General features: G+C 47.3%; 54 protein-coding genes (2 of these 54 cut by a window edge). 32 read left to right on the top strand and 22 right to left on the bottom strand.

The window, feature by feature from the left end:
• The 3 genes from AC121Z_RS13900 to AC121Z_RS13890 form a co-directional block, all read left to right on the top strand.
• Positions 1–512 carry the 3' portion of a PstS family phosphate ABC transporter substrate-binding protein gene (locus AC121Z_RS13900; RefSeq protein ID WP_498124650.1) on the top strand. The gene continues 490 nt to the left of window position 1, outside the view, so only the last 512 of its 1,002 coding nucleotides appear in the window; its start codon lies off the left edge, out of view; the stop codon is at positions 510–512.
• 136 nt (positions 513–648) lie between these two features.
• Positions 649–3,414, top strand: coding sequence for a beta-helix domain-containing protein (locus AC121Z_RS13895; RefSeq protein ID WP_498124648.1), 2,766 nt, complete (start codon positions 649–651; stop codon positions 3,412–3,414).
• An 86-nt stretch (positions 3,415–3,500) separates the two neighbouring features.
• A complete protein-coding gene (locus AC121Z_RS13890) occupies positions 3,501–6,164 on the top strand; it encodes a TonB-dependent receptor domain-containing protein (protein WP_498124647.1) in 2,664 nt (887 codons plus the stop codon).
• Between the two features lie 102 nt (positions 6,165–6,266).
• On the opposite strand, the gene AC121Z_RS13885 is transcribed toward AC121Z_RS13890, so the two are convergent.
• The 3 genes from AC121Z_RS13885 to AC121Z_RS13875 form a co-directional block, all read right to left on the bottom strand.
• Positions 6,267–6,893: a TetR/AcrR family transcriptional regulator gene (locus AC121Z_RS13885; protein WP_498124645.1), complete on the bottom strand. Its 627-nt coding sequence runs from the start codon at positions 6,891–6,893 to the stop codon at positions 6,267–6,269.
• A 101-nt stretch (positions 6,894–6,994) separates the two neighbouring features.
• Positions 6,995–8,365 (bottom strand): AMP-binding protein, encoded by a 1,371-nt coding sequence (locus tag AC121Z_RS13880; protein ID WP_498124644.1) that lies wholly within the window; start codon positions 8,363–8,365, stop codon positions 6,995–6,997.
• Positions 8,366–8,376: 11 nt separating this feature from the next.
• Positions 8,377–8,640, bottom strand: a complete 264-nt coding sequence (locus AC121Z_RS13875; protein WP_498124642.1) for a phosphopantetheine-binding protein — start codon at positions 8,638–8,640, stop codon at positions 8,377–8,379.
• A 203-nt stretch (positions 8,641–8,843) separates the two neighbouring features.
• Between AC121Z_RS13875 and AC121Z_RS13870 the strand changes: the two genes are divergently transcribed.
• From AC121Z_RS13870 to AC121Z_RS13835, 8 genes are all read left to right on the top strand, one after another.
• The gene (locus AC121Z_RS13870) at positions 8,844–9,782 is read left to right on the top strand and encodes a chorismate transformation FkbO/Hyg5 family protein (RefSeq protein WP_498124640.1); all 939 of its coding nucleotides are present in this window, start codon (positions 8,844–8,846) and stop codon (positions 9,780–9,782) included.
• Between the two features lie 24 nt (positions 9,783–9,806).
• Positions 9,807–10,598 (top strand): lysophospholipid acyltransferase family protein, encoded by a 792-nt coding sequence (locus AC121Z_RS13865; protein ID WP_498124638.1) that lies wholly within the window; start codon positions 9,807–9,809, stop codon positions 10,596–10,598.
• A gap of 75 nt (positions 10,599–10,673) precedes the next feature.
• A complete protein-coding gene (locus tag AC121Z_RS13860) occupies positions 10,674–10,880 on the top strand; it encodes an acyl carrier protein (protein WP_498124636.1) in 207 nt (68 codons plus the stop codon).
• A 6-nt stretch (positions 10,881–10,886) separates the two neighbouring features.
• Complete coding sequence (locus tag AC121Z_RS13855; RefSeq protein WP_498124634.1) at positions 10,887–11,312, top strand: acyl-CoA thioesterase; 426 nt, start codon at positions 10,887–10,889, stop codon at positions 11,310–11,312.
• Complete coding sequence (locus AC121Z_RS13850) at positions 11,305–12,048, top strand: LolA-like protein (RefSeq protein WP_498124632.1); 744 nt, start codon at positions 11,305–11,307, stop codon at positions 12,046–12,048. The genes AC121Z_RS13855 and AC121Z_RS13850 overlap by 8 nt, the downstream gene beginning before the upstream one ends.
• A gap of 3 nt (positions 12,049–12,051) precedes the next feature.
• Complete coding sequence (locus tag AC121Z_RS13845; RefSeq protein WP_498124630.1) at positions 12,052–14,385, top strand: MMPL family transporter; 2,334 nt, start codon at positions 12,052–12,054, stop codon at positions 14,383–14,385.
• A complete protein-coding gene (gene fabG / locus AC121Z_RS13840) occupies positions 14,378–15,109 on the top strand; it encodes a 3-oxoacyl-ACP reductase FabG (RefSeq protein WP_498124628.1) in 732 nt (243 codons plus the stop codon). The genes AC121Z_RS13845 and fabG overlap by 8 nt, the downstream gene beginning before the upstream one ends.
• 104 nt (positions 15,110–15,213) lie before the next feature.
• Positions 15,214–16,026 (top strand): hypothetical protein, encoded by an 813-nt coding sequence (locus tag AC121Z_RS13835; RefSeq protein ID WP_498124626.1) that lies wholly within the window; start codon positions 15,214–15,216, stop codon positions 16,024–16,026.
• Positions 16,027–16,081: 55 nt separating this feature from the next.
• Here the strand turns inward: AC121Z_RS13835 and AC121Z_RS13830 are convergent, their stop codons facing one another.
• Genes AC121Z_RS13830 through AC121Z_RS13790 form a run of 9 tightly spaced genes read right to left on the bottom strand, consistent with a single transcriptional unit; the run spans position 16,082 to position 24,109 of the window.
• A complete protein-coding gene (locus tag AC121Z_RS13830) occupies positions 16,082–17,317 on the bottom strand; it encodes a beta-ketoacyl-ACP synthase (RefSeq protein WP_498124625.1) in 1,236 nt (411 codons plus the stop codon).
• The gene (locus AC121Z_RS13825) at positions 17,307–17,801 is read right to left on the bottom strand and encodes a hotdog family protein (RefSeq protein WP_498124623.1); all 495 of its coding nucleotides are present in this window, start codon (positions 17,799–17,801) and stop codon (positions 17,307–17,309) included. The genes AC121Z_RS13830 and AC121Z_RS13825 overlap by 11 nt, the downstream gene beginning before the upstream one ends.
• Positions 17,801–18,817 (bottom strand): lysophospholipid acyltransferase family protein, encoded by a 1,017-nt coding sequence (locus AC121Z_RS13820; protein WP_498124622.1) that lies wholly within the window; start codon positions 18,815–18,817, stop codon positions 17,801–17,803. Before AC121Z_RS13820 ends, AC121Z_RS13825 begins: the two co-directional genes overlap by 1 nt.
• Positions 18,818–18,819: 2 nt before the next feature.
• A complete protein-coding gene (locus AC121Z_RS13815; protein WP_498124620.1) occupies positions 18,820–19,506 on the bottom strand; it encodes a glycosyltransferase family 2 protein in 687 nt (228 codons plus the stop codon).
• A 53-nt stretch (positions 19,507–19,559) separates the two neighbouring features.
• Complete coding sequence (locus tag AC121Z_RS13810; protein WP_498124618.1) at positions 19,560–19,925, bottom strand: ApeI family dehydratase; 366 nt, start codon at positions 19,923–19,925, stop codon at positions 19,560–19,562.
• Between the two features lie 16 nt (positions 19,926–19,941).
• The gene (locus tag AC121Z_RS13805; RefSeq protein ID WP_498124617.1) at positions 19,942–20,532 is read right to left on the bottom strand and encodes a COG4648 family protein; all 591 of its coding nucleotides are present in this window, start codon (positions 20,530–20,532) and stop codon (positions 19,942–19,944) included.
• Positions 20,532–22,103 carry an NAD(P)/FAD-dependent oxidoreductase gene (locus AC121Z_RS13800; protein ID WP_498124615.1) on the bottom strand — a complete coding sequence of 524 codons (1,572 nt, stop codon included), beginning with the start codon at positions 22,101–22,103 and terminating at the stop codon, positions 20,532–20,534. Before AC121Z_RS13800 ends, AC121Z_RS13805 begins: the two co-directional genes overlap by 1 nt.
• 10 nt (positions 22,104–22,113) lie before the next feature.
• Entirely contained in the window at positions 22,114–22,929 is an 816-nt protein-coding gene (locus AC121Z_RS13795; RefSeq protein WP_498124613.1) for a beta-ketoacyl synthase chain length factor, read from the bottom strand.
• 1 nt (position 22,930) lies between these two features.
• Positions 22,931–24,109, bottom strand: coding sequence for a beta-ketoacyl-ACP synthase (locus tag AC121Z_RS13790; RefSeq protein ID WP_498124611.1), 1,179 nt, complete (start codon positions 24,107–24,109; stop codon positions 22,931–22,933).
• Between the two features lie 238 nt (positions 24,110–24,347).
• Between AC121Z_RS13790 and AC121Z_RS13785 the strand changes: the two genes are divergently transcribed.
• The 10 genes from AC121Z_RS13785 to AC121Z_RS13740 all read left to right on the top strand — a co-directional run bounded on the left by AC121Z_RS13785 (position 24,348) and on the right by AC121Z_RS13740 (position 35,938).
• Positions 24,348–25,115 carry a 4'-phosphopantetheinyl transferase family protein gene (locus tag AC121Z_RS13785; RefSeq protein WP_498124609.1) on the top strand — a complete coding sequence of 256 codons (768 nt, stop codon included), beginning with the start codon at positions 24,348–24,350 and terminating at the stop codon, positions 25,113–25,115.
• Between the two features lie 217 nt (positions 25,116–25,332).
• A complete protein-coding gene (locus AC121Z_RS13780; protein ID WP_498124607.1) occupies positions 25,333–26,100 on the top strand; it encodes a DUF3450 domain-containing protein in 768 nt (255 codons plus the stop codon).
• 28 nt (positions 26,101–26,128) lie between these two features.
• A complete protein-coding gene (locus tag AC121Z_RS13775) occupies positions 26,129–27,472 on the top strand; it encodes a MotA/TolQ/ExbB proton channel family protein (RefSeq protein ID WP_498128261.1) in 1,344 nt (447 codons plus the stop codon).
• Between the two features lie 3 nt (positions 27,473–27,475).
• Positions 27,476–27,994, top strand: a complete 519-nt coding sequence (locus tag AC121Z_RS13770; protein ID WP_100656135.1) for a MotA/TolQ/ExbB proton channel family protein — start codon at positions 27,476–27,478, stop codon at positions 27,992–27,994.
• Positions 27,995–28,036: 42 nt separating this feature from the next.
• Positions 28,037–28,444 carry an ExbD/TolR family protein gene (locus AC121Z_RS13765; protein ID WP_100656134.1) on the top strand — a complete coding sequence of 136 codons (408 nt, stop codon included), beginning with the start codon at positions 28,037–28,039 and terminating at the stop codon, positions 28,442–28,444.
• 3 nt (positions 28,445–28,447) lie between these two features.
• A complete protein-coding gene (locus AC121Z_RS13760; protein ID WP_498124605.1) occupies positions 28,448–29,056 on the top strand; it encodes an energy transducer TonB in 609 nt (202 codons plus the stop codon).
• A 5-nt stretch (positions 29,057–29,061) separates the two neighbouring features.
• Positions 29,062–30,384 carry a tetratricopeptide repeat protein gene (locus AC121Z_RS13755; protein ID WP_498124603.1) on the top strand — a complete coding sequence of 441 codons (1,323 nt, stop codon included), beginning with the start codon at positions 29,062–29,064 and terminating at the stop codon, positions 30,382–30,384.
• Positions 30,385–30,692: 308 nt separating this feature from the next.
• Complete coding sequence (locus tag AC121Z_RS13750; protein WP_498124601.1) at positions 30,693–32,807, top strand: S9 family peptidase; 2,115 nt, start codon at positions 30,693–30,695, stop codon at positions 32,805–32,807.
• Positions 32,808–32,813: 6 nt separating this feature from the next.
• Positions 32,814–34,052: a serine hydrolase domain-containing protein gene (locus tag AC121Z_RS13745; protein WP_498124599.1), complete on the top strand. Its 1,239-nt coding sequence runs from the start codon at positions 32,814–32,816 to the stop codon at positions 34,050–34,052.
• Positions 34,049–35,938 carry a DUF885 domain-containing protein gene (locus AC121Z_RS13740; protein ID WP_498124597.1) on the top strand — a complete coding sequence of 630 codons (1,890 nt, stop codon included), beginning with the start codon at positions 34,049–34,051 and terminating at the stop codon, positions 35,936–35,938. Before AC121Z_RS13745 ends, AC121Z_RS13740 begins: the two co-directional genes overlap by 4 nt.
• A gap of 7 nt (positions 35,939–35,945) precedes the next feature.
• Here AC121Z_RS13740 and AC121Z_RS13735 read toward each other — a convergent pair whose 3' ends face one another.
• The 4 genes from AC121Z_RS13735 to AC121Z_RS13720 form a co-directional block, all read right to left on the bottom strand.
• Positions 35,946–36,479 (bottom strand): hypothetical protein, encoded by a 534-nt coding sequence (locus AC121Z_RS13735; RefSeq protein ID WP_498124595.1) that lies wholly within the window; start codon positions 36,477–36,479, stop codon positions 35,946–35,948.
• 94 nt (positions 36,480–36,573) lie between these two features.
• Positions 36,574–37,563, bottom strand: coding sequence for an alpha-L-glutamate ligase-like protein (locus tag AC121Z_RS13730; protein ID WP_498124593.1), 990 nt, complete (start codon positions 37,561–37,563; stop codon positions 36,574–36,576).
• A 3-nt stretch (positions 37,564–37,566) separates the two neighbouring features.
• A complete protein-coding gene (locus AC121Z_RS13725; RefSeq protein WP_498124591.1) occupies positions 37,567–39,072 on the bottom strand; it encodes an inactive transglutaminase family protein in 1,506 nt (501 codons plus the stop codon).
• A 22-nt stretch (positions 39,073–39,094) separates the two neighbouring features.
• A complete protein-coding gene (locus tag AC121Z_RS13720; RefSeq protein ID WP_498124589.1) occupies positions 39,095–39,865 on the bottom strand; it encodes an ATP-dependent zinc protease family protein in 771 nt (256 codons plus the stop codon).
• A gap of 221 nt (positions 39,866–40,086) precedes the next feature.
• Between AC121Z_RS13720 and AC121Z_RS13715 the strand changes: the two genes are divergently transcribed.
• The 3 genes from AC121Z_RS13715 (at position 40,087) to cydB (ending at position 43,113) form a co-directional block, all read left to right on the top strand.
• Positions 40,087–40,635 carry a GbsR/MarR family transcriptional regulator gene (locus tag AC121Z_RS13715; protein WP_498124587.1) on the top strand — a complete coding sequence of 183 codons (549 nt, stop codon included), beginning with the start codon at positions 40,087–40,089 and terminating at the stop codon, positions 40,633–40,635.
• 94 nt (positions 40,636–40,729) lie between these two features.
• Positions 40,730–42,103 carry a cytochrome ubiquinol oxidase subunit I gene (locus AC121Z_RS13710; RefSeq protein WP_498124585.1) on the top strand — a complete coding sequence of 458 codons (1,374 nt, stop codon included), beginning with the start codon at positions 40,730–40,732 and terminating at the stop codon, positions 42,101–42,103.
• A complete protein-coding gene (gene cydB / locus AC121Z_RS13705; RefSeq protein ID WP_498124583.1) occupies positions 42,103–43,113 on the top strand; it encodes a cytochrome d ubiquinol oxidase subunit II in 1,011 nt (336 codons plus the stop codon). Before AC121Z_RS13710 ends, cydB begins: the two co-directional genes overlap by 1 nt.
• A gap of 69 nt (positions 43,114–43,182) precedes the next feature.
• On the opposite strand, the gene AC121Z_RS13700 is transcribed toward cydB, so the two are convergent.
• Positions 43,183–44,754, bottom strand: a complete 1,572-nt coding sequence (locus AC121Z_RS13700) for an AMP-binding protein (protein ID WP_498124581.1) — start codon at positions 44,752–44,754, stop codon at positions 43,183–43,185.
• A 192-nt stretch (positions 44,755–44,946) separates the two neighbouring features.
• On the bottom strand, positions 44,947–45,387 hold the full coding sequence (locus AC121Z_RS13695) for a hypothetical protein (RefSeq protein WP_498124579.1): 441 nt from the start codon (positions 45,385–45,387) through the stop codon (positions 44,947–44,949).
• Between the two features lie 190 nt (positions 45,388–45,577).
• Here AC121Z_RS13695 and AC121Z_RS13690 point away from each other — a divergent pair, with 190 nt between their 5' ends.
• From AC121Z_RS13690 to AC121Z_RS13665, 6 genes are all read left to right on the top strand, one after another.
• Positions 45,578–46,720 (top strand): PQQ-dependent sugar dehydrogenase, encoded by a 1,143-nt coding sequence (locus AC121Z_RS13690; protein WP_498124577.1) that lies wholly within the window; start codon positions 45,578–45,580, stop codon positions 46,718–46,720.
• A gap of 156 nt (positions 46,721–46,876) precedes the next feature.
• On the top strand, positions 46,877–49,489 hold the full coding sequence (gene acnB, locus AC121Z_RS13685; RefSeq protein ID WP_498124575.1) for a bifunctional aconitate hydratase 2/2-methylisocitrate dehydratase: 2,613 nt from the start codon (positions 46,877–46,879) through the stop codon (positions 49,487–49,489).
• Positions 49,490–49,566: 77 nt separating this feature from the next.
• Complete coding sequence (locus AC121Z_RS13680; protein ID WP_498124574.1) at positions 49,567–50,028, top strand: DUF192 domain-containing protein; 462 nt, start codon at positions 49,567–49,569, stop codon at positions 50,026–50,028.
• Between the two features lie 18 nt (positions 50,029–50,046).
• A complete protein-coding gene (gene lysC, locus AC121Z_RS13675; protein ID WP_498124573.1) occupies positions 50,047–51,396 on the top strand; it encodes a lysine-sensitive aspartokinase 3 in 1,350 nt (449 codons plus the stop codon).
• Positions 51,393–51,773: a response regulator gene (locus AC121Z_RS13670; RefSeq protein WP_498124572.1), complete on the top strand. Its 381-nt coding sequence runs from the start codon at positions 51,393–51,395 to the stop codon at positions 51,771–51,773. The genes lysC and AC121Z_RS13670 overlap by 4 nt, the downstream gene beginning before the upstream one ends.
• A gap of 65 nt (positions 51,774–51,838) precedes the next feature.
• Positions 51,839–52,972, top strand: a complete 1,134-nt coding sequence (locus tag AC121Z_RS13665) for a MalY/PatB family protein (RefSeq protein ID WP_498124571.1) — start codon at positions 51,839–51,841, stop codon at positions 52,970–52,972.
• On the opposite strand, the gene AC121Z_RS13660 is transcribed toward AC121Z_RS13665, so the two are convergent.
• Entirely contained in the window at positions 52,969–54,183 is a 1,215-nt protein-coding gene (locus AC121Z_RS13660; protein WP_498124570.1) for an Nramp family divalent metal transporter, read from the bottom strand. The genes AC121Z_RS13665 and AC121Z_RS13660 overlap by 4 nt on opposite strands.
• Before the next feature lie 89 nt (positions 54,184–54,272).
• On the opposite strand from AC121Z_RS13660, the gene AC121Z_RS13655 reads away from it, so the two are divergent.
• The gene (locus AC121Z_RS13655; protein ID WP_498124569.1) at positions 54,273–54,911 is read left to right on the top strand and encodes a UPF0149 family protein; all 639 of its coding nucleotides are present in this window, start codon (positions 54,273–54,275) and stop codon (positions 54,909–54,911) included.
• Here the strand turns inward: AC121Z_RS13655 and AC121Z_RS13650 are convergent, their stop codons facing one another.
• The 3 genes from AC121Z_RS13650 to AC121Z_RS13640 are packed head-to-tail and all read right to left on the bottom strand — an operon-like array spanning position 54,912 to position 57,236.
• Positions 54,912–55,091 carry a hypothetical protein gene (locus tag AC121Z_RS13650; RefSeq protein ID WP_498124568.1) on the bottom strand — a complete coding sequence of 60 codons (180 nt, stop codon included), beginning with the start codon at positions 55,089–55,091 and terminating at the stop codon, positions 54,912–54,914.
• Between the two features lie 31 nt (positions 55,092–55,122).
• Positions 55,123–55,551 (bottom strand): CopD family protein, encoded by a 429-nt coding sequence (locus tag AC121Z_RS13645; RefSeq protein WP_498124567.1) that lies wholly within the window; start codon positions 55,549–55,551, stop codon positions 55,123–55,125.
• A gap of 8 nt (positions 55,552–55,559) precedes the next feature.
• Entirely contained in the window at positions 55,560–57,236 is a 1,677-nt protein-coding gene (locus AC121Z_RS13640) for a chloride channel protein (RefSeq protein ID WP_498124566.1), read from the bottom strand.
• A gap of 193 nt (positions 57,237–57,429) precedes the next feature.
• On the opposite strand from AC121Z_RS13640, the gene AC121Z_RS13635 reads away from it, so the two are divergent.
• On the top strand, positions 57,430–57,671 hold the 5' end (the start) of the coding sequence (locus AC121Z_RS13635) for a DUF6776 family protein (RefSeq protein ID WP_498124565.1). Its footprint extends 502 nt past the window's final position; 242 of the gene's 744 nt are visible here — the first part of the coding sequence; it begins with the start codon at positions 57,430–57,432; its stop codon lies beyond the right edge, outside the window.

The following is a 57,671-nucleotide window of genomic DNA, read 5'->3' as shown; positions in this document are numbered from 1 at the left end:
TTTGGGGCGCTGAGCACCCGATCCGTTTGTTTGGCCGGAACTCCGTATCGGGAACCTATGGTTTGTTTAAATCCATGGCACTGTGTAATGGCGACTTTCGCGCGACCGTTAATGAACAACCCGGCTCTTCATCAGTGGTGCTATCCGTTGCGTCTTCGCGCGGTGCACTAGGTTACGCGGCTTATGGCCATAAGACGGCAGGAGTAAAGGCGCTGGCGTTGACTAATAATGCAGGGCAGGAGGTTGCGCTAACCCAAGCAACGGTGCTTGATGGTAGTTACCCATTTACCCGTTTTTTGTACATCATGATCAATAAAGCACCCAATCAACCCTTGCCTATATTAGAGCGTGAATTCTTACGTCTGGTTTTCTCTCAGGAAGGTCAAGCGCTTGTGCGAGAAGATGGTTACTTCCCAATTCCCAATGATGTTCTCGCACGCCAGTTACGGCTATTGTCCAATCTAGAAGATGAGGCTACTGGTTTTATTTTAGAGCCTGTTGCCAAGCGGTAGTAAGGTTTCTCTTTCTTACCTAAGTATCTGCAATATTAAACTTTTGTGACATTTTTGCCTTGTAACAAATGTGTCACTTAGCTCCATTACTCTGCATGCGTTTTTTAATTAAAGTAGCCCTGATTTGGAGTTAAGAATGCAAGTTAAGCACCTATTTAAAGCGTCAGCAATCGCGACAGCTCTCGTACTCGCTGGTTGTGGCGGAGATATCAACATCAGCGAAGGCGATATTGATAACAGTGTTGTGAATAACGTGACAAACAACAATGGTGATGACGGTGGTACTCCTACGCCGCCGCCAGTGACGGACACAGCACCTGGTGAAGCTAGCACATTTCTAAGTAACGAAGTTTCAGCGGCATTTGGTCGTGATGTTAACGTGCGGGTATTGACTGGCCGTTTAACAGATGCGGATGCAACTAACGGTAAAGTAACCCTGACTAACGATACCGTTTGGGCGCTTGAAGGCCCAGTTTTTGTTGGTGGTGACAATGCTGACAGTACTGTATTGGAAATCGAAGAAGGTACAGTGATTTTTGGTCGTACGGGTAACGACTACTTAGTGGTAAGCCGTGGCTCGCAAATCGAAGCAATGGGCTCTGCTGACGCTCCAGTGATTATGACATCTTTCGCTGACGTGTTGGGCGACGAAGTTGGCGCAGGCCAATGGGGTGGTATGGTTATTTTAGGTAACGCGCCATCGAACAAGTGTCCAACTACAGGTGAGTGTTCACTGCAGGTTGAAGGCGTACAAGAAGGTGCGGTCTTCGGTGGTACTGATGAGACCGACAATTCAGGGATCTTAAATTACCTTGTCGTTAAGTATGCAGGTTTTGAAATTGCACCGGACAATGAATTAAACGGTATTACCTTTGGTGGTGTTGGTTCAGGCACAACGGTTGATTATCTTCAGGTGCATGCAAATGCCGATGACGGTGTTGAGTTCTTCGGTGGTAATGTAAATGTTAAGCACTTGGTGTTGACCGGCATTCAAGACGATAGCATCGATTGGGACAATGGTTACCGTGGTAAAATGCAGTACGTTTACGTTGAGCAAGACCGCGCATCAGGTGATGCGAACCGCGGTATTGAAGCCGATAACGACGGCTCAACGCCGGATATCGAGCCGCAATCAAACCCGATGATCGCTAACTTGACCATCATCGGTAACAACTTCGACGGTGAAGATGATTCTGAAGGTGTGTATTTACGTGAAGGTACTGGCGCACAAATTTACAACATGCTAGTGACTGGCCCTGCAGGCATGGGCGAATGTTTCGAAGTTGAAAACTCAACTGAATCTCAAGCTAACTTGGGTGACGGCACAATTACGATTAGCAACTCAGTTATCGCTTGTACCAACGGTGAAAGCTTTAAAGCTGACACAGCAAATGGTGCGGTAGACCTGGAAGATTGGTTCTTGAATGTGCAAGCCAACAACTTTGTTTCTGAGTCTGTAGGCCTCAACAATGATGGTACTCCAACAGCAGAAAGCCCGCTTCTCGGTGCAGGTGCTGACGCATCTCAAGTGGATGGCTTCTTTGAAGCAACAGACTTCATTGGTGCACTAGATAATGGTGCTGACTGGCGTCAAGGCTGGGCTTTTGGCTTCGGCGGTGGTGAAGTCGGTGTGGTCGTGACTGAATCAGGTTGTCCTGCAGGAACGACTACTATTGCTCCAGCGGATGGTGTAACAACAACATGTCAGGTTTCTGGCCGTATTACATCTGACCTTCGGTTAACTGAAGGCAACCTTTATGCATTATCAGGTGCAGTATTTGTGGGTGGCGACAACACTGATAGCGCAACCTTGACGGTTGACGCCGGTGTGACGGTATTTGGCGCTTCTGGTAACGATTACTTAGTGGTTAGCCGTGGTTCACAAATTAACGCGAACGGTACTGCTGCCGAGCCAATTACTTTCACCTCACGTGATGATTTGGTTAACAATGCCGGAGCGGCGGGTCAATGGGGTGGTATGGTTATCCTGGGTAACGCGCCATCAAACAAGTGCCCGACAACCGGTGATTGTTCGTTGCAAGTTGAAGGTGTGCAGGAAGGTGCGGTATTCGGTGGAACAGCAACAGACGACAACTCTGGAACACTGCGCTACGTTCGAGTCATGCACGGTGGTTTTGAAATCGCGCCTGACAACGAATTGAACGGTGTGACTTTCGGTGGTGTTGGTTCTGGTACCACAATCGAGTACTTGCAGGTGCACAAAAACGCGGACGATGGCGTTGAGTTCTTCGGCGGCAACGTAGACGTTAAATACTTAGTATTGACCGATGTACAAGACGACAGCATTGACTGGGATAATGGTTATCAAGGTCGTATTCAGTATGTTGTGGTTAAGCAAGCTGCCGATGACTCTGATGCCAACCGTGCGATCGAAGCGGATAACGACGGTTCCAACCCAGCTATCGAGCCTCAGTCTAATCCTTCAATCGCAAACGTTACGATTATCGGTAACAACTTCGATGGTGAAGATGACTCAGAGGGTGTATACCTGCGTGAAGGAACAGGCGCTCAGTTGGCCAACTTCATTATCACAGGTCCTGCGGGCATGGGTGAGTGTTTTGAAATTGAAGGCTCTACGGAATCTCAAACGAACCTAGGCGACGGCACTACAACTTTCACTAACTCAGTGATCGCTTGTGAAAACGGTGAAAACTTCAAGTTTGGTGACAGCGACGTAAACCTAGAAGACTGGTTCTTGAACGTACAAGCAGGTAACTCAGTTGAGGCTAACGGTGCTGCGGTTCTGGATGGTATCTTTAGCATCAGCACTGCAACGCCAAAAGATTTCTCTGGCGATACTTTCTTCGACAATGCTGACTTCGTTGGTGGTGTTAAAGCGGATGCTAACTGGACAGCAGGTTGGACTGTAGGTCTAGAGTAAGGTTTGTTATTTACTAACCATAGTGAAAATACAGCGCATGCTTGCATGCGCTGTAGCTATAACAACGCTTTAATATGAGGTTAATAATGAGCAAGCCAGCAGAACGCTTTCCCTTAAATCGCTTAACATTAGCGATTGCTGCGGGACTGTTGTTGCAACCTGTGGCTACCGTTGCGCAAGCACAAACGGCTGCACAAGACGAAGACCAGGTAATTGAAGAAGTCGTTTCGACCGGAACTCGTCTTAAAGGAACTGCAACTGCGGTTTTAGAAGAGCGTAAAAATCAAGCGTTCGTAGCAGACATCCTCGGTGCCGAGCAGATCTCGCGCACAGGTGATGGTGATGCTGCATCAGCACTTCGTCGGGTAACCGGTCTTACTCTGGTTGACGGCAAATTTATTTATGTGCGCGGTTTGGGTGAGCGTTATTCCAGCACCCAGTTAAATGGCGCTTCGGTGCCGTCACCGGATCCAACTCGAAACGTTATTCCACTCGATTTATTCCCATCAGATATTATCGAATCGTTGTCAGTGCAAAAGGCGTTTTCGCCCTCTATGCCTGCCTCGTTTGGTGGCGGTAACGTGGATATCCGCTTAAAAACCATTCCTAGCCAATTCATTTTTAATATGGGTGGCAGTATTGGTGGCAACACTGAAAACTTCGACGATGCCTACCAGTATTCTGGCGGTAGTAACGATTGGGAAGGTCAAGACGACGGTTTCCGCGCGGCTCCGCGTGCCATCCAGGAACGCTGGGACAGCAAGAATTTTCTGGATGATTTAGATCCCGCGGTAGCTTTGGATTTATTTAATGATGTACAGCGCAATTATGATCCCAAGCTTGAGAGCGTGAATCCAGATACCAGCTTTAATCTGGCTGTAGGTAACAGTTTCGATTACAACGACGATATTCGTTATGGCTTTTTGTTCACCGCGGGTTACGATAACTCGACGCAGGTGTCTGAGCAGTTCTTAGGTGAGCAGCAAAGTCGCGATGGCGATAGTATTCGTTTCTTGCGCTTCTTTGATGAAGTGGATTCAACGGAGAAGTCAGTTAAATGGTCGAGTCTGCTGAATTTAGGTATCGACTATAAGCGTAACCACCGCATTGACTACAGTTTGGTAGCGCTGAATGATACCCGTGACGAATTACGTGAGAAGATTGGTAACACCAACAACATTCAGTTGGTTGACGATCAGCGTGTGCGTGACGTTGAAGTTATCTATGAAGAGCGTCAGATGTACACCAATCAATTACGTGGTGTGCACACATTTCCTGAACTCGGCTTCTTAGGCTTTGACTGGAAATACTCGCTTGGACGTTCAAATCGTGACGCACCAGGTAACTTCCAATCACGCTTTATTCTGGAAGATGAAAATCAAGATGGATTCTTCGATCGCGAACTGGAAAGTAGCTTGAGCAATGCCCCAACGGCAGCGCGTTACTCGTTCCAAACTTTGCATGATCGCGTTGAAAACTACGGCTATAACTTCAACTTACCTTACTATGAAGGTAAGTGGGAAATGGAGTTTAAGGCTGGTGCTGATTTCATCACCAAAACGCGGACTGCGGAAAACCGCCGCTTTGACGTCAATACGCGGGCCTTTGCAGACTCTAGTGTGCTTAATGGCTTTGTCTTTTCTGATATTTTAAGCGACGCTGTTTTAGCCAGTGCAGACTTTTCTAATCAGCCGATTATCCGAGATACCACCATTGCTGGTGACGATTATGCTGCCGGGCAAAAAATTGATGCGTACTACGTAGAAGCCGATTTGTTTTATGACAATAAATGGCGGATCAGCGGCGGCGTCAGGTTTGAAGACTTCCGCCAAGCGGTTGTGCCATTTGACCCTCGCACCAACCAAATCGATATTATTGATGGCGCGGATCGCAGTCAGTTAGCCTTTGCTGAAGATGACTTTTATCCGGCCTTAGCGCTAACCTATTTTATCGACCAGGACATGCAAGTGCGCGCCAGTTACAGTCAGACGGTAGTACGTCCTGACTTACGGGAAGTTTCGCCAGCGACCTATTTGGATCCGTTAACGGATAATCCAATTGCGGGTACGCCGGGTGTGCGCACGACTGCAGTGAAAAACTATGATATCCGCTGGGAATGGTACCGTGAAGCTGGCAATAACCTGTCTGTCGGTTTGTTCTATAAAGACATGACCGATCCGATTGAGTCAGTGCAATCGCCAGCACAGGATGGGCCGCCGTTGATCCGGATTGCAAATGCAGAAACCGGTGAGTTATACGGGATTGAGATCGAGTTCTTGCAAGGTTTGGATGTTATCGGTGACGGTGTTTGGGATAACCTATTCTTAAGTGGTAACGTCACCTTGAGTGACTCAGAGATCAAGCTTGATCCGGTTGCCATTGAAGAACAAACCGGTGTGTCCGCGGCAATCACCAATACCACGCGACGCCTAACCGGTCACTCCGAGTACGTGGTTAACATGCAGCTCGGTTATGATTCGGATAACGGCGAGCACTCAGCCTCGTTGGTTTACAACGTATTTGGTGAGCGGATCATTATCCCTGGTATTGATTTCTTTGATGATAACTTTGAACAACCGTTCCATTCGTTGGACATGGTGTATAAGTATTATCCAGACTTTAATACAACCGTGACGTTAAAACTGCAGAATATCTTGGATGAGTCCAAAGAACTGGAGTTTGAAGGGGTAACCTTCCAGTCTGAAACCCGCGGTATGGGCTTTAGTTTATCGTACAAATACGATTTCTAATAAACAGTATTGTGTCCCGTAAAAAGGCCGGTGCATGCAAATGCACTGGCTTTTTTATTGGTTGCATAAAAGCTTACTTGTAACTGACTCGCTGTAACGCGTTTAGGTATAGTAGTGCTGCAGTAAACAAAGGGTTTTGTTGACGACAGTTTGCACGTGGGCATCGCGCTCTGCGTCGCTCAGTACGTAGGATAAGTTCATCAAACTACGCATATGCCAATGCCCTTTTAATAGCGTATAGAAGTCAATCGCTAACAACTGCGCCTGCTTTTCGGTAAGCTGAGTTTCTTTGGCACTAAAGATGACTTCCGCCAACGCGACCACACTGGCTTGCGGACCCGCTTGGTAAAACAGCTCTGCCGCGCGCGGTGTGTTCCTGGCTTCCGCAATGATAATCGAAAACATATCCACTACGGCTTGATCTTGAAACAGCGCAAGGAAGCGAGTAGCGACCACCGTTAAGGCGCTTTTTAGAGAACCATCATGATCAGCTAAGTGCTCAATTTTAATCAGATACTCTTCACACTTAAATTTAATGACTGCGGAAAATAGTGCGTCTTTGTTGCTAAAATGCGAGTACACCGTTTGCTTGGACACATCTGAGCGTTGCGCCACTTGTTGCATTGACGTTTGTTGGAAGCCATGCTGTAAAAATAATTCGGTCGCGGCGCGTAAAATGGCTTCTCGCTTTTCTTGACTTTTAGGGCGTCCAACGCGTGCTTGTTGCATATTGGTGTAATGGATCCTGACTTATTAGACTCGTCGGTTTAGCATTGAGTGTAGCGCTTTAGGCTTGGTTAGTCGATCCCATAAAAAAAGACCAAAGGACCTTAACCCCTCAATTGCTCCAGTAGTGCGGTTAGCTTGGTCTTAACCAATTTGCCATTGCTTTCCCGTGGCAGCTCGTCTACAACGTAGATGGGGCGAGGAACGAAAGCGCTATCCAATTGCTCGCGTAAATAAGTGAGTAACGCCGCCTTGGAAGAGGTTGCTTGCAGTACAACTATGGCACAGGGGCGGGCAGTTTCGCTGGCACTGTCAGATTTAATGACAATGCCATCTTTCAACCCAGCAAATTTCAGCAGGACCTGATTAAGCGCAAACAAAGACCCGCGTTTGCCCGCAATTTTCAGTAGGTCAGAGGTTCTGCCGCAGAGTTCAAAGTGGTGCTCGTCAACAGGATTAATCTGATCTTGCAGCTCAATCGCTTCTGGTAAGTGGGCAGCACTCGCCACGGTACTTTCGTCATGCGCAGTAAACTGTATGCCATCAAAGCGACGCCAAGGTGACGCCTTAGCGGTGCGACGAACGGCCATTGAACCCACTTCACTGCAGCCATAAACTTCACGCAACTCACAGTCAAAGGTTGACTCAATTTGACTAGCCAACTCGGGGGTTAATGGCGAGGTGGCGCATAAAACACAGTGAAGTTTAATGGCCTCAGGTTTAGCACTGAGCAGTGCTCGCAAATGCACTGGGGTCGAAACTAGCATGCTTGGTTTGGGTAACTGACACAGTAAATCGACGATGTCTTGCGGAAACAGGGGATGAGCGTCACACAGACAAATATCGTAAAACATCGGCAACAGCACAGAGGTTTCTAGCCCCCACATATGTTGGGCTGGCATGGTCGCGAGCTGAAAAACTGTTGCATTAGCGGTTGGCAGCATATGCTGATGGTTTATCGCGCTACTCTCGCGTAAGGTACGCCAGTACTTCAAGTTAGGCTTGGAACGGCCAGTAGAACCTGAAGTAAAGCTGATACACGCAAGGTGATTATCTGCGATAGTAGGAATCGAAGGTACAGCATCATTAACCGCTGCTTTGAGATTAAACGGTTGGGTCACCAAATTGATACTGAGTAATGACGCCTCTGTTTCTGCGCCATCATGGACGATACAGCAATCGCCATAACTGTCAGCCAATTCGCGTTGTGTTACTTGGTTTTTGTTGGCTGGCAGCAAATTTGTTTTACCGCGCATAATGGTAGCGCAGAATGTCACGACAAAGAGGTACCGATTAGCACACATGTTAATAACATGCGAACTATCAGGCAGACAGTCTGCAACTAGTCCAACATGATGTAAAAAGGTTTTTACGTCAACGCACCCCGCAGCTAGACCAAAGTTTGGGATCGGTCTAGCTAGATAAGCAAAAGCAGAGTTTAGTTCACGGTTAACAAGCGGGTGTGCAGCGTCCATTCCGGCAAAATTTACTTATGGCTTTCCACGTATTGGGTCAGGCTACGAAGGGTCGCGAATGCTTCTCGAGTAGACTCGTCTTCGGCTTTTAACTTAACACCATACTCTTGCGAAATGGCGACCGCAATTTCCAAAGCATCAATAGAGTCTAGCTCTAAGCCACCGTCAAAAAGCGGTTCTTCCGGGTTGATTTCTTCTGGCTCAATGTCCTCTAAATTAAGGGCATCAACTAAGACATTCGCCATTTTAAGTTCGGCGTCGGTTTGTTGTGTCATTATCGATTAAATCCTACTGCGACTTTGATTTTAAGCGCGCTAGTATAGTATGATGCGCGGTTGAAGCTCAATTTTTTTTGTGCCAGTCAGGTTGTGTCTTAAACTGCCGTTATTGAACGCGATGTCTTAAACAGGTGAGCGTTTGGGCAATGGCAAAACACAACACCTCAAAACGGAATAGAAGTAAACTCCAACAGTACAACATGTTAACCCAAACTTTTTCAAATACCCCCACAAATGAATTGTTGGCCAGGGAAGATGTTCTTGCCGTTATGCCTTTGTCTGATCAATGTCAACCGTCTGAGGCTGGAGTCATCCACTCTGGTATTACCGATCTAACCGGACAAAATCTCAATGAAGTCTGGACGACGGACAATACAGTGGAAAGAGGGCAAACGGGAAATACTTATTGGTCAAAAACGTCTGATGTTATTTGCGTCTCGCGCTGGTTGAGTAAAGCCGAATGTGAGGACATTGAAACCAGTATTTGTACCGCCTATTTAGCGATTTTTGAGGTCATGTATAGCCACGGTTTCCCTCTACCTTTTCGATTTTGGAATTACTTACCGAATATTAATAAGGGCGATGGTGATGCCGAAATTTATAAGCGCTTTTGTACCGGTCGTTTGCGAGCGTTTGAATCGCTGTCGATTGCTCCGCAAAACTTTCCATCCGCTTCAGCTTTGGGTCACCACACGGATGGTGCTGTTATCTACGTATTTGCCAGTAAAGAGGAACCGATCCACTTAAAAAACGATAAACAGGTTAATGCTTATGATTATCCGCGTCAGTATGGGATCAGCAGCCCTTCATTTACTCGGGCAACAGCTTTAAAACTGCGTGAAACGCCGTTTTTGTTTATCTCTGGAACTGCCAGCATCATTGGCCATAAGACGGTTGCAGAAGGTGATTTGGAGCGCCAACTGGACGTTACCGCTACCAACATTGAGCACCTTCTACAAACCGCCAATCCCTATAAACGCCAACTCAGCACATTAAAGGTTTATTTGCGTTACCCTGAGCATAAACAACGTACTGAACAATGGTTATTAGAGCGCTATCCGAATGTTGCCATGGTGTTCACATTGGCGGATATTTGTCGGCATGATTTGTTGGTCGAAATCGAGTGTTTCTGTCGTTAACTCAAGAGTCTGACTGCCACGATCATGAAAAGACCATTTCGTAAAGCTTGGCAACTGTTCAGCGCCGCGCTCAGTTATTCATTATTCGGACTTGGCATCATAATCGTTGGGCTGATTTTTCGCATTATCGATTGGCTACCGCGGATTTCTAAGCAACGTAAGCAAAATTGGATCAGGCGCGTCATTCATTGGGGCTGTCTAACGTTTATTCGCTGGCTTAAACTTTTTGGGTTAATTCAATACACCTTCGATTTGACACCAATACAACCAGCAACCCCCGGCAGAGTGATGATTGCTAATCATCCGTCACTCATTGATGTCGTATTATTATTTGCGGCTTACCCAGATATTAGTTGTATTGTGAAAGGGTCGCTGTGGAATAACTTTTTTACTGGGGCTGTGGTTCGTCTCGCTGGCTTCATTCCAAATAATTCTGAACATGCGTTAAATATGGCGGTCTCTAAGCTAGAGCGCGGTGAGCATTTGTTGATTTTTCCAGAGGGCACACGTCGCGATAATGCAGAGCCCATCAATTTTAAACGGGGTGCTGCAAATATCGCGGTCAATGCAAAGGTGGACATTTTACCGATATTAATAAAATGTTACCCGAGTGCCTTAAAAAAAGGTGATAAGTGGTATAATATTCCGGTCGGTGGTCCGACCTTCACATTGATATCAGGGGAGCTAATAGAGCTCCAAATGTGTGTGGATGGCGACACTCCACGGACCCTACAATACCGGCAACTAACCAGTTTTCTCGAGGGTTATTACGATAATTGGTTTAGTATGCAGTCAGGTAAACCGCAAGACGGGTAATATGCCCCAATACAGTGAAAAACAGAGATGACAGAACAAGAACAAAAAATATTAGCCGAAATTAAACGTATCCTAGTGGATCTATTCGAATTAGATGAAGCTGATATTGTTCCAGAAGCAAAGCTATATGAAGACTTAGATATTGACAGTATCGATGCAGTGGATTTGTTAATTGACCTTAAGCAATCGGTTGAAGTCGATATTTCTTCTGAAAAATTCAACGAAGTTAGAACGATACAAGACGTTATCGATGCTTTTGTAGAATTATCGAATAACGCATAAAGCTGCATGAAACGCGTCGCAACCCCATATGAAATTCCGTTCTTTGATGTCGATTCATACCGTGTGGTTTGGCATGGGAATTATCCCAAGTATATTGAGATTGCGCGTTGCGCCTTATTAGAGGCGGCGGAGTGCCCATACAGTGTGATGGAGGAAAAAGGCTTTTTTTTCCCCATCGTCGACCTGCAGATTAAGTATGTAAAGCCGTTACTGTTTAAGCAGAAGGTAACTTTTGAGGCATGGTTTGTTGAGTGGCAAAACCGTTTACGTATTCGCTACGAAATTCGTGATGCTGAAACTCATGAGGTTTTCACTAAAGCGGTCTCAACCCAATTTGCTATCGCTATGCCTGCCAATATTACCCAGTTCGAATCGCCATCATTTTTGGTTGAGCGGGTAGAGGCTTGGTTGGAACTCGACAATCATGGCTAGTTTATTAGCGCAAGCAAGGCAGGCGTCTCAGGCGCTATGTACGCTAATGCTATGTTTAGGTTTAGGAGCTAACGTCGCTCGCGCAGAGTCGAGCACTTCCTTATCTCCACAAGAGGCTTTATCGGAAGAGCAATTACTAGCGGCGATCTTACCACCGAGTTGTCATTTTTCTGGACAGTTTCAACAACACAAGCATATACAGGGGCTTGATTTCCCTCTGGCATCGAGTGGCGATTTCTTTTATTCATGTGATTTTGGGTTAGTGTGGAACACTCAGGTTCCCTTTCAAGATGCCTTGTTATATGCCAACTCTAGCGCCAGTTATCGGGTGAATGAACAAGGTGAAATAGAACCCTTAGCAGGGACTGCGCGTTACATTATGTCCAATGTGTTTATTCGTTTATTAAAAGGTGATACCGCCTATTTTGCAGAAGAATTCGACGTGACTACTGATGCGGCAATCAATGCAATTCGGTTAACGCCGGTTGGGGAGTTTATGCGTAAGGGCTTACAACAGATCTTGGTTAACCACTCAGCACAGAACCAACCAGCCGAAACCCTGCACGTGACAATCACCGATGTTACCGGCCAGGATACCGTGATTAAAATTGGCGCAACGGTCAATTATCCGTTGGCCAGTAAAAAAGCCGCATACGAACAGTGTCAACAGCTGTACCCCAGCCCCTTAGAGTGGTGTCGGGTGTTGCGCTCGCGCGGTTATTACGAGCGGATGTAGCACATGCTCATGTGGATAGGGAGAGCCATTTTTGCGGTCGCCATTGGCGCTTGCGTTCTATTGTTTACTGTCGGCAACGAGCAGCTTCGAATTGATACTAATTTGCAAGATCTCAATCCTGCGCACGTGTTTGAGCCAGGGGCTCAATTCGCTGTAGATACCTTATCCAAGGATATTAGCCAGCGCTTTAGTATTGTACTGCGAGGTACTGATAAAAACCGCGTAAACCAAGCCAAACGGGCGCTCGTCGAGCAGTTTGCAAAGCCGGGCTCGTTACAGGTTATCGACAGTAGTGAAGTGGCCTCTGCCTATTTAACTGAACTTATTCCCTTTCAATTTAATTTGTTAACTACCGAGCAGAGGCAACGGTTGCTTAGCGCCAATACAGAGGCGATGGCAATAGAAGCCCAACGTAAGTTGTATCAGTTTGCTGATGGCATCCGCTTAGTCCCCTTCGCCGATGACCCCCTGGGCTGGTTATCCGATTATCTGTTAAGCAGCATCCAGCAATTTGATAGCACTGCAGCACAAGTTGCTAATGATGGCGGAGATGAGTCGCTTGCCATGTCGACTTTTACTGTGTTGATCCGACCGTACCCTCAGTCAATGGCCGAGCAGCAGGCGCTTTATCAGGCCATTGTGCAAGCCATTGACAATATTGCGCAGCAGTACGAGATACAAGTGTTACGTTCAGGCTTGTTTTTCTTCGCGGTCGATTCAGCGCAATCAGCACAAGGAGATATTCAACTAATTGCAATCGGCTCAATTGTGGGCGTCATTGTTTTGATGTTAGTCGTCTTTCGTTCGTTATTGCCATTGACCTTGTCGCTAGCGTCGATTGCCATCGGTATCGGTTTTGGGATCGCAACGAGTATTTGGGTATTCGGCTCTATTCATGTATTAACAATTGTCTTTGGTGCCAGTCTTATTGGTATTGTAGTTGACTATTCATTACATTATTTCTATCACTTTTTAGCGCCAGAAAGTGGCGCTGAGTCAGTTGAACCCGCGGGAGTCAAGGCCAGTAGCCTTGGACGTGCAATGGCGCTTAGCGTAATCACTTCGTTGGTTGGTTATGGCGCGCTAACGTTGTCGGATTTGTTGTTGCTACAAAAAGTCGCGTTATTTTCCTGTTCTGGATTAGTGCTCGCGTGGTTGTCCGTTATGGTGCTAGGACCGCTGGTTACACTGCGACCGATTGTGGCGCGTCAGTTTGTGCTGGTGCAGGTGATTTCTGCCATTCAGCGAGCATTGGCGCGAAATCCACGCGGGTTAGCGGTGACTGGCTTATTGGGTGCCTTGGTGAGCGCTGTTTTCTTGCTAACGGCCAACATACCAACCAACGATGACCCGCGCCGTTTCTTCCATGTTTCTGCCGATCTGATTGCGCAGGAGCAAGCGGTGGCAGAGTTCACACAGGTGTATGAACCAGGTCGTTATTTTATTGTTGAAGGAGGTTCAGCGGACGATATTTATCAAACGCTAGACGCTTTTTATCAGGCGCTTGATAACCCTTCTCAGCAAGTGACAAGCGTATTGGATTGGTTACCCAGTCCTGCGGAGCAGCAAAGTAACTACCAGTTACAAGCAGCCTTGTATCAAGACGGCGGTGTATTAGAAACTTTTTTTGACTTACTGGGCATGGGCCCGCAACAAGCGCAATCCATGCAGGCTGCTTATCGATCGCATGCACCTGACGCCTACCTAGCGTTTCCTGAACTTTCCCAAGCGATCCCTGCAATACCGCCGTTGTGGGTAGAGCATGGTACGTCAATATTCAGTTTTGTGCTGATCAAGAAACACGCGGACTTAACGCATTTGGAGAATGTCAGTGCGCAGTTTGAACATATTCGCTATGTCAGCGGTCTTGATAGTGCGGTAACGGCGTTGCAAGCGCAGCGCATCCATGGCGCTAGCTTACTGCTCGTCGCTTATGGCTTAATCGCTCTCATGTTAGTGCTGTATTATCGTCAGCTAGCAGTCATTCGGTTGCTGCTGATCCCGAGCGTGGCAAGTATAATTACGATCGCTATTTTAGTCTTGCTCGGACAAGCAATAACGGTGTTTCACATCATGGCATTATTCTTGGTGCTTGGTCTGGGCATGGATTACATTATCTTTGCCAAAGAAATGCAGCACAAGCGTGCGATTACCCAGCAAGCGATCTTACTGTCAGCACTTACCAGTTTGCTGTCTTTTGGTTTGTTAGCCTTTAGCTCAATGCCAATCGTACAAGCGTTTGGCAGCACTATACTGATCGCCAACAGTATCAACTTTATCGCTGCAATTTGTTTATTTAATCAACCTGCTATGCAAGGAGAGACAGGACATGTCTGAGGTGAAACGCGTTTTGGTCACCGGTGCGAGTGGTGGTATCGGGAAAGCGACAGCGGCAAAATTGGCCGCAGAAGGGTTTGCTATTGCTGTGCATTATCGCAGTGGTGCCGATACTGCCAATGCGTTAGTGGAGGAAATTAAGGCCGCGGGGGGGAATGCCCACAGCATTCAATTTGATGTGAGTGATTGTGCTGCAACTAAGGCTGCAATCGAGCAGGATATTGCCTCCCATGGCGCTTACTACGGGGTGGTATGTAATGCTGGCATTACTAAAGATAATGCGTTTCCGGCCATGAGTGAAGGTGAGTGGAAGCAGGTGGTCCACACCAACCTTGATGGTTTTTACAATGTATTGCACCCCACTATTATGCCGATGATCCGGCTGCGTAAAGGCGGTCGAATCGTTACTTTATCTTCCGTTTCAGGATTGGTGGGTAATCGCGGCCAAACGAATTACAGTGCGTCTAAAGCTGGGATTATTGGCGCGACAAAAGCGCTAGCAATTGAATTAGGCAAGCGTAAAATTACGGTTAACTGTGTTGCGCCTGGCGTCATAGAAACTGGCATGATTGAGGGCGTCGTCGCGGATGAGGCAAAGAAAATGATCCCGCTCGGCGAATTTGGCCATGTGGATGACGTTGCCAATACCATTGCCTTTCTAATGTCTGATGGCGCGAAGTACATTACGCGGCAAGTCATCAGTGTTAACGGTGGCATGTGTTAACAGGGTGAATCCTATCATTTCAGTTAGCTAAACATGGCTAAATCAAAAAGCGAAGCCAGCTTCGCTAAGTAAAATTGGAACAAAAAATAATCTAGGGAATTCTCATGAAAAAATACTCTGCAATCATTTTTGCTTTACTGTTTAGTGTAAGTGCGTTTGCCACTTTAGCCCCTGCTGAGCAGAAATTAGCCGACATGGCATTGTCCGGTGACATAAGACAGTTGGATTCAGCGGCCAAAGCTTTAGCGCGCATAGGTCAGGCGAGTGAAGCATTGCTCGACATCTTCGCAGAGGTTTTACTTTTTAAATATCCAGATGCATTGGCTTCAGAAGTAGATACTCTTGCATGGGTTGCCCGCGCCATCGGGAACACCGAAAACGGGCGTTATGTCACAGTATTAAGCGAAGTGCATGATAATACTCAGCATAAGAAATTGCGTCGCCATGTTGATAGCGCTCTCGACGACTTAGGGGATGCAACGGGTGAGCAGTATCAAGCTGGGGCGGTTTCTTTGCCCGTAGACGTTTTTACGCGTGAATCTGATGCTGAACGTGATGCGCGCATCGAGTCGCTGATTCTGGCGGGGGATTTGAGTAGTCTAAAAGAAGCTGCGCGTACGATTATCGATACCAAAGCGCAAAATGTTGCTTTGACCGATATGCTGGCTGAAGCTTTGTTATCTCTCTATGCAAATGCGCAGGATTATCAGATCGACACACTTGCCTGGATAGCTCGGGCATTAGGGGCGTCTGATTCTGGGCGTTATGTGCAGGTGCTAACTGAGGTCGAAGAAAACGGGGTCACATATAAGCTGCGCCGCTATGCCGATAATGCACTGGAGGAGCATGGCGCTCCTCAGGGCGAGCAGTATCAAAAAGGCATGTTCGATAAGGCTTTACCTAACTATAACTTCTAGCTCGCGCGAGCCGAATAAACGTGCAGAAGGTCGCTAGGCCTTCTGCGTCTGACAGTTAGAAGCGTTTAAAAATTAATGAGGTGTTTACGCCCCCAAAGGCTAGATTGTTGCTCATGAAATAATCTGTTTGGATGTCGCGACACTCATGCTGGATGTAGTCTAATGGCGCGCAGCGCGGATCGACATTGTCTAAGTTGAGGGTTGGGGCAAACCACCCTTCATTCATCATGTTAATGCCTACCCAGGCTTCGAACGCGCCGCACGCGCCCAACGTATGTCCAGTGTAACTTTTCATTGAACTGATGGGTTTACTACCGAGCACTTCAAAGGTAGCCTGACTTTCAGAGATGTCGCCATGCGCAGTAGCAGTGCCATGGGCTGATACATAACCGATATCGTCAGCGATAATTTCCGCATCGTTAAGCGCGTCAGACATGACTTGTTTGACTGTGGCCAAATTAGGCTTAACCAGATGCGCACCGTCAGTATTGGTGCCGTAACCCACAACCTCGGCCAAGATGTTGGCGCCACGTGCTTGTGCATGCTCTAAGGACTCTAAAATCAAGGTACAGGCACCTTCACCCAAGACCAGTCCGTCGCGGTCACGATCGAAGGGGCGCGGCGTCGCTTCTGGCGTATCGTTTTTCTTGCTAGCAGCAAATAACGTATCAAACACTGCCGCTTGCGACGGGCATAATTCTTCGGCACCCCCCGCAATCATAATGTCTTGCAGACCATAACGAATCGCTTCATACGAATAGCCGATACCTTGACTACCCGCTGTACAGGCTGTTGATGTAGTGTACATTCTACCTTGCGTGCCAAAATACACACTGATATTGACTGCGGCGGTATGCGCCATCATGCGCAGATAAGTGCTACTGTTGATCCTAGAGGTGGATAAGCTCTCTAGCATGGGTACGAATTCTAATGCTGCAGCACTGCTACCCGTCGCTGAGCCATAGGCAATGCCGGTTGCGGCTGATTTAATCTGCGGATCATCCAGTAGGTCAGCGTCTGCCAGCGCACGTTCGGTTGCTAGCACGCCCAATTGAGCAACGCGGCCCATACTGCGTTTTTTCTTTTTCGTATAATGTTCGGGCAATTCGAAACCATGAATAGGCGCCGCAAGGTAGGTGCCTAAACCGTTATATTTTTGCCAGTCTTCCATAAAGCAAACGCCAGACTTGCCGTTTTGAATTGCACTTTTTACTGTTTCCCAATCATTGCCAAGCGAAGATACAACGCCTACGCCGGTGATAACCACTCGTTTATAATTATTATTTTTCATTATCCGCTCCTTCTGGGATGGTTTTGCGAAACACCGATAAGCTGGCTTTGGCCAGTGGTTCAGCATCTCCCTGCTGTGTTGCGTTATTTTCAATGACACAATCAAATTTTGCAAAGCCGTCGGCGACCACCGCATTTTCTTTAGCGATAACCTTTAACACCGAGCCGGGTGCAAAGTAGTCGCATGACGAGGAATAACTTCGCGTGCCAAGGAGAAAGCCAAGGTGTGGAGGTAGCAAACCATGTTTTAAACGATACCCGGCAATCAATGCCGCGGTTTGCCCCATATATTCGATCCCAATCCATGCCGGTACGCCCTTACCGGGTTCGAAAAACGGGGTATCTTTGTCGATTACCACCAACGCCTCAGAATGGCTTTTGTCTAAGTGTGTCATCTGATTGATCAACAGCATGGGCTGACGATGCGGGATAAGGGTCAAAATTTCCGGGTCAAACCTTTCATCCATTGGATTGCTTTCTCGCATTATGGGGTCTTCTTAGGATCTTGCTGAGACTCAATTGACAATGCCTCCGAGTGCCAGAAATCATAAAAATTAAACCATTGATAGGGGGCTGCGGCACAGTGATGTTGTAATTTATCCGCAAACAGTTGTGCGTACTGGGTGATATCTTGCACCTTATGTTTGCGTGATAAGGTTAAGCGGTCACACACGGCAGTAACATCAAAAATGATTTTTTGCTCAGGCCCGGGTTGCCGATAAGCAAACATGAATTTCACTGGACACGCCAGAGCTTTAGCCAGCATATAGGGCCCAATCGGCAGTGGGGCGGGCTGGTCGAAGAAGTCCACGGAAACGGTGCGCTCTAGCCCGGTCAATGGGATGCGGTCACCCGCAATAAATACCCACTCTCCGCGTTCGACCTTTTCTTTAAATGTCATAATTGTGGTGACATCAAACTCATCCACTTGATACACATTCAGGCGTGAATCTGCACTCTCTTTCTGCATCATCTTGACAAAGTTACCCGCATGCTTGTCGTATAACAGTACATTGATTACTTTGCTCTTATAGCGCTGCATAAAGCCGCGGCAAAACTCTAAATTACCAAAATGAGATCCGACAATGAGTTGCCCTCTTGGATCGGCCAATAACGACTCGATTAAGTCCGGGTCAGTGAGTTTGAAATCCTTTTCGTCGATATCAATTAACCAGCCTAACAGTTTATCTAAGATCACTTCGGCGAAACTTTTAAAATGCAGTAACACATGTAAGTAACCCGGCTTGCGCCGCCAGGCATCCGGGTATGCGCGGTAGTGGGCACGTAAAAATGCCAAAGATGCCTGACGTTGCGCCCGCCGAAACAACACGAAGTAGAGTGCCACCGGATACATAATCAGGGAAAACACGCGCCGACCGAATAAGCGGTACAACCAATACACCAGGCGCATGCCGATGAGTGTGCCGGCTTCATGTATATCTGACCAATGGGCGGTTTGGCGTTGCTCGTTATCGAGCGTTTTGGTGTCACTGTGTTGCATGTTTAGTTCACTAGCGTTGTAACGCGCTGATAAAGTAATTTGGGCAGCCTGATCAGCATGCCGGCAATCAGACGGATATGTAATTTAATCATCTGCAGGTTATCGCGCAGATAATTAAAATGCGACACAGTCTCAGCGTGATAGATAACTTTTGTTGGGATGAAATGCATATCAATGTTAGCCCATGCGGCTTTCACCAAGATCTCTGGATCAAAATCCATGCGTGGTCCGATATAGTAATTATCAATTACCGTTTCCATGGCTTGCAACGGATAAATACGAAAGCCACATAAACCATCCTTGATTTGCAAAGAGAGGGTTTCTAACGCCACCCAAAAGTCAGTCACTTTACGGCCATACACGCGCACTTTTGGGGCCGACTCGTCGAAGAAAGGCCGTCCACACACAATGGTTTGCGGATGCGCTTCAGCATACGCCAACAGTTGCGCAGCATCGTCTATGTTGTGTTGACCATCGGCGTCTAGCTGTAATACATGACTAAATCCCATGGCCCGTGCATGGTAGCATGCAGTGATCACTGCAGCACCTTTGCCACGGTTGGTGAAGTGCTTAAACAGATGCACATTGGGGTATGCTGCCAATAGATCGGTCAAGCGCGCCTGCGTGTCTGGATCACTGCCATCATCAACAACGATACACGGTAGATCCAGTTTCAGTAGCTTAGGCAAAAAGCGCGCAAACAACTGGTCATGTTTGTAGTGGGGAATAATGATACAACAGTTCATAGGTTATGAAATTTTACACTCCCAGTTGAAAAGGACTCAGTTGTATTAAAGTAGTGAAAGCTAACACTACCTTTAGCAGGAGCGAAGGCTAATTCCAGAGTTAATTCAGTATCCGGCATAACGACGGATTTAAATTTTAAATTGGTAACTTGTGAAAACTTATCAGTAATGGGGAAGAGCGCTTTGGCCAATTTAATTGCCCAATCTATTTGCACCACACCAGGCAGAACGGGTTGCTCAGGAAAGTGACCGTCAAACCATAGGGTGGTTCTAGGGACAAATAGTTTTATTTGAGCCGCAGTATCGTCACTTTCGATCGCAAGAAAGTCAGGTCCATGATGCTGCTCAAATAGGTTCGCCAAAACTGTGTGCTGTGTATTAATCATCGATTATGTTGTGCTTCTTTTTATAATGTCGTCGGTAAAGCAGTTCGCCAAGCGCAAAAATCGCCATCACGGCATAGGCAATAAAACCGTTGTAGAGCGCCCAAGTCGACAAAGTAGTATACCACGCCGTATAGGCAGAAATCGCCCCGTTTAAAAACAATAATAAACCCCAGAGTAGCGTTAACGTGCGCAAGTAGCCTGTGGCAGCAGCCGGTGGAACTTTGCCGCTGAGCTTGGCAAAACGTGCGATTAAGCACTCTTCATCAAAAAGGGAGGTGAAAAACAATAAGCCAATGCCTAAGTTCATTAAGACAGGGTAAAAGCGCAATAAAGACTCACTGTTCAGCCAGATCGCGCTTGCGCAGAATCCAACCATAACCAGTAACATCGCGATATCGCTGATTTTCGGCTTTTTATAAAGCACCACAAAGCGAATACCAAGCAGCAACAATAACAGGCCCGCGAACGCCGCAGGACTATAGATGTCGATGTAGGAATAGATTAAAAATGGATAACTGATTATTACCGTAGCAAGCAAAAAACCAACTACGAGGCTGCGTATGCCAGGACGCTGATGCTGCATTAAGCTAATACGCTAGTGCGATAATTGCCTAACAACGCACGTTCTCTGGATTTGATTTCACTATCCGGCTCATCAGCCAGCATTTCGGCGAAATAAGGCACGATTTCTTCCATCATCATGAGATTGTCTGCTAACGCTGATTCAACATCGATATTGGGTTGTTTAAGGGTCTCATTCAATTGCTTGAGGCAAGGAACCAAATATTGATCCATAAAAACCCCTTTGGCAGGCATTACCAATCGTTTTTGTGCCCGCGCATTCATCAACATCTGCATTTTGCCATTCAGCTTCTGTGCGCGCATCAACTTGGGATTCAACTTACGCATTAGCTCGATATCGGTTATCGCGTTGGTAAAGAATAGGAGAGTCAACACCCCCCAATAGTAAGTGTAATCCCATACTAACTTGATTGACATCATGCGTCGGTCACCAAAACCGCCGTATTGCCCCTTGTAGAGTGATAGTGTGTTGTCATAAAAGGAGCGATAAAACTTTTGATAGAGAATACTGGTTAGAGTTATGTCTTTACCCTGTAAGTCACATTCTATGAGTTTACTAATAAAGGTATTGCTCAGGGCAATAAAATCGCTGCCTGGTGAATAGAACGGATCCGCAAATGCACCGGCCTCGCCCGTTAAAGCCCAGCCTTCATGTGAAAATACTTGTTTACACCCGTAGGAATAGTTATTGATAACTTTAAAATCGAGGAGTTCGGCATCAGCCAACGCCTCAGCACACTTTGGATGTTCTTGTTGCAACCATTGCAGCGTGTCAGAGTACGTTGTAATGTTGCTGTCGGCTAATGCTTGGTCGTCCATGACGACCCCAAAGCTCGTAGCACCAGAGGCCAGTGGAATGATCCAAATCCAATAGCCGCGTCCCATTAAATGATTGGTGCTTAACCAGCGGGTGCCGCTTTCATTTAAGCGTTCTTGCCAATGCTTAGCGTCAGACCACTCATCGATGACAATCTTTTTATTTACCCGGAAGAAAACCGCGTTACCTTCATGGCCATTATCTTGCGCCAGATCCAGTTGATTTTTAAGTAATCCCAGTCGACCGGCGGCATCGATGACCCAACGGCCATTGATGGTATAGGTCTGGTCACCGCGTTCACAGGTCACCTGATGGTTATTTTGACCCAATGAAATATGGCTTGGAGTGGCACCATCAAGAAAGGTTATGCCCTTATCGAGCAACAGTTGATAGAGGTGATTTTCCAGCACCCCGCGCTCAATTTGATAGGTTGGTATGCCAAACAGTTCGCTAACGCCAAGCTCATCATACTGACTATAGTCACCATTCACATTGCCAAAAAAGCAACGCAACCCATGCTTACGCAGGTGATGCTGGTCAAAATGTGCTTTGAGTCCCAGCACGTCAGTTAAATAATGCGAGCCAATCTCGACGGTCGATTCCCCCACTTTGGCAATCGTATCGTGCACTGGGAATGTATTCTTTTCGATAATGACTATCTTAGCTTTTGGCTGCGCTTGTAGCACTTGCAACGCGAGAGTCATGCCAGCAAGTCCACCACCAGCGATAATAATATCAGTCTGAATACTTTGCATATTGAACCTACTAAATCTGGAGCGACAGTGTGGTCGATTCACTCAGTGGCATTATTAAGTGGCCATCGAGTAACGACGGATTGTTGAGTAATTCAGCCAAACATAACACGCGTGCAGATGGATTTGACTGATACAGCAAGTTTAAATAGTCATTGTCTACTGTCAGAGCAGGCCAATCGACGGAGGTTGGTGGCTGCTCGACCGTTGCAGTGATTACTTGTCCTGGATTAGGACTATTGGCTGGGTATAGCACTAGTGAAAACGCAAAGGCTTCTTGATTGTGTAGGAGTGGTTGCAATACCTGAGAAACCGGCGCATCGTAGAAGGTGACCAAGATTGGCACACCCTCGGACTGACATTGCACCATTGCCTCAAATAAGGCGAGTGATACCGATTGCTGATACCCAGCAATTGAATTCGCGGCACTCATGGTCTCCGTGCTAATGGTCCAGTAGCCAGCCGCAGCATTGTGTACCGAGTTATGAAATTTGGTGGGTGACAATTCTTTATTATCAGACGCTAAGACTTTGCACATGTAATCAGTTAGGTCGGTATCACCTAAGCCAGAAACAAATACACAGGTTAACGTTTTGGGGTCAATTTGCTGGTCTAACGTTGCCTGCATGGAGCTTTCAATCGCCAACTTTACCGGCAATGGCGCTCGACGTCTCTCGTTGGCTGGGATGATCCCTGGTTTTGGACTTTTTAGTTTGTCTGCGGGCAATGGACTGCCGTTTAACAACGCTTGTAGCGCTGCCCAATTCTCAAAGAAGCCATTCCATGTGCCAATGCTGGCCACTTTGCATGTGAGTTGTTTTGCCTGCATGTTATTCCACCCGACTAAAAAGCAACGTACAGTTATTACCACCAAAGCCAAACGAATTGGTCATCACGTGATTGCATTTGCGCGTTTGGTTATTCGCCTGGATCGAAAAATTCAGTGCTTCATCGAGTGTTTCCAGATTCATTGACCCAGGTAATAAATCAGTAACTAGCGCATCCATGGTGATTATGGCTTCGGTGATCCCAGCAGCACCGAGGGTGTGTCCCATCCATGCCTTGGTAGAAGAACATTGCGTGGTCCGTGGAAACAAGTCTGCGACTAAGCCACCTTCAATGGTGTCATTAGCGCGGCTCGATGTGCCGTGCAGGTTGATGTAGTCAATCACGCTGGCATCGAGTTTGGCGCGTTTGAGCGCTTGAGTCATTGACATGCGGGCACCGAGTCCTTCCGGATGTGGGTGCGACATGTGATGCGCATCAGAGCTTTCACCATATCCAGCAAGCTTTATTCCTAGCGCATGCTGATTTTCACCTTTGCGCTGCAAAATGGCATAACCTGACGCCTCACCTAAATTGATGCCATCACGATGCTGGTCAAAGGGTTTGCATGGATTAGCAGATAACAACTGCAACGAGTTAAAGCCGTGCAATACACTCAAACACAAGGTATCCACACCGCCGACCAATACCGCATCAACAATGTTGTGCTCAAGCCAGCGTGCAGCAGTAACAAATACTTTCGCTGAAGAGGAACATGCAGTATTGATAGTCAGTGCGGGGCCTTTGATCCCTATATAATGAGCCACAAACAGACTCGGAGCATGCGGGTTATGCACTAACGGTTGGCGAAAATCCGGACTCAATTCACTGTTGCCATCGAGCTGGGTGTAAGCCGTTTCTGTGCGGTCAATACTGGAGGTACTTGAGCCCATAACGATGCCGATGCGTGCGGCACCGTAACGCTGCGTTAATTGCGCAATGGTTGCTTTTAGCGTGCCTTGCTCAAGTCCGAGTGCTGCTAGCGCATTGTTGCGACTTTGCCATTCGCCTAAGTCATTGATGTGATCAATGTCTGCGACTTTCCCGATCCAAGTATCAATATCTGACCCGGGGATACAATTTTTGACTAATCCACTCTGGTAGGAGCGTAACGCATCGCGTAGTTGGGGAAGATTAATTCCCGCAGCTGAACACGAGTCGTAATCAATAATTTCAATTTCCATTATTGTAACAACATTCCCATAAAATTATTGCGAAGAGTAAGTGAAACGCCCGTTAGAATCAATGTTTGCACACTTTTGTGCGCCACGAAAAAAGCGAGTGATTCGGTCATTTTGAACTGGGCAAAACTGATGTTGTGTTCAGTGCGGCAGAAAGTCTGAACCATAGTCCTAATCAACAAAGGTTTTGGTTAGTGGAATGGTGTTATCATGCTCGACAGATAATAGAGCGATAAAGCGTATGCAATCCCAAGCAATCTGGCCGAATATTAATGCAGAACTGCACAGCAACGAAATAAACGTTTGGCTATTTGAATCGCCAGCAACTGTATCACCCGCACTTCTCGCTGCCTGCCGCTCCCTATTGACGCCAACCGAGCAAGCATACGCAGCCCAGAAGTCCGCACAGTTACAGCAAAACTATGTCATCAAACAGGCGTTTTTGCGCCATGTATTGGCGCAATATCATTCTGATTGTGCACCAACATCGCTTAGCTTTACCCGCAATCAACACGGCAAACCCAGCATGACTAATCCGCCCACAGACTTGTGCTTTAACTTGTCACATACGGAGCAGTGGTATGCACTAGCGGTTTGTTTACGACGCGATATTGGGGTAGATGTAGAAGTCATTAAACCAAAGCGCCAGATACGGCGAATTGCAGAACATTATTTTCACCCGCAGGAGATAATTTACCTGACGTCACATTCGGGTATCGAATATCCCCGCCGCTTCTATCAACTCTGGACGCTTAAAGAAGCCATGGTCAAAGCCGCGGGCGTCGGTATGTCGCAGTCATTTAATCAGTTTAGTGTGGTTCACAAGCCTTATGACCGTGTACAAACTGCGTATTTGTGCAAGGCCGCACCCTTGTGTGATAAATCTTGGCTTTTACAACAGTACTGGTTGAATGAATCTCTCAGCTTAGCCATTGCCGTTGCCGGGACACCAGAGGATGCACCGACTATCGCCATTAATACGCTGTCGCTTACATCTGTGGCTGTCTAAGCCGGATCATTTGCTGCAAGCATAGGGTGCGCGTTTCATGTTATTGCGGGTAGGGGCGTTAGCGGTTTCATCGGGCTATCCATCAGGTGAAGTTATGACATTCTTGTCATAGTTAATCTGCAATATGTAATAAAACTGTCATAGATGTTCTGCATACTTCCCGCCAGTTTGAATAGTCGGATTTTGCCGACTTTTTAATTATCTAGGATATGCGCATATGACGTTTAAGAATTCACTATCGTTTGCCCTGCTTGCCAGTGCCTTGGTATTGCTGCCAGCGCACGCACAGGAGGACCAGTATTTGGAGCCTGTGGTTAAAGTCGCTCAGGAAACCAATGAGTCTGCGGCAACCTCGCAACAACGTATCAATCAAATCACCGATCAAATTGATGACAAGCTTCAACAGTTCAAGACCTTGAATAAGGAGATTGAAGGCTTAGACGTATATAACGAGCAGTTGCGCCGCCAGATTTCCAATCAAGAACAGGAAATGGCTGATCTCAATTCTGCGATTGACGAAGTGAGTGTCATTGAACGCCAAATTACACCATTGATGCTGCGTATGATTGAAGGCTTGGAGCAATTTGTTGCGTTAGATATGCCGTTTTTGCCAGAAGAGCGCAATAAGCGTATCGCGGATTTAAAAGCCATGATGGATCGCGCTGACGTAGCACCTTCAGAGAAATTCCGTCGGGTTATGGAAGCCTATCAGGTAGAAATGGATTATGGCCGGACATTGGAAGCGTACAACGGGATCCATGTGATCGACGGCGAAGAGCGTGACGTGGAATTCTTACGCCTAGGTCGCACCGCCTTAATTTGGCAAACCCGTGATGCAAGTCGCCAGGGCGTTTGGAACAAACAAACGCGCCAATGGCAGGAGCTGGATTCCAGCTATCGTACCCAGGTGACCAAAGGCCTACGTATGGCTAAAAAGCAATTGGCACCGGATCTTCTCATGTTGCCTGTGGCATTGACGGATTAAGAGGTTAGCAATGAAACAGTTAGTTAAAATGACACTTGCCGCGGTAACTTTCAGTGCTCTCACTGGTGCCGCTGTTGCGCAAGATCGCGCGCTCGACCTGGACGCGCTGTTAAAGCAATTGGAAGAGGGCAAGTTTGCTCAGTCACAACAGAATACCCAACGTGAACAAGAGTTCATGGCAAAACGCGCTGAGCAAGACCAGATTTTACGCAATACTGAACAGTTGCGTGATCAAAAGCTGCAAACCTCAGAGCGCTTGGAAACAAACTTTGAAGAAAACGAAATTCAATTGGCCAATTTGAACGAGACATTAAACAATCGTTTAGGTTCGTTGAAAGAGTTATTTGGTGTGTTGCAGCAGGTGGCTGGCGACACTAAAAACAAGTTCTATAACTCGGTTATATCTGCGCAAATTCCAGGGCGTGCTGACTTCCTCGACGAAATGGCACAGTCTATGGGGTCAAGCTCTAAACTGGCATCGATTGAAGAGATAGAGCGCGTTTGGTTTGAAATCCAGCGCGAAATGACAGAGTCAGGCAAAGTCACTAAGTTTACTACTGATGTAGTTGAAGCAGGCGGTCAGAAAGTTAACAAAGAAGTCGTACGGGTTGGACCTTTCGCACTAGTCGCTGATGGCATGTACCTAGACTTCAATAGCGCTACTGGCACCGTAGCTGAACTCGTGCGTCAACCGGCCGCTCGTTACAACGACAGTGCAGCGGCGTTGCAAGAGTCAAACGGTGATTTAGTTCAGTTTGGTGTGGACCCTACCGGTGGTTCAATCCTTGGATTGTTGGTGCAAGCGCCAAACCTGCGCGAGCGTGTTGAGCAAGGCGGACTCGTGGGTTACATCATCCTTATCGTGGGTGCAATTGGCTTGCTGCTTTCTTTAGAGCGTTTAGTTTCGTTGTCAATTATTCGCGCTAAGGTAAACCGTCAGTTGAAGTCGGATACGTTTAAAAACGATAACCCGCTAGGGCGTGTTATGCAGGTCAAAGACAAGTATCCAGAAGCGGATACCGAGTCTCTAGAATTGCACCTCACTGAAGCTATCTTGGGTGAAGTACCTAAACTCGGTAGAAACCTCACGATTATTAAAATTATCTCTGTGGTAGCGCCGTTGATGGGTCTACTCGGTACAGTTACCGGTATGATCAACACCTTCCAAGCGATTACCTTGTTTGGTACTGGCGATCCAAAATTGATGGCGGGTGGTATTTCCACCGCGTTGGTGACTACGGTACTGGGTTTGGTGGTTGCGATCCCAACGACCTTACTTTACGCCATGTTAAATACGCGCAGTAAAAACATTGTATACATTCTGCAAGAACAAGCGTCTGGCGTTATCGCGGAACGTGCTGAGCGGAGCTAACCGATGATCGAGATATTCGAAGCAATTCGCGATTTTACGGAGACAGGTGGCCAAGTTCTCTTGGTCATTGGTCTGCTGATCTTCGTGATGTGGCTATTGATACTCGAACGCGCATTGTACTTGTTCTTTACGTATAAGCAGGACAAGAAAGCCGCCATCAGCGCATGGCGGGCTCGAGAAGACCGTTCCTCTTGGTTTGCTGAGCAAATTCGCCAGAAGACCATTTCAAATTTGAGCATTCAGCTGAATGGCAGTATTCCTATCATTCAAGCGCTGGTGGCGTTATGCCCTTTGCTCGGTTTGATGGGAACCGTTACCGGCATGATCGAAGTATTTGATGTGATGGCGATATCGGGTTCGGGCAATGCACGATCAATGGCATCCGGTGTATCAAAGGCCACTATTCCAACCATGGCAGGCATGGTCGGAGCGTTATCAGGGGTATTTGCAGCCACCTGGTTAACGCGGACAGTTAAATCCGAGCGTATGCATCTTGAAGATGCCATGGAAATACAGCGTTAATGTTTTTCGGTGCACTAGGGCATCGAGAAGAGGAATTCAGTTATGAAGCAGCACTTTCAAAATTTAGTCGATGAAGAAGAAGCAACAATCGATATGACGCCCATGCTTGACGTGGTCTTTATTATGTTGATTTTCTTCATTGTGACCGCCTCTTTTGTGAAGGAAGCGGGAATTGATGTGAATCGCCCAGATGCTGCCACTGCAGTGAAAAAGGATCGCGCAAATATTTTAGTCGCGATTTCGGATACCGGTGAGATTTGGATCAATAAGCGTCGCATCGACGTGCGCGCGGTGCAAGCCAACATTGAGCGTTTACATGCAGAGAACCCGCAAGGCACGGTGGTGATCCAAGCTGACCGTAAATCGACCACTGAAACCTTGATCAAGGTAATGGATGCTGCGCGAGCAGCTGGGGTTTATGACGTATCAATTGCTGCACAAGAGCCGTAAAAAATGCTTCGATTTTTAAGTGCCATTGTTCTTTCACTTGCGATCACGCTAGGACTGTTCTTTTTGATGCAGTCGCTGATCCAATCTGGCGGTAGTGCTCTAACTGAGCCGCCCGAGGGCAGCGTGCTTGATTTTGTGCGCGTGAAGCAGGACGAGCAAGTAGAATCAAAAGAACGTAAACCGCGTAAGCCGCCGCCTCCGAAGGAGCCGCCACCGCCAATGGAGCAGCCGCAAATGGATTCTCCCTCACCGGACGGTGAAGGTGCTGGGTTAGATTTTGCGGCGGATGTATCGGGTGATGTTGCCTTAGACGGTGGTCTTGCACTGGAATCCGGCGATGGCGAATATTTACCGATTGTTAAAGTTGCTGCGGTTTACCCCCGGCGAGCGTTGCAACGCGGGATTGAAGGTTTTGTTATCGTTGAGTTTACCGTAACCAAGCAAGGCTCAGTGCGAGACCCTGTGGTGGTAGAGGCTAATCCGCAGGGCATTTTTGAACAAGCTGCATTAGATGCTGCGCTGAAGTTTAAATATAAGCCGCGCGTAGTCAATGGTGAGCCGACAGAAGTGTCTGGCGTGCAAAACCGTATAACCTTTAAGATAGATGGGTGATCCTGATGGTATTACGATCGCACAAAAATAACTGGTTTATTCGCAGCGCAGCGTTCACATTCTTGTTGGGCACTTTGAGTATGACTGCGATGCCAGTAGTTGCTCAAGAAACCGCAGCCAGTCAAAAGCAAACACGCAAAGTGCCGGCTTTACGCTCTCGCGTGTACGATCAATTGTCGCGTGCACAGTCGACTGCTGATGAGGGTAATGTTGAGGGTGCTATTGAAATCCTTAATGAGGTTGAGTCAAAAGCCAGCTCTATGAATAGCTATGAGCTGGCTATGTTGTATAACTTCTATGGCTTTATTTATTACAACGCCGAAGATTATGACAAAGCCATTGAATCCTTTGAGCAGGTGGTAGCGCAAGATCCGATCCCGGAAACCTTTGAGCAAACAACCCTATTCAGCCTTGCGCAACTGCAGTTAATGCGGGGTAATTATGCCGAGAGTATTGATGCCTTAGAGCGCTGGGAAGCGTTAAATAAAGGTCCCGTGCCACCGAAGAATCTGGTTATCAAAGCGCAAGCCTATTACCAGAACAAGCAATATGTTGAAGCTGAGCAATATATCACTAAAGCGATTGAAGACCATGAAGCTGAAGGTATGCTGCCAGATGAAGCTTGGCTAATTCTGCAACGCGCTGTGTTCTATGAGCTCAAGCAACCAGAAAAAGTCAAAGACGTGTTGGTGAAAATGGTGCGTTTATTTGATGAACCGAAATACTGGGTTCAGTTAGCGGCGATGTACGGCGAATTAGAGCGCGAGCAAGAGCAATATGCGTTGATGGAAGCTGCATATCAGCAGGGCTATGTTACTTCTGCATCAGATACATTTAATTTAGCGCAATTGTATTATTTCCATCAGGCTCCATACAAATGTGCTCGCTTGATGGAGCAGGCATTGGCATCGGGCACGTTGGAGCGGAATCTACGCAACCTTAAGTTCCTATCGCAATGTTGGACGCAAGCGAAAGAAAATGAGAAGGCTGTGCCAGTGTTACAGGCAGCGGCTGAACTCTCCGAAGATGGTGATTTGGATGCGCAGTTAGGGCAGCTTTATCTTAATATGGAAGAGTGGGATAAGGCCGTTGCCGCCACCCAAAAAGCCATGGAAAAAGGTGGCTTATCCAATCAGGGCACCGCCCATTTAGTGTTGGGCATGGCATATTACAATCAACGTCGCTTTGTCGATGCGCTGAATCAACTGGCTGAAGCGGAAAAGTTCGCGGCAAGTCGTGGCATGGCGCAACAATGGAGTAAGTATGTTGAGGGCGAGAAAGTCTCATTTGAACGTAATCAAGCAGAACTCAACGGTGCGGCTGAGTAGTTGTATATATCCACTGCTTGCTAGGCTCTTGGGAATGTAGGTAAGTGTCGGTAGCGTCCAGCTACCTTATACTGCAAGCCGGCAATTTAGGTATTATGAGGGTATTCTAGCCCGTCTCTTGACCACAAGTAGAAAAAAGAAAAACGTCGCTTTAGCGGCGTTTTTTTGTATATTGGTGGTAGACAATAATAACAATAATTTTTTACACCTTTATGCGATACTCATTTTTTGCCTCGTTCACGTGTATAGCCATCACGTCTAGCATGCTAATCAGTTGTACACCCAATAAACCCGATTTGGACACTACCGTGACAGACACCTATCCGCGCCTGCAAGCGCTCGCGGTCCCTGCACCGCAAGTCAAACCCAAAGCGTTTTCTTACACCCATCATGGGATAACGGTTGATGATCCCTACCATTGGTTAAAAGATCCCAATTACCCCGACACTCAAGATCCCGATGTGCTGGCGTACTTACATGCTGAAAACGCCTACTTTGATGCGTTTTTGCAGCCACATGAAGCATTAGTTAATACCTTATTTGAGGAGTTTAAAGGACGGGTTGATGAAACTGAGTCGTCGGTTCCCTTTACTTTAAATGGCTACGAGTATCGCTATGAATATCGGCAAGGTGAAAATTATCCCACCTACTTGCGACGTGCTCTAGGTAGTGAGCAAGAGCAGGTTTTTCTCGATGTACCGGCGTTGGCGCAAGCGTATGATTATTTCGTTGTCGGCGATTGGGATATATCACCCGATAATCAATTGTTGGTTTATACCGTAGATACCACGGGTGACGAACGCTATGTAGCGGTGGTGAAGGATTTACGTAGCGATGCTGTACTACCCATCGATTTAAATAGTATCGGTGGTAGTGTTGAGTTTACGCCTGACGGCAGTGGAATTGTTTATGAAAAATTGAGTGTCGATCGCTGGTACGTTGAATCTATCAATTTACGTCTATTAGCACCAGATGAGCAGCAAGCGCCCGACCATGTCTTGTTTACCGAGACCGATACTAAGTTTTACCTTAGTGCAACGTTTACCTCGGATCAACGCTGGTTAGTTAAGTCTTCCTACAGTGGCGGAAACAATGATGTTGAGTTATTGCCTGCACAGAATCTATTTGCCGCGCCTGTTGAGTTAATCAACCGCGCTGATGGGGTCAGTGCCGAGGTTGATTCAGCTGACCAACAATTATTTGTGATGCTTAATGATACCCATGTGAATGGGCGCTTAGTCGCAGTAGATAGTACATTGCCGTCAGCGCAAATCAGCGATAGGTCAAACTGGCAAACCGTGCTCGCTGGCAATGATGCGATGTATTTAAAGGGGTTAAAAGCGTTCCAAACATTTTTGGCTTTGGAACTTTCAATTGATGGGGTAGAACATATTCAATTACATGCTTTCGATGGTGGCTTGCGCCAGCAATTAGCATTACCTGAGCCCGCCCGCTCTGTGAGTTTAGGGACAAACCCCGAGTTTCAGCAAGACCATGTGCGGATCAATTACGGATCCATGATCACACCCGATTCAGTGTTTGACTACGATCTTGCGTCGCAACAGCTAGTTACCCGTAAAGTAAAAGCGATCCCTTCAGGTTATGATGCCAGCAATTACGTCACTGAGCGCCTGATGGCACCTGCACGCGATGGTGCAATGGTGCCGATTTCGATTGTCTACCATAAGTCGTTTAAGCGAGATGGTAGTGCGCCTATGTCATTATACGCCTATGGTGCCTATGGTTCCGGCATGAGTCCGAGTTTTGCGGCAGAGCGCTTGAGTTTATTGGACCGGGGGTTCTCCTTTGCGCTCGCCCATGTGCGCGGCGGGGACGAAATGGGTTATCAATGGTATCTGGACGGCAAATTAGACAAGCGCATGAATGCTTTTACTGATTTTATCGATGTTGCTCAGTACTTGATTGCGGAAAACTATGTCAGTGCTGGCAATATCTCAATATCTGGGCGTAGCGCGGGCGGCAAAATGATGGGTGCAATGACAATACAAGCGCCGGAATTGTGGCGTTCAGTGTCCTTAGTTGTTCCTTTTGTTGATGTTCTCAACACTATGCTGGATGAGTCATTACCGCTCACACCGCCGGAGTGGCAGGAGTGGGGTAACCCTCTGGCAAGTAAAGCGGTATTTGAATACTTACTATCTTATTCCCCCTACGACAACATCACCGCTCGTGAGTATCCGCCTATGCTGGTCACAGGGGGCTTAAATGATCCACGGGTGACCTATTGGGAACCGGCTAAGTGGACGGCGAAGATGCGCAATAGAAAAACGGATAATAATCTGCTTGTTATGCGCATGAATATGGGGGCTGGGCATTTTGCTAACAGTGGTCGCTACGGAAGGTTAAAGGACCGCGCGCAAGAATATGCGTTTCAATTACTTGCCCACGGTATTAAGGAGTAATCAGTAATGTCGCGCAAATCGACTATCGGATTCGCAGTAGTTGCGATTGTCCTGGGACTACTCGCGGCGTATGGCGACAATTTAAAGCGCTTATACATGGCGATCACGTTGTATGACGAGGATAAAATTGCACACAATTTTGTTTCCATGCCCGCGGCATTTAAGGTGACCACGTTAGCCCCAAGTAGCCAACCTTATGTATTTCCGCGCACTGCAGCGCCAGCACCAACAGAGCTGACTCTGCAAGATCCAGTAACGACTGAAACCGTGGCAGACTTTTTGATTGAAAGTCGAACCACCAGTTTACTGGTGATTGCTGACGGGGCAATCGTGTATGAATACTATGGTGAAACAGGCGCTGCCGACCGGCCACATATTTCGTTTTCGGTGGCTAAATCCTTTGTTTCAGCGTTGGTGGGTATTGCAGTAGAGCAGGGGTATATTGAGGATATCAATCAGCTTGTGGTGGATTATGTGCCAGAGCTAGCCACCAGTGGCTATCAACAGGCGACAATAAAAGATGTGCTGCAAATGTCTTCTGGGGTTCGTTTCAACGAAGACTACGCTGACTTCAACTCGGATATTAATCGCTTTTCGCGAGCCATCGCTTTTGGTAGCTCGTTAGATGATTTTACCGCTTCATTAGAATCTCAGCGGTCACCAGGTCAAGTTAATCATTACGTGAGTATTGATACTCAGGTTTTGGGCATGGTACTGGTTAGAGCAACCCAACAGTCGCTGACTGAATATACTCAGAAATATCTGTGGGAACCCTTAGGTATGCAGGACACTGCATTTTGGTTAAGCGACGATGACGGCATGGAGTTAGCGCTTGGCGGTCTAAATGTCACTGCCCGAGATTATGCTAAGTTTGGTTGGTTGTATGCTAATCAAGGGCGTTTTAATGGGCAGCAGGTAGTGCCTGAGTCATGGGTATATGAATCAACCCACGCAACGGACCCCCACGTATTACGCAGTGCTGATGCGGATTTATCAAGTCCCTATGGTTATGGTTACCAGTGGTGGTTACCACCAGGCAGCGACTCTGACTTTATGGCGCGAGGTATTTATCATCAATATATTTACATCGCGCCAGATGCTAAGGTAGTGATCGTTAAAACATCAGCCAATCATCGATTTAACGATAGAAGCTTAAATTGGTCAGTCCGTCACTTACAACTATTCAGAAGGCTAACTGACTATTATTCAAACGCACCAAGCCACGACAGTGAGGAAGGAAAATGACTTTTAAACCCGGCAAGATAGCGCTTGCTTTGACTACTGCGCTACTACTCGGTGCCTGCTCAAAGGCTCCTGAGACTAATACGCAAAATACTGCATCTACGGCTGCAGCGCAGAGCTCGACGGTTGATGCGCAAGCAGCAGAGACTGAACGCTTGAATCAATGGTTTGAAACCAAGTACGAAGAGCAGTTGATGCAATCGCCGCTCACTCTGACTTCGTTGGGACGCAAAGAGCGATATGGTGAAATTGATGATATGTCTGAGCTGGCGGACGAACAGCAGTATGAGTGGCTTAAAGCCAGCGTGGAAGAGCTCAAGAACTCCTTCGATTATGCCAAACTGAGTGATGATGCAAAGATTTCTTATGATCTTTGGATCTATAGCTATGACGTCGCCACAGCGCTGCGTCCATTTCAGCGTCGTGCCTATATCTTCTCGCAGATGTCTGGGCCGCAGAGTTCATTGCCTAATTTACTGATCAACTTTCACAATGTCACCGAAGTACAGGACATGCGTGACTATATCTCACGGATCAGTGGATTAGCACGGGCGATGACACAGTTATTAAAACGTGCCGAGTTACACGCGACTGAGGGCGTTCGGCCGCCGTATTTTGCCTATGATGGGGTAATTGAACAGGCCACCAATTTGATCACGGGAGCTCCATTTACTGAAGCTGCGGATGAAGATTCTGCGATCTTTGGCGACGCCAAACGCAAAATCGCCGGATTACTTGATGCGGGCAAAATTGACCAAGCGCAAGCTGATGAGTTTACTGCGCAAGCGAAAGAAGCCTTATTAACGGACTTTTATAATAGCTATCAAGCACTTATCACTTGGCATCAAACGGATCGGGAAAATATCTCGGAGCAGGCCAGTGGCATGAGTGCATTGCCTGACGGAATCGACGCTTACAACGCGGCATTATTTAATTCGACGACAACTCAGATGACAGCCGATGAGATCCATCAGCTCGGGTTATCTGAAGTCGCACGTTTGCGAGCAGAAATGGAAGCCATTAAAGATGCCGTGGAATTTGACGGAGACCTTGCCGCATTTTTTGAATTCATCAAGACATCGACCGAAGATGAACGTTTCTTTTACCCTAATACCGATGCAGGGCGGCAAGGATATATCGACGATTCGAAAGCCTTCCTGGCCTATATAGATAGTAAGTTGCCAGAGTATTTTGGGATCTTGCCGAAAGCCGATTTAGTGGTAAAACGCGTCGAAGCTTTTCGTGAACAGCCGGGCGCTGCTCAGCACTATTATCCTGGTACACCCGACGGTTCGCGCCCAGGTGTGTATTATGCACACTTGATTGATATGACCTCAATGCCAAAGAATGAAATGGAAGCGATTGCTTATCATGAAGGCAATCCAGGTCACCACATGCAAATTTCTATCGCGCAGGAGCTTGAAGGTGTACCTACCTTCAGAACTCAGCAATTCTTTAATGCGTATGTAGAGGGTTGGGCGTTGTATTCAGAGTTGCTCGCGAAGGAGATGGGGGCTTATCAGGACCCGTATTCAGACTTTGGTCGCGTGGTGACGGAAATGTGGCGCGCAATCCGTTTAGTTGTGGATACCGGGATCCATGCTAAAGGCTGGACCGAGCAACAAGCGATTGACTATTTCCAGCAAAATTCGCCGGTGCCGATTGGGCAAATTCGTTCAGAAGTACAGCGTTATTTTGTTTGGCCGGGCCAAGCGACAGGCTACAAAATTGGTATGATCAAGATCCTAGAGCTGCGTGAGAAAGCGCGTACCGAGCTAGGTGATAATTTTGATATTCGTCAATTCCATGATGTGGTTTTAGGCGGTGGGGCGGTGCCGTTGCCTATCTTAGAACGCATGATCGATGAATGGATAGCGAGCCAAAAATAAATTGGGGCTACTCCGCGCTTACCTCGGTAAGCGCGGTGATCTGGGCAATAATGCGATTGCGACTATTTAATGCGCTGTAGATATGCACAGCGTCATGGGCCGGAAATATTGCGCCTTTTAATAGACTGTGACAATTCTCGGTTAAGCGCTCGGGTTTAATTTCCACTGATACTGCCATGGTGTTGGGATACAGCATTTTCTTTTTGCATCCAGCAATAGCGGCAGTTGGAATTTTTAGGAATTCCGATTTTGCGGGATCGTAAACCACATACAAAAACTGCTTATCGTGCAGAATGTTCGGCCAGCCCCGCTTAAGGCGACCACTAATCAATAAGGCAAAAACAGCAAAGCCAAACAGCCCAAGACAGACCCCCTTGATCACGACTGGCACTTCAGGTTTGGCAATCACTAATGCGTAAATCAAACTACCAAATCCGAGGGTAAAACCAGCCAGCAACCACCGCACTGCGCGACCACTGGTGCCGCTAACCAAGGTACATTCGGCTATTTGAGAGTCATCAAGAGTAACGACAGAGAGCATGGTTGGGTTAGTGTGACCTGATAGTTGTTAATTAACGCGAGAGTTTAGCGAAGCGGACAATAAAAAAACAGTCCTATCTCCAGAGCACCAATCGTTAAAGGTAATTAAACTTAGGTTTTGTTCCGAACTGCTCCATACAGTAATCGACCCGTTGCTCGGGTGTGGGATACCTGACCGGCGCTTCGAGGTTTTCAATCTGCCGCAGTCTGGGAATGAGCCCAACGCCATTGGCGATTTGGATTGAAAGTCCGGGGCGGGCGTTTAATTCCAACACCATCGGACCTTTATTTCTATCCAGCACCATGTCGGTTCCCATGTAACCGAGCCCGGTCATCTCCCAAGCGCTCGACGCAAGTACTAATAGCCGTCGCCAGTCGGGCACGACAAGGGTCGAGAGATCAACGCCTGTGTCAGGGTGGTGGGTTAAGGGCTGCTCGAACTGCACTGCACGTATGGCTTTGCCCGAAGCTATATCTAATCCCACGCCGACAGCACCTTGGTGCAGATTGGCTTTGCCGTCAGATGCAGCCGTTGAACAACGCATCATCGCCATCACCGGATAGCCTTTAAATACAATTATGCGGATATCGGGTACACCTTCATAGGTAAAATCAGCAAAGCAATCATCAAACCGGATCAGGTTTTCGATAATGGCAACATCGGTTTTACCACCTAACGAGAACAGTCCCGACAAAACATTGCTAATGTGTCTTTCAACCTCTTGACGGGAAATCTGCATACCCGAGGGTTTTTTATAGACCTGCTGATCGTGCTCTACAATAACTAATATGCCTTTGCCGCCACTGCCTTGGGCTGGCTTAATCACAAATCCAGGCCAGTTCCTGACCATCTCGTGGACGTGCTTGACTTCTGCCTGATTACTGATAACACCGATCATTTCCGGCGTTGTTGCCCCGTGCTTTTGCGCGATGATTTTGGTTTTTAGTTTGTCGTCAACCAAGGGATATTTGGCGCGATCATTGTATCGCCCAATAAACGCATGGTTGCGTTGATTCATGCCTAGCACACCTTTGCTTTTCAGCTGCGCAGGGATCTTGGCGAGAGTGAGTAGCGCTGACAGCATGATCTAGTCCTTTACCAGTGGCTTAAATCGTCGCAGTTCGGTTAACCGATAGCCGGTGTATGTTCCTAATACTAAAATGCCTGCCAGTACAATCAGTTGTAATCCAATAAAATTAAACGTGAGATGCTGCAAGTATGGGTTGGTCATCGCGAGATACACTAAAACGGCAGTGATTAATGAACCACCGCCTTGCAGCATAACCTCTTTTCCGCCTTCTTCCTCCCACAAAATCGACATCCGTTCAATGGTCCATGACAAGATGATCATCGGGAAGAATGTGATTGATAAGCCCTCGGTTAAGCCAACTTTAAAAGCAACGACGGTAAATACTGAAATAATCAAAATGACGGTTATGATCACCGCTGAAATGCGCGCAACCAGCAACAAATTAAGTCGGGATAGATAACTACGAATGATTAACCCTGTGCCGACGATGAGTAAAAAGCCGATAATACCGGTGAGTAATTGGGTTTGCACAAACGCGACCGCAATTAACACTGGCATGAAGGTACCCGATGTTTTTAAGCCGATAATAATGCGCAGAAACACGACAATTAATGCACCAATAGGGATCATCATGATGGTTTTGAACATGGCTTGTTCTGCCAGCGGTAAACTGTGAATCGAAAAGTTGAGAAGTCCATCTGCGTGAACTTTACTCTGCGTCGCTTCAAGCGCCGAGATCTCTCTTGCGATCATTGAAAAACTGACTCGACTATTACTGCCACCGATTAAATCAATCAACGATATATTGGATTGATCCCAAATTAGCAATGGATGTTCTTGAGCATTGAGAGCTTTAGCCGGAGAAAAGAGTTGCCACTCATCACCCGTCCACACTTCGACCATTGGTTGCACATTCTGTCGACGCCGACCATCTTCTAATTCGACCACGCCAACAATGCGGCTCGGGATTGCGGCTAACCTGAGCAGTGCATATAGTGTTTGCGTTTTATTGTTGGTCAGCAGCAACAACGACGCATTTTGACTTTCCGGATCGTTAAGTGCTTTGATGAGTTCTCGGGTGAAGGATTGATTATCAGCCGAGCGCTCACGGGCTCGTGCTACCAGGGCCTTGCCTGCGGCCAACTCTAGACTGGGTAAATTCGGTGGTGGTACTGCGTTGGCAGGTGGGGTTACGTCAAACGAGGAATTATTATCTACCAGGAATTGTGAGCGATAGTATATCGTTTGTGGCCCTTTCGCGTCTCTAACAGTCCACTCAATACGTCTCCCAGAAGGGGTCGTGACATAGGATACACCATAACCCGGTGATGAAGCTGATTCATTGATCAGGGTGTAGCCTTGTTGCGTGTTAGGTGCTGCAAGCGACGCTTTCACTTCGCCGCCACGGGCGGTAAATTCTATGCGTGCTTCGATATCCCAAATTTGACGAGTCTCGCCAGGTACCCATGGCACATTGTACGTTTGATGACGAGTGATACTCATTGCAATCCCAATAATCACCATGGTGGCGACCGCAATGTAAAATGGGACTTTTGACGTCATTTAAGGCTTCCTAAGTTCAGCATTATTGAGGGCGTGATTGAACAAATTCTTTACTGACATCGACAATTGCCACATCGCGCATAAACTCCCGCCCCAACAATACTGGGTGAGACATATGTGAACGATCTGCCAGGGTAAATTCACTGTTGTCACGCATTTCACCGAGTTGTGTCCATAATTTCACTACGGGTCGCCGTTCAGCCTCTGCACTGGAGACTTGACGAATATTGACAAACCGCACCACAGGCACTTCTACCCAGTTATCTTCGGTTGGCTGGTTTGACTCATCCAAAATATGAAATCGAACCCAATCATCGCCATCACGTTCAAAGACTTCAATATCGACAGCATTGATAGAAGACGTAGCAGCACCAGTGTCTATGCGCGCATCAAACTGTTGCCCAATAGCCTCAATCGTGACACGTTCTACGGCACCAAGTACAAAACTTCCATTGTTGGTGACAACCGTTTGTGGCTCTTCTGGCTCAGCACTGACGATTTGTGCGGTTTGCTGCGCGGTGTAGGTTGCCAATAATGCCTGAGTGTCAGCAATTTGCTGGCTCAACGCGGTCACTTCATTGCGCAGTGATTTAATGCTGACGCCGCTCTCATTTTGCATGGCATGCAAATTTGCCAGTTGCGTAACAATGCGCTGTTCAGTCTGAGCCAAGCTTGCTAGCGTTTCCTTTTGATACGCTGTGTGATCGGTTGATTTACAAGCATTTAGACTCAAGCACAACATAGCCGTTGAAAGTAGGCGAACTTTCAAGCAAACCTTTCCACGTAACATCATTGACTTCCTCAGGCATTAACGACGGCTGGACAATGGGAATAAACATAGCCCAAAAGCAACACTATTTCTGGTAAGTTCCTGATTATGCGTATTCAGCGCTGGAAAAACAATCAAAGCACCTAAAGGAAACGCTATGTGAATGCTTGGTGGCACGAAAAAAGCTTTGATCTGTGTCAATTGTTTATTATACTTTCAGAAAATATTGAAAGTTGAGAAAAGGTATGGCGATGACCCCTATGATTGAGTCTTTCGTGATGCACTTCGGTGAGATGGGCAGTCGCTGGGGCTTCAATCGCACCGTTGGTCAAATCTACGCATTATTGGTGGTTAATGAGCAACCATTAACGGCCAACGAAATAGGCGAGGCCCTGAGTATTTCTCGCGGTAATGTGAGCATGGGATTGAAGGAACTCCATTCCTGGCAGTTGATCAGTACGATGCATAAGCCCGGCGAACGGAAAGAGTTTTATGGCGCCAAAGGTAGTATTTGGGATATGGCTAACCGGGTGTTTGAAGAGCGCCGCAAACGAGAAATGGATCCGACACTAAGTTTACTCAGGGACATCTTACTGGATCAGCCTGCGAACTCCGCCGAAGTTTATGCGCAAAGCCAAATCGAGGATATCCACAATTTGCTTGAGCAAATCACTGAGTGGACCCAAGCGTTACAAAGTTTGAGCCCCGAAAAATTAAATACCCTGATGAAGCTTGGTTCGGGTGTCGGCAAAGTTTTAGACATGAAAGATCGTTGGTTAAAAGCGAACAGTTAATGTAGCAAGCCGGTAAAGCGGTTTGTCAAAGTGCAGTGGCGTAAGCAGAGTAGTACCGCACTTTGACCAATTTCTTTAATTGTAGGTGACCGCTATGTTTGATGTGCTGTTACTTTCGCGCATTCAGTTTGCCGCGAATATCAGTTTTCATATTTTATTTCCAACGATAACCATCGCCCTGGGTTGGTTTTTGGTTTATTTCAAAATTCGCTATGACTTCAGCCAGCATCCGGTATGGATGCGTATATATCGCTTTTGGGTGAAGGTGTTTGCACTGACATTTGCCTTAGGAGTGGTCAGTGGGATCACCATGTCATTTCAGTTCGGCACCAATTGGCCTGGGTTTATGGAGACAATTGGCAACATTGCCGGTCCATTGTTGGCGTATGAAATTCTTACGGCCTTCTTTCTGGAAGCTACTTTACTTGGAGTCATGCTGTTTGGTTTCAATAGAGTACCGGGCTGGGTGCATACCTTGAGCACGTTTCTTGTCGCTTTTGGCACCACTATGTCTGCATTTTGGATCTTAGTGTTAAATTCGTGGATGCAAACACCCGCGGGATTTGAAATCAGGGAAGGAGTTGTGCATGCGACGGATTGGTTCGCAATTATATTCAACCCTTCCTTTCCTTACCGCTTTTGCCATACCTTACTGGCATCAGCATTGACCACCTGCTTTCTGGTAGCAGGCATATCCGCTTATCGCTTGTATCGTGGAGACGATAAAAAAGCGCCGCGATTGGCATTAAGAACTGCAGTTTTAACGGCTGCTGTGCTGGCGCCCACGCAAGCCTTTGTGGGTGACTTGCACGGTTTGAATACACTCGAGCATCAACCACAAAAGGTGGCCGCGATGGAAGGCGTTTGGGAGACGCAAAAGGGCGTGCCTCTGCTCCTGTTCGCCATCCCTGATGAGCAAACCCGGGAAAATCGTTTTGCACTCGCGATCCCTAATTTAGCTAGCCTTATTCTTACCCATGACTTGAATGGTGAGATTAAGGGATTAAATGATTTTCAGGGCGAGCACCCACCGGTCAAACCCGTGTTCTATGGCTTTCGCGTGATGGTAGGTATGGGACTATTGATGATCATGATTGCTTGGTGGTGCGCTCCACGCTTGTGGCAACATCAACAGTTATCGTCAATGCAATTAAAAGTACTAATTGGTATGAGCTTTTCGGGGTGGATAGCGACACTTGCAGGCTGGTACGTGACGGAAATCGGCCGCCAACCTTATTTAGTATCAGGTGTATTGCGCACCGCCGACGCGGTTACCACGCAGCCCGCCGGTAACGTCGCGTTTACGTTAATCGCCTACCTGCTGTTATACGTTGTGCTACTCACGGCTTATGTTAAAACGCTTTTCTATATGGCCCGGCGTTCAGTGGATATTGAAGAGTTCGAACCCTGCATTCCCCAGCACAATGCTGCGGCAATTCAACACAGTGCGGCATTAGGAGAACGTTAATGTTTGAATGGCTATTTGCAGATGAGACATTACCCCTGATCTTTGCGGGTTTGATGGCAATTGCGGTACTCGTTTATGCCGTATTAGACGGTTATGATCTCGGCGTTGGGATCTTGCTGCCGCTCGATGATGAGGCACAACGGGATGTTGCAATCGCTTCTATCGGCCCCTTTTGGGACGCTAATGAGACTTGGTTGGTGTTGGCAGTGGGATTACTATTAGTTGCATTCCCAGCAGCGCACAGTGCAGTATTACATGCCCTCTACATGCCGGCTACCATTATGCTCTTTGGTTTGATTTTGCGCGGTGTCTCATTTGATTTTCGCGCGAAGGTAAAGCCGCAACGCAAGATAATTTGGGACCGTTGTTTCAAGATCGGTTCAACACTTACTGCGTTTTCGCAAGGTTATATGCTTGGTATTTATGTTATGGGGTTCGAATTTACTCTGATTGCTGTAATCTTTGCTTGTCTAAGCGGATTAGGTGTAACAGCAGCCTATGCCTTGATTGGTAGTTGCTGGTTAATCATGAAAACCGTGGGTATGATGCAAACGCGCGCAATCCACTGGGCAAAAAGAGCAGGGACTCTGACATTCTTAGGAATAATGGTCGTTTGTGCGGTCAATCCGCTGATCAATGAATTTGTTTATGTACGCTGGCTCACCCCACCCTTGGCTTTCCTCATTGCGGTCATTCCTTTGCTGTGTTTTAGCATGTTCCTGCTGGGGTATCAGGTATTACGGCGTTTACCACTTAATGATGATCAGGGGAGTTGGTTGCCTTTTGCGATGGCAGTGATTGTTTTTATCTGCTGTTTCAGTGGGTTGGCACTTAGTTTTTACCCCTATTTAGTGCCGGGAGAGTTGACCATCTACAATAGTGCCAGTGCGCCCGAGTCACTTAGGATCATGCTGATTGGCACCCTTTTTGTGATGCCGTTCATCATCGGCTATACCGTATTTGCCTATACGGTATTCCGCGGCAAAGCCGTTAATCTCACGTATTATTAGTCCATTGACGAATATAGATAAACAAAAGCCCAGCGGGTTTGCTGGGCTTTTAGATTAAGTTGAAGCCGTTTACTTACGTAATTCGCGGCGCAATATCTTGCCAACAGTCGACTTGGGTAATTCGTCCAGAACGTGGATCTCCTTGGGGACCTTATAGGGGGTCAATTGTTCTCGGCAGTGCGCGATGACCGCGTCTTTATCCAGTGGTGCCGAGGTCGTTACGTAGGCGCACACACGCTCGCCAGTTTTGTCATCTGGAGCACCCACTACAGCTGCCTCTACGATAGACGGGTAGGCAGTTAGAATGTTCTCTACTTCGTTAGGATACACATTGAATCCTGACACTAGGATCATGTCTTTCAAGCGATCAACGATTTTGATGGTACCGTCCGGCAACCGCACACCGATATCACCGGTTTTGAAAAAACCATCAGCGGTCATTACTTCTGCCGTGGCGTCTTCACGTTGCCAGTAACCTAACATCACTTGCGGACCGCGTGCGGCAATTTGACCTTCTTCACCATCGGCTACGGCTTGGTCATTTTCGTCCAAGATGCGGATCTCAGTACCGAGTAGCGGTGTGCCAATAGTGCCAATCTTTTCATTACCGGGCTCATTAAAGGTCAAAACGGGTGCAGTTTCAGACAATCCATACCCTTCGGTAATACTGCAGCCTGTCACATCACGCCATATATCAACCGCTGCGCTAGTCAGCGCGGTTCCACCAGAAAGGGTGAGCTTTAATGCAGAAAAGTCTAAGGCTTTAAAATCAGGATGTTGGCCTAAACCAACAAAGAGCGTGTTGATACCCGCAAAGGTGGTAAATTTATACGGTTTAATCGCGTTGATAAAAGCATCGGGGTCGCGTGGATTGGGGATCAGGATCGTAAGGCAGCCTTTAGCAAAAAATGTCATCATACAAACAGTAAAGGCGTAGATATGATAAAGCGGTAACGGACATACTACGATTTCTTCGCCACTCTTGAAGCGATCACCTAAGCGATCCAAGGTTTGCACGCTGTTACTCAACACGTTGCCATGTGACAACGCTGCGCCTTTAGATAATCCGGTAGTACCACCGGTGTACTGCAACATACATAGCGTATCCATGGTTACGCTAGGTCTGGAAAACGGCGGTAAGCTGGCGCCTTTATCCAGAGCAGTACTCAGCGCCACGTATGACTCGTGCTGTGGTGCGCTGGCGGGTTGTAACAACTCTGTGGCACTGGTGATGATAACCGTTTGGACTTGGGTATCTGCTTTTATCTTTTCAAAATTAGGCAGTAAGTCAGCCAGAATAATAAGTGCTTTGGCCCCGGAATCACTAAACTGGTGCTGCATTTCTCGTGGTGTATATAACGGATTAGTGTTAACCACGACCAGTCCGGCGCGCAAGGCTGCATAAACAGCTATGGGATTTTGCAACAAGTTCGGTAATTGTATCGCAATGCGGTCGCCAGGCACTAAGCCCGCTTCATGCTGCAGGTAATTAGCCAGTGCTGCCGAGCGTTGCTCGATCTCATTAAACGAAAGAGTTTGGCCGAGCGCAGTATAAGCAGGTGCGTCGGTATACTTGTCGAACACGTACTCAATATAGTCGGGCAAAGAGTGGACGTTTTCCGGTAACAAATCTTGAAACATGGCTTCTCGCTTTTTTTATTGCATGGTCAAAGGTTCAGCATATACGGAATAAATTAACAATTCGATTACATTTGGACGTTATCGTCGTGCTGAATGCACCACTCATCGTGCTTCTCGGTCAATGCTCGAGTCTCGATGAGGGGAGCATGTCCAAGTAGCTATCGCTGTGCGACAAGTTTTAGTGTTGTAATGTTACGGGGTAGCTAAATATACGCGAGCAAACACCCAACCACCCACTAAGCCCGCGCAGCATTGGGCAATAAAGCCTAATGTTGTTCTAGCGCCTGCGATTAAGGTGACATCGAGGATGGGCTGCATCGCCAGCAGCATAGCAGCGATGGTTACACCCCCAGCAATGACAAATAGCCACATGGGAAGCGCTTTGATTTTTGCTTTGAGCAGGCTGAGCACTAAAAAGGCCACAAACAACGATAAGATGATTGCAACACCATAAGTAAGGCTTAGACCCAACAGGTCAGAAAAGGTCATACTTAGCCAATCGCCAAAGCCAATATTGACATCGATAAGAAGCAATTCAATGAGCACAAATTGAGAGTGAGCAATGCTGGCCAAGCAAAACGTGGCTAAGCCAGCAAGCAACCAAGCCTTAATCCAATGCAACGTTTTATTCATCGGCATACTCCCTTTGTGGCAGCGCGATAGTGACTATAATTAACCTAATCTTGCAGCGCTTTGGCATGGAATTCAAGCAATCCGCTATGCGATAAATCGAAGTCAAGTGGCTTAGCGTGGCGTTGGCAGAGGCTTGATAATCCGCTAGATTAACGAATCTAATAATGGTTTTGACAGAGTAACCGTGACTATGCTGAATAATCTTAAAGGTCTTAGCAAAATCCTGCGATGCGCATTATTGTTGGTTTGTGTCAATGGTGTTTATGTACCTGGCAGTGCGGCTAATATCGCCTTTCCTGCGGTGACTATTGAGACGTTAACAAGCGGCCTCCAGCAACCTTGGGCATTGATTGAGTTACCGTCACAAGATTGGCTTGTGACCTTGAAAAGTGGGCAAATTTTGCTCCTCGACAAGCAGGGGCAAGAAATAAAGCGCTTTACGCATATGCCTGCAGATTTATATGTGGCAGGTCAGGGAGGGCTGATGGATATTAAGCTCCACCCAAATTTCGCCCTTCAGCCCTATGTTTATATCAGCTATGCAGAAGGCGATGAACAAGGTAATCGCTTAGCCATTGCACGCGCCACGCTTTACCAACAATCCTTGGGTGAATGGCAAACCATTTTCCGCGTCACACCGGATAAACCAACGCCGGTGCATTATGGCGCACGCATGGCGTTTTTGCCTGATGGGTCGTTACTCATTACCAGTGGCGATGGATTTGATTTTCGTGAACAAGCGCAAGTTAAGCAATCCCACCTTGGCAAAGTCTTGCGCATGAGTGACGAGGGGCAAGCACTGCGTGATAATCCTTTTTACACTGGCACTGGCAGTCCAATTGACTATGTTTACACCTTAGGACACCGCAACCCACAGGGGCTGGTTGTTGATCAGCAGCAAGGAAGAGTCTATTTAAATGAACACGGTCCGGCAGGTGGTGATGAAATTAACCTATTACGACCTGGCGAAAACTACGGCTGGCCGGTGGTGACTTGGGGGAAAGACTATAGCGGCGCAAATATCTCACCATTCGATGCCTATCCCGGCATGCGCCCGCCGATTGTCAACTGGACACCGTCGATAGCGCCGTCTTCCATGGTACAAATTAGTGGACCGCTGTTCGCTGAACAATCAGGGGATTTTTTGGTGACCTCCTTAGCCGCGCAACGCTTGTATTGGGTGCGTCTAGGTCAGAGTGAAGCTCTGTTTGACCGCCCGGTGGTTGAAACTTTGCAAACCCGATTACGTGACATCCAGCTTGGTCGTTCTGGCGCTATTTTCATCTTAACGGATGGCAGTGACGCATCACTGCTAAAAATGGTACCAAAATAAACAATTCTGACGGTGAATGGCGGCTATAACCAAACAAAAGCGCTATCTGGATTTAATTTACCTAGGCAAAGCGCTATACTTCCGCTGTTTTATAATTCATTGCTGTTACCTGCGCTATCGGTAGTGTAGGTGCAACCAACCACGAGGAATCATAAAGTGTTAGAACAGTATCGCAAACACGTTGACGAACGCGCTGCCGAGGGTATTCCACCGAAGCCGCTCAACGCAGAGCAAGTCGCCGAATTGGTTGAACTATTAAAAAATCCACCGGCTGGCGAAGCCGAATTCTTACTTGAACTTATTTCAGAGCGTGTCCCGCCGGGCGTTGATGAAGCTGCGTATGTAAAAGCGGGTTTCTTGAGCGCAATCGCAAAAGGCGAAACAACGTGTCCATTAATCGACAAAGATGCTGCCGTACAATTGTTGGGCAACATGCATGGCGGTTATAACATTGAAACATTGGTGGCATTGCTTGACGATGCTGAATTGGCAGAACTTGCCGCTGAAGAGCTCAAACATACTTTGTTGATGTTTGATGCGTTTCACGACGTCGAAGAAAAGCACAAAGCCGGTAATAAGTATGCGACTGAAGTTATGCAGTCATGGGCTGAGGGTGAATGGTTTACGTCACGTCCAGACCTGCCGGAGAAAATCACAGCAACAGTTTTTAAAGTGACCGGTGAAACCAATACTGACGATCTATCACCTGCACCAGATGCATGGTCGCGTCCAGATATTCCGCTGCACGCACGTGCAATGTACAAAATGACCCGTGATGGCTTGGAGCCGGAAAAACATGGTGAAGTGGGCCCGCTAGCACAAATCGAAGAGATTAAAGCTAAAGGGCACAAAGTTGCGTTTGTGGGGGATGTTGTTGGTACAGGCTCTTCAAGAAAGTCAGCGACCAACAGTGTACTTTGGTTCTTCGGTGATGATTTACCGGGCGTACCTAACAAGCGTGGTGGCGGTATTTGTATCGGTGGAAAGGTTGCACCAATCTTCTTTAACACCATGGAAGATGCTGGCGCGTTAGTGTTTGAAGCTGACGTCGAAAAAATGAATATGGGTGATGTTATCGACATCTACCCATTGGACGGTAAGATTTTAAACGCGGATAGCGGCGAAGTATTAGCAGAATATGCCTATAAATCAAAAGTGCTATTAGACGAAGTCCGCGCTGGTGGCCGGATTAATTTGATTATCGGCCGTGGTTTAACTGAAAAAGCTCGGGAGTCGTTAGGCTTAGGTGAAACGGATTTATTCCGTCGTCCTGAACAACCCAAAGACACGGGCAAAGGTTTTACCTTGGCACAAAAAATGGTTGGTAAAGCCTGTGGTGTAGAAGGGATCCGACCAGGCACCTACTGTGAACCCAAAATGACCACCGTGGGCAGCCAAGATACGACTGGACCAATGACGCGTGATGAACTGAAAGACCTCGCTTGTCTTGGTTTCACTGCTGACTTGACCATGCAGTCATTCTGTCACACGGCGGCTTATCCGAAGCCGGTTGATATTGATACGCAGCACACCTTACCTGATTTCATTATGAATCGCGGTGGTGTTTCATTGCGTCCAGGCGACGGTATCATTCACTCATGGTTAAACCGTATGTTGTTGCCGGATACCGTAGGTACTGGTGGTGATTCACACACGCGTTTCCCTATGGGAATTTCCTTCCCTGCAGGTTCAGGGTTAGTTGCTTTTGCGGCCGCTACTGGGGTTATGCCATTGGATATGCCTGAGTCTGTTTTGGTGCGCTTTAAAGGCAAAATGCAACCGGGCATTACGTTGCGTGACTTGGTTCATGCGATTCCTTTGTATGCGATTAAGCAAGGTCTACTAACGGTGGCTAAGAAAGGTAAAATCAATGCCTTCTCTGGTCGTATTCTGGAAATTGAAGGGCTTGATAACTTGACGGTTGAGCAAGCATTTGAATTGTCGGATGCATCTGCAGAGCGTTCAGCTGCCGGTTGTACGATTAAACTTTCTGAAGACTCAGTTGCTGAATATCTGCGTTCGAATATCACTATGCTGCGTTGGATGATCAACGAAGGCTACGGTGATCCTCGTACACTAGAACGTCGCGCTCGTAAGATGGAAGAATGGCTAGCGAATCCTGAGTTGATGGAAGCCGATCAAGATGCAGAATATGCAGAAGTGATTGAAATCAACTTAGACGAGATCAAAGAGCCTATCCTGTGCTGTCCAAATGACCCGGATGATGCGAAAACCTTGTCTGATGTAGCTGGTGACAATGTCGACGAAGTCTTCATTGGTTCTTGTATGACGAATATCGGGCACTTCCGTGCCGCTGGTAAACTGTTAGAGCAGTACAATGGTACATTACCAACACGTCTGTGGATTTCGCCTCCGACTAAGATGGACAAAGCGCAGTTGATGGAAGAAGGCTACTACAATATCTATGGCCGTGCCGGTGTACGTACCGAAATGCCTGGATGTTCATTGTGTATGGGTAACCAAGCGCGAGTTCTTGCAGGGGCGACAGTGTTATCAACCTCTACCCGTAACTTCCCGAATCGCTTGGGCGATGGTGCTAATGTGTATCTATGCTCGGCTGAACTTGCAGCGGTTGGTGCAATTGTTGGTCGCGTTCCGACAACTGAAGAGTATATGCAGTATGCGAGCAAGATTGACTCGATGAGTTCAGAAGTGTTCAAATACTTGAACTTCGACCAGATGGAAGTGTTTAAGAAAGCTGAAGACGCAGCGAAAGCAAACATTATCCCAACGTTAAACGTTGCATAAACGGTCTTAAATAGACAATACCGGGTAGCGTTTTACGTTACCCGGTTTTTTTTTGAAAAAATATGAGTAAGTCCGACATGTTATATCGTTTATCTTGGTTTCTACTGGTGCTCTCGCTTAGTATTTGGGCTAGGCCGGTTGCGGCAGATATCGCGCAAAAGGTTGATTTTGGACAGGCCATTATTCAGGTAGGTGAACAGCGCCTGACCGTTGAATACGCGGCGACATATGAGCAGCGCGCACGTGGCTTGATGTATCGGACGGAGCTGTGTGATTCGTGTGGCATGCTATTTGAGTTTGAATATCCAAGAGAAGCCGGCTTCTGGATGAAAAACACTCTGATCCCGCTGGATATTGCCTATCTTGATAGAAGCGGTGTGATCACCGATATAAAGCCCATGTATCCGCTAGTTCTCGAACCGGTTCCATCGTCCAAGCCGGTTTTATATGCGTTAGAGATGAACCAAGGGTGGTTTGCCGCCAATGCTGTGGTTGTGGGTGACCGCATCACTATAATTAGTCAACAAGAAGCCCGCTAATCAAAGGAGTTAAACGTTTTGAGTAATGTCATTAATGTGGCCAAGTTTGGTGGCACCAGCGTTGCTGATTTTACTGCCATAAGCTTATGTGCCAAGGTTGTGCAACGCAATCCAGAGACTCGTGTGGTTGTGGTGAGTGCCGCTGCTGGTGTGACTAATTTATTGGTTAAATTAGGTTTTTCGCCATTAACCCAAGCGCAAATCGCAGAAGTCTGCGATCAAATAAGACAGATTGAATATGCGATTTTAAGTGGCTTAGAGCAACCGGGTGAAGTTAAAGCCAAACTCGATGATCTGCTTCACGAAATTGAACAACTCGCCCGGCATGAGGAAATTCTGCATCGTCACGACCTAAAGGATGAATTGATGTCGATGGGGGAGCGCATGTCATCATTGCTGTGTGCTGAGGTATTTAAGCAACATGGCATACCCGCACTTAATTTTGATGTGCGCAAAGTGCTTATCACGGATGACACTTATGGTGAGGCTGTGCCCAATGTAGTTACCATTAAACAACGCAGTCTGGAGTTGTTGCGGCCCGAATTGGCTGACAGCATTGTCGTTACTCAAGGCTTTGTGGGTGCAGACGAAGCGGGCAATACCACAACGTTAGGCCGTGGGGGCTCAGATTTTACCGCTGCACTGTTAGCAGAAGCCTTAGATGCCAAAAGCTGTGAGATTTGGACTGATGTTATCGGTGTTTATACCACTGACCCACGTTTAACCGCGGCGGCACGCCCTTTGCCAGAATTAAGTTTTGAAGAGGCCGCGGAAATGGCAACGTTCGGTGCCAAAGTACTGCATCCAGCCACAATGGAACCCGCACTGCGCTGTGATATTCCAGTATTTGTCGGCTCTAGCCGTGAGCCTGAGAAAGGCGGTACATGGATTGTTCGAGACTGTGAGCACGAGCCGCCGTATCGCGCAATTACCCGCCGTCGTGAACAAGTGATGGTGACCGTCAAAACTCCTAAAATGCTTTATGCTCAGGGCTACTTGGAGAAGGTTTTTGGGATTATTGCGAAGAACAAACTGTCGGTCGACCTAGTAACGACGTCAGAGATTGCTATCGCATTTACCTTAGATAATCCACCGAATTCAGTGGCAGAGCGATTAAATCGACGCACCATTGAAGAACTCGAAGACATGAGTGAAGTCAGTGTGGAACAAGGCTTTGATTTGATTACCGTGGTAGGCAATCACATGCAATCAAAAAAAGGCGTCTCAAGTCGTATCTTTGCCGCCATTGCCGACTATAATTTACGTATGATTTGTTTTGGCGCCAATCCACATAATATGTCATTTTTAGTGAATGCTGATGATAGCGCTGAGATAGTGTCAGTACTACATAAAGCGTTATTTGAATGAGCCTAAAGAATCTTAACATTTTGGCGGTTGACGATGACAGAGTCACGCTGGAATTGCTGACGTTAATGCTGGAGGAATATACCTCCGGCAGCGTTGTGGCTATGGATGACAGTAATCTTGCTGTGGACGTTTTAGCCGATCCCACAAAGCGGTTCGATTTAGTGATCAGTGATCTGATGATGCCGGATAAAACCGGACTCGATTTGCTCGCGATTTTACGGTCACGCGATACATCCATTCCATTCATTTTATTAACCGCGAATACACGGCGTGAGAGTGTGATCAGAGCCAAGCAATTGGGAGCGACAGCATTTATTGCGAAGCCGTTTTCCACTCAAAACTTACTCGATAAGTTAGATAGTTTGTTTCCTGAGTAAGGACCACAATTACTGTCACCGCTCCCCACAGTTATCATTTAAAACAAAAACCTTAAGGACGCAGAATGAATTTTGACCAGCCATCGCCACGTATTGGGACTGATGCCTTTAAATGGAAGAAGTATGCCGGCACTGACATTCTGCCGATGTGGGTCGCTGATACAGAATTTCGCTGTGCAGAGCCCATCCTGAATGCGATTCAAGAGGAAGTCGCCAGAGGCATATTAGGTTACACATTGCCATCTCAACACGCGGGAGCTAATGCAGCTGTGGTGCGTTGGCTTGAGCAGCAACATCAATGGCAGATAGAAGCCGATTGGATCGTTTGGGTGCCGGGCGTTGTACCTGCATTTAACGTGGCATGCAAAGCGCTTACTCAACCTGGCGAAAAAGTGATTGTGCAGACGCCCAACTATCCCCCGTTGCTGGCTGCGCCAGCGTTACATGGAACCCAGCGCCTCGAGGTAGGGACAGTGATCGAGAATGGTCGCTGGACCTTAGATTTTGCTCAATTGGAAGAGTATGCCGCCGATCCAGAATGCCATTTATTTATCCTCTGTAATCCAATGAATCCCGTCGGCAGTGTTTTACGCGCTGACGAGCTCTCACGTGTTGCCACAATATGTGAGCGCCATGGGGTTACTCTCTGTTCGGACGAAATTCATTGCGACCTAATCCTTACGCCGGGGTTAAAGCATATACCGGCAGGCAAAGTTAGCAGTCTGAGCCAAAACAGTATTACTTTAATGGCGGCGAGCAAGACCTTCAATGTTGCTGGCTTGGGCGCGGCTTTCGCAATAATTCCCGACAGTCGGTTGCGGCGTCGCTTTTTACAAGCGGCACAAGGCATGGTGCCGTGGGTTAACATTCTCGGTTTGGTTGCTACTCAGGCAGCGTTTACTGAATGCGATACCTGGCATCGAGCGCTGTTAGATTATTTGCGGAGTAATCGAGATTATGTTGTGCACGCGATCAACCAGATTGAAGGGCTGCAAGCGTTAACCCCTGAGGCCACTTTTTTACTCTGGGTAGATGCTAGCGGCCTCGGCGTTGATGATACACAGCAATGGTGTGAGCAGCGCGGAGTTGGACCTTCGCCAGGCAAAGATTTTGGTGCAAAAGAGTTTTTCCGTCTTAATTTTGGTTGCCCTCGCGCTGACCTAGAAGCAGCGGTCCAGCGGCTGCGCGGCAACGTTTAAAATGCCGCGATTAGTTTACTCAAGCCAAGGAACAGGGTAATCAGCACGATACTGCAACCCAAAGTATTCATTGCTACTCGGTTACGGTGGTTACCCAACCGTTGTTTATTATTCATCGCAAACAATAAAAAGATGGCCACAAATGGCAATAGGAGTCCATTGGTTGCTTGCGCAAAGAGCATCGCAAGTAATGGCTTTATCCCTAAACTCGCGACTAGCGCTCCGCAAAGCAATACACTCAGCCAAACGGCACGAAACGGCATCGACGTACGATCTTGTGGTAACTTAAGGGCGCCACATACCGCGTAACTGGCAGCCAGCGGTGCTGTTATCGCACTCGTTAAGCCGGCGGCAAAAAGGCCAATCGCAAAAATATTCCCTGCAGCATCACCGAGCAGCGGAGCCAATTGCGAAGCAATATTACTCGCATCTAATACTAAGCCTTGCTGATAGAATGCCGCGGTTGCAGTGGTCATGATTGCGAGGGTGATGAGTCCACCGGTCATAATTGCAATACGTGTATGCTGGCGTTGAGTCCGCAGCTCAGTTTCTGTTGTGGCGGAATAATGGCTGACGAGACTCGCATGTAAAAACAGATTGTAAGGCACAATAGTGGTACCAATTAGCGCTAGTACCAGGGTAAAAGTCGCACTGTCAAAGCGGGGCTGCATGGCATCATTGAATAACCCTGACCAATCGGGCTTAGCAGCGAATACGGTGACTATGAAAATTACGCTCATAATGCCTACCAGCGCGACTAAGACTTTTTCTACTGCACCATTGTGACCAAACCACAAAAGTCCGGCGGCAAGACTGGCCAGAATAACTACCCACACGGTTATACTGCCGTGCGTCAGTTGACTTAATCCCAACGCAGCACCCGTTAAATTACCACCCTCATATGCAGCGTTGCCAATCCCAATCGCAGCAATGACTAACGTACATGCGCTGTAGCGCACCCATTTTTGTTGGAATAATTCATGGATAGCGTCAGCTAGACCCAGTCGCGTGACGACGCCGAGGCGTACAGCCATATCTTGCAGGACGAGGGTTGCGACAATGGAAAAAATTAATGCCCAAAGCAGCTGATAACCAAACTGCGCACCGGCCAAGCTGGCTGTTGTTACCGTGCCAGGTCCAATGAAGGCTGCGGCTATGAGCCATGCAGCATAACGATTTTGTGTAGGTTGTGGATTAACCGACTCAGACACAACAATTTTTCCTTATGACTATGTTGGGCTTCACTCTACGGATAATCCTGTTAAGCTGCAAATATTGCTCATCACTGAGAGTCCAAGCAGTGGCAGCTATTGTTAAATTGTATCAAGACCCGCTCATTGCCGCTAAATTGCAACCGCAGGCTTTTGTCGAAGGCGTTGTTGCTGCGGTTTCGTGTTGCCCAGAAATTCCAATGCCGCCGCAATGGATGCCTTGGGTGTTTAATACAGACGCTGCCGATGATTCAGCGGGTGGTGAGATCGCTCGTTGGGAACTTATTACCGATAGTTTGGTTAACCAACTGCGTGACACGTTGGCGGTCTTGCGCGCAGGAGAAACATTGTTACCCTCGGCGTATCACTATCAATCTGACCTTGGCAGTCGCTCTGCGCAAGCGCTATGGCTGCAAGGCTTTCTGTTTGCCCATCAACAGTTACAACCGGTTTGGCAAAGTGCATGGGAGCACATGCAAGTGCAGAGTGTCAGTGGCGCAGAGGAGTCAGCAAGTACGCTTAAACATTGTTTGAAGGTTTTTTCGGTATTAGCGGATCCGGATAATTTAACACTGAAATCTGCGCAGCAAGATTTCCACGCTCAGCTTCCAAGTATCGCTAAAACTCTGCCGCGAGCACTCCATCAATACAGTGAGCTAGCAAATAAGTTGGCAGGTTATTTACCCAACCAATTTGAGGCGTTTACAGAGCAAGTAGCACCAAAGTGATTAACGTTCTTGTTCGACATCATGTCGCTGTCTGACCGATGACAAATATTGCTCCAGTTGCTTTTTCGCGTCCTCATAGGCGTTATTCAGCTCATCTGATGCGGGGTCTTTGATCAACTCTTTGAAGGCCTCATCAGTGCGATCGATGAGCTGTTTGAGGTAAGTATTATTGACGTCCATTTCAACTCCTAAGCAGGTATCCGTTGTTCATTTACATTGGTTTTATTACAGCTAATAGTACTATCGCTAAGATTGCAAGAACCGGAAGTTCGTTGAGAAAACGATAAAATACCGGTTTGCGCATCTCTCTTTCAGCTGCAAAGTCGCGCAATACTTTTAATAAATAGAAGTGATAGGCGTAAATCGCAAGTAAAATTGCGAGTTTTATGTGCAACCATGTCGAGACTTTGAACCATTCCCGACCGTACTGGTAGATAAGCAAAAAGCCAAACACTGCGGTAAGGACGGCAAAAGGCGTCACGAACCACCATAAGCGGCGTTCCATGATACAAAATTGAGCGCGCACCTCCGCACTCGTGCTTGCAGCGTGATACACAAACAGTCGTGGTAAATAAAATAAACCGGCCATCCAAGCCAGCATGAAAAAGATATGTAGTCCCTTGAGCCACAAAATAGACATAGAATCCCCTAGTATTGTTCACGCATTAAATAGCTTTGCAGCATATTCCAGGTAATTACCCCAATCAGCTGTTCATGGCTATCCTGATAAATATAGACAGCGCCACTGCGAGCACTTTGCAGCGCTTCGTAAACTTCTGATAACGTGGCTTGAAAGTTTAACCCTTCCATACTGGTGTAATGTAGTGGTGTGGCATCGTGTTCCAAGGAAACATTGTACTCCACCAATTGATACAGGACATCAATTTCAAAGTTGGAGCGTTGCACCACCGGGTGCGTGGGTGACTTATCAAGAAATGCTAAAATCGCCTTATCAGGCGCATCGTAAAACATCTTATACTCAGTATCCATCACGGCTAAAACTCCCGTTTTTTGCAGGGCCTCGCGCACAGAGGAGGTGGCATAAGGGAGCTTTTGGTAATCTAATTGTTGGATAAATATTGAACGGTTTTTAAGGAATTGAGTTGAGGTTACATAGGCTGGAACAATCACTAGCATCGCCGGCAAAATAATCTGCGGGCTATAAGACAGTTCCATCACGGCTGAAAGTGCCGCCAGTGGCGCGTGCAGTACCGCCGTTAACATTCCGGCAACGCCCAACAGGGCAAAACTACTGGTTAGATTTTGTGTATCAAAGAAGTAGTTCATGGGAACCAGTAATAGTGCACCTGCGATCATCCCCATCACCATAACCGGCCCCATGATGCCGCCTGGAATGCCTAATCCAATAGCGGCGATGGTTAAGGCAAACTTGACCACAAGCACCACCGTTAATAATAACAACCCCGGTTGTTGGGCAAATAAACGGTCCACGGATTCAAAATTTGCGCCCATGGCATCTGGAACTACTGCGCCTAGTACAGCGGTTATAGAAGCGGCCAGGACTAAGCGCCAATGCATAGCAACGGGCCGAAACAAACGCATGACCATCATCAAGTTTTTATTGAATAAAGCCGCCAAGCCGCCCAATAAAATACCAAACAATACTAAGTAGGCGTAAAGCCAAGGATTGAATTCGCCGAAGGTCAAAAAAGCCAATTCATTGAACTCACCGAATACGGCGCGCGTAAGTAGCGAGCCACAAGCAGCCGCGAGCATAACCGGCACAAAAATATGTATCTTGTATTCTCTGAGCACCACTTCCATGACAAAAATAACTGCGGCAAAGGGCGTATTGAAAGACGCGGATATACCGGCAGCGATACCACAGCCGGCGAGAATACGAATACTGTTGTAGGGTAAACGTAACCACTGTCCGATGAAACTACTGCCTGCAGCCCCTAGGTGCACGGAAGGACCTTCGCGACCAACCGAAAAGCCACTCGATAGCGCTAACATCCCACCAAAAAATTGATTGATTGTGGTGCGGAATGGGATGTGCCCAAAATGATACTTAACCCGATGGATGACGAATGGAATGCCTAGGCGATAGTGCTTAAAACCGGTTAGATAGGCCACGAGCAGAATGCCGAGTACCGCAGCAAATGGCATTGCAAAACGTGTAGTGAGAGATACGCTAGAATAGTCGCCGAGTTCCTCCAATACATACAGCTGCAGCCATTCATAGCAGAGTCGAAATACAATGATCAGAGAGGCTGCCATGATCCCGGCAATAATCCCCAATACGCATAACTGAATGCTGGTGCGAGGGTGGGCAAGTTCGAATCTCAATCCTTGTAACGTCATGCTTACTCAATGCCAAGAAACGTTTCACAAAGGATATCACAAGCACTTGTATTTAATAGCATAATCAATGGCATCAAAAACTGCTTTCGCAACCAATAAAGCGGAGCAGCGACAGTGCAGATCAAATCCGGCATACTAGCGCCAATAGACAAGGTCCAAGCGCCGAAATAACTACACTATTTCTTGGAGAGAAATGAATTTACATGAATTACGTACACAGTTAAGCCAAACTCGCTACACCTTGGTGATGGTTGGAGTGATGTTGCTGATGGTTTATCTGGGTTATCAATTAGCGTTGTTTAACGCTCAGCGGCAACAGCAATCATTGGCTCAATTGCAGGTCACAATGACGAATCTAGCCAGTGAAAATGAAGCTCTGACGAGCATGAATAATACTGTGCGCGCGCAATTAGAGATTGCTGAGTTAACCAAAGA

It is taken from the genome of Alteromonas sp. DYW1 (genome assembly GCF_059752595.1).
This window is presented reverse-complemented; position numbering and strand designations above follow the sequence as displayed.

Excerpts from the sequence above, each read along its gene's own strand:
- AC121Z_RS13775 (WP_498128261.1), top strand. The coding sequence starts at position 26,129 with ATGACACTTGCCGCGGTAACTTTCAGTGCTCTCACTGGTGCCGCTGTT.
- AC121Z_RS13640 (WP_498124566.1), bottom strand. The coding sequence starts at position 57,236 with ATGACGTTACAAGGATTGAGATTCGAACTTGCCCACCCTCGCACCAGC.
- AC121Z_RS13790 (WP_498124611.1), bottom strand. The coding sequence starts at position 24,109 with ATGGAAATTGAAATTATTGATTACGACTCGTGTTCAGCTGCGGGAATT.
- cydB (WP_498124583.1), top strand. The coding sequence starts at position 42,103 with ATGTTTGAATGGCTATTTGCAGATGAGACATTACCCCTGATCTTTGCG.
- AC121Z_RS13650 (WP_498124568.1), bottom strand. The coding sequence starts at position 55,091 with ATGGACGTCAATAATACTTACCTCAAACAGCTCATCGATCGCACTGAT.
- AC121Z_RS13885 (WP_498124645.1), bottom strand. The coding sequence starts at position 6,893 with ATGCAACAAGCACGCGTTGGACGCCCTAAAAGTCAAGAAAAGCGAGAA.
- AC121Z_RS13795 (WP_498124613.1), bottom strand. The coding sequence starts at position 22,929 with ATGCAGGCAAAACAACTCACATGCAAAGTGGCCAGCATTGGCACATGG.
- AC121Z_RS13845 (WP_498124630.1), top strand. The coding sequence starts at position 12,052 with ATGCTCATGTGGATAGGGAGAGCCATTTTTGCGGTCGCCATTGGCGCT.
- AC121Z_RS13760 (WP_498124605.1), top strand. The coding sequence starts at position 28,448 with ATGCTTCGATTTTTAAGTGCCATTGTTCTTTCACTTGCGATCACGCTA.
- AC121Z_RS13785 (WP_498124609.1), top strand. The coding sequence starts at position 24,348 with ATGCAATCCCAAGCAATCTGGCCGAATATTAATGCAGAACTGCACAGC.
- AC121Z_RS13735 (WP_498124595.1), bottom strand. The coding sequence starts at position 36,479 with ATGCTCTCTGTCGTTACTCTTGATGACTCTCAAATAGCCGAATGTACC.
- AC121Z_RS13865 (WP_498124638.1), top strand. The coding sequence starts at position 9,807 with ATGAAAAGACCATTTCGTAAAGCTTGGCAACTGTTCAGCGCCGCGCTC.
- fabG (WP_498124628.1), top strand. The coding sequence starts at position 14,378 with ATGTCTGAGGTGAAACGCGTTTTGGTCACCGGTGCGAGTGGTGGTATC.
- AC121Z_RS13875 (WP_498124642.1), bottom strand. The coding sequence starts at position 8,640 with ATGACACAACAAACCGACGCCGAACTTAAAATGGCGAATGTCTTAGTT.
- AC121Z_RS13765 (WP_100656134.1), top strand. The coding sequence starts at position 28,037 with ATGAAGCAGCACTTTCAAAATTTAGTCGATGAAGAAGAAGCAACAATC.
- AC121Z_RS13720 (WP_498124589.1), bottom strand. The coding sequence starts at position 39,865 with ATGATGTTACGTGGAAAGGTTTGCTTGAAAGTTCGCCTACTTTCAACG.
- AC121Z_RS13690 (WP_498124577.1), top strand. The coding sequence starts at position 45,578 with ATGCTGAATAATCTTAAAGGTCTTAGCAAAATCCTGCGATGCGCATTA.
- AC121Z_RS13710 (WP_498124585.1), top strand. The coding sequence starts at position 40,730 with ATGTTTGATGTGCTGTTACTTTCGCGCATTCAGTTTGCCGCGAATATC.
- AC121Z_RS13895 (WP_498124648.1), top strand. The coding sequence starts at position 649 with ATGCAAGTTAAGCACCTATTTAAAGCGTCAGCAATCGCGACAGCTCTC.
- AC121Z_RS13890 (WP_498124647.1), top strand. The coding sequence starts at position 3,501 with ATGAGCAAGCCAGCAGAACGCTTTCCCTTAAATCGCTTAACATTAGCG.
- AC121Z_RS13700 (WP_498124581.1), bottom strand. The coding sequence starts at position 44,754 with ATGTTTCAAGATTTGTTACCGGAAAACGTCCACTCTTTGCCCGACTAT.
- AC121Z_RS13730 (WP_498124593.1), bottom strand. The coding sequence starts at position 37,563 with ATGCTGTCAGCGCTACTCACTCTCGCCAAGATCCCTGCGCAGCTGAAA.
- AC121Z_RS13830 (WP_498124625.1), bottom strand. The coding sequence starts at position 17,317 with ATGAAAAATAATAATTATAAACGAGTGGTTATCACCGGCGTAGGCGTT.
- AC121Z_RS13670 (WP_498124572.1), top strand. The coding sequence starts at position 51,393 with ATGAGCCTAAAGAATCTTAACATTTTGGCGGTTGACGATGACAGAGTC.
- AC121Z_RS13755 (WP_498124603.1), top strand. The coding sequence starts at position 29,062 with ATGGTATTACGATCGCACAAAAATAACTGGTTTATTCGCAGCGCAGCG.
- AC121Z_RS13855 (WP_498124634.1), top strand. The coding sequence starts at position 10,887 with ATGAAACGCGTCGCAACCCCATATGAAATTCCGTTCTTTGATGTCGAT.
- AC121Z_RS13805 (WP_498124617.1), bottom strand. The coding sequence starts at position 20,532 with ATGCAGCATCAGCGTCCTGGCATACGCAGCCTCGTAGTTGGTTTTTTG.
- AC121Z_RS13770 (WP_100656135.1), top strand. The coding sequence starts at position 27,476 with ATGATCGAGATATTCGAAGCAATTCGCGATTTTACGGAGACAGGTGGC.
- AC121Z_RS13740 (WP_498124597.1), top strand. The coding sequence starts at position 34,049 with ATGACTTTTAAACCCGGCAAGATAGCGCTTGCTTTGACTACTGCGCTA.
- AC121Z_RS13695 (WP_498124579.1), bottom strand. The coding sequence starts at position 45,387 with ATGAATAAAACGTTGCATTGGATTAAGGCTTGGTTGCTTGCTGGCTTA.
- AC121Z_RS13800 (WP_498124615.1), bottom strand. The coding sequence starts at position 22,103 with ATGCAAAGTATTCAGACTGATATTATTATCGCTGGTGGTGGACTTGCT.
- AC121Z_RS13880 (WP_498124644.1), bottom strand. The coding sequence starts at position 8,365 with ATGGACGCTGCACACCCGCTTGTTAACCGTGAACTAAACTCTGCTTTT.
- AC121Z_RS13715 (WP_498124587.1), top strand. The coding sequence starts at position 40,087 with ATGGCGATGACCCCTATGATTGAGTCTTTCGTGATGCACTTCGGTGAG.
- AC121Z_RS13870 (WP_498124640.1), top strand. The coding sequence starts at position 8,844 with ATGTTAACCCAAACTTTTTCAAATACCCCCACAAATGAATTGTTGGCC.
- AC121Z_RS13645 (WP_498124567.1), bottom strand. The coding sequence starts at position 55,551 with ATGTCTATTTTGTGGCTCAAGGGACTACATATCTTTTTCATGCTGGCT.
- AC121Z_RS13725 (WP_498124591.1), bottom strand. The coding sequence starts at position 39,072 with ATGACGTCAAAAGTCCCATTTTACATTGCGGTCGCCACCATGGTGATT.
- AC121Z_RS13680 (WP_498124574.1), top strand. The coding sequence starts at position 49,567 with ATGTTATATCGTTTATCTTGGTTTCTACTGGTGCTCTCGCTTAGTATT.
- AC121Z_RS13820 (WP_498124622.1), bottom strand. The coding sequence starts at position 18,817 with ATGCAACACAGTGACACCAAAACGCTCGATAACGAGCAACGCCAAACC.
- AC121Z_RS13780 (WP_498124607.1), top strand. The coding sequence starts at position 25,333 with ATGACGTTTAAGAATTCACTATCGTTTGCCCTGCTTGCCAGTGCCTTG.
- AC121Z_RS13825 (WP_498124623.1), bottom strand. The coding sequence starts at position 17,801 with ATGCGAGAAAGCAATCCAATGGATGAAAGGTTTGACCCGGAAATTTTG.
- AC121Z_RS13835 (WP_498124626.1), top strand. The coding sequence starts at position 15,214 with ATGAAAAAATACTCTGCAATCATTTTTGCTTTACTGTTTAGTGTAAGT.
- AC121Z_RS13850 (WP_498124632.1), top strand. The coding sequence starts at position 11,305 with ATGGCTAGTTTATTAGCGCAAGCAAGGCAGGCGTCTCAGGCGCTATGT.
- AC121Z_RS13745 (WP_498124599.1), top strand. The coding sequence starts at position 32,814 with ATGTCGCGCAAATCGACTATCGGATTCGCAGTAGTTGCGATTGTCCTG.
- AC121Z_RS13665 (WP_498124571.1), top strand. The coding sequence starts at position 51,839 with ATGAATTTTGACCAGCCATCGCCACGTATTGGGACTGATGCCTTTAAA.